Annotated in this window: 51 protein-coding genes and 2 tRNA genes (2 of these 53 only partly in view); 32 read left to right on the top strand and 21 right to left on the bottom strand. The window is 59.3% G+C overall.

Annotated elements, in window-relative coordinates:
* Nucleotides 1–655: the 3' portion of a mandelate racemase/muconate lactonizing enzyme family protein gene (locus tag C1J05_RS03715; RefSeq protein ID WP_114869086.1), read on the top strand. 578 nt of this gene lie to the left of the window's left edge; only the last 655 of its 1233 coding nucleotides appear in the window; the start codon falls outside the window, past its left edge; its stop codon occupies nt 653–655.
* A gap of 95 nt (nt 656–750) precedes the next feature.
* A complete protein-coding gene (locus tag C1J05_RS03710) occupies nt 751–1029 on the top strand; it encodes an ArsR/SmtB family transcription factor (protein ID WP_114869085.1) in 279 nt (92 codons plus the stop codon).
* A gap of 9 nt (nt 1030–1038) precedes the next feature.
* On the opposite strand, the gene C1J05_RS03705 is transcribed toward C1J05_RS03710, so the two are convergent.
* On the bottom strand, nt 1039–1887 hold the full coding sequence (locus tag C1J05_RS03705; protein WP_114869084.1) for a fumarylacetoacetate hydrolase family protein: 849 nt from the start codon (nt 1885–1887) through the stop codon (nt 1039–1041).
* 225 nt (nt 1888–2112) lie between these two features.
* On the opposite strand from C1J05_RS03705, the gene infA reads away from it, so the two are divergent.
* The 5 genes from infA (at nt 2113) to C1J05_RS03680 (ending at nt 4329) form a co-directional block, all read left to right on the top strand.
* The gene (infA, locus tag C1J05_RS03700) at nt 2113–2331 is read left to right on the top strand and encodes a translation initiation factor IF-1 (protein ID WP_010137880.1); all 219 of its coding nucleotides are present in this window, start codon (nt 2113–2115) and stop codon (nt 2329–2331) included.
* 63 nt (nt 2332–2394) lie between these two features.
* Nucleotides 2395–2973: a Maf family protein gene (locus C1J05_RS03695; protein WP_114869083.1), complete on the top strand. Its 579-nt coding sequence runs from the start codon at nt 2395–2397 to the stop codon at nt 2971–2973.
* On the top strand, nt 2970–3995 hold the full coding sequence (locus C1J05_RS03690) for a ribonuclease E/G (RefSeq protein WP_114869082.1): 1026 nt from the start codon (nt 2970–2972) through the stop codon (nt 3993–3995). Before C1J05_RS03695 ends, C1J05_RS03690 begins: the two co-directional genes overlap by 4 nt.
* The gene (locus C1J05_RS03685; RefSeq protein ID WP_114869081.1) at nt 3992–4174 is read left to right on the top strand and encodes a DNA gyrase inhibitor YacG; all 183 of its coding nucleotides are present in this window, start codon (nt 3992–3994) and stop codon (nt 4172–4174) included. The genes C1J05_RS03690 and C1J05_RS03685 overlap by 4 nt, the downstream gene beginning before the upstream one ends.
* 80 nt (nt 4175–4254) lie before the next feature.
* Nucleotides 4255–4329 (top strand) — tRNA-Phe (locus C1J05_RS03680).
* Between the two features lie 74 nt (nt 4330–4403).
* On the opposite strand, the gene C1J05_RS03675 is transcribed toward C1J05_RS03680, so the two are convergent.
* On the bottom strand, nt 4404–6122 hold the full coding sequence (locus C1J05_RS03675) for a SulP family inorganic anion transporter (RefSeq protein WP_114869080.1): 1719 nt from the start codon (nt 6120–6122) through the stop codon (nt 4404–4406).
* A gap of 526 nt (nt 6123–6648) precedes the next feature.
* Here C1J05_RS03675 and C1J05_RS03670 point away from each other — a divergent pair.
* The 9 genes from C1J05_RS03670 to C1J05_RS03630 all read left to right on the top strand — a co-directional run bounded on the left by C1J05_RS03670 (nt 6649) and on the right by C1J05_RS03630 (nt 15566).
* Nucleotides 6649–7308, top strand: a complete 660-nt coding sequence (locus C1J05_RS03670; RefSeq protein WP_114869079.1) for a VPLPA-CTERM sorting domain-containing protein — start codon at nt 6649–6651, stop codon at nt 7306–7308.
* A gap of 263 nt (nt 7309–7571) precedes the next feature.
* A complete protein-coding gene (locus tag C1J05_RS03665) occupies nt 7572–9866 on the top strand; it encodes a bifunctional salicylyl-CoA 5-hydroxylase/oxidoreductase (RefSeq protein WP_114869078.1) in 2295 nt (764 codons plus the stop codon).
* Nucleotides 9863–10582, top strand: coding sequence for an SDR family NAD(P)-dependent oxidoreductase (locus tag C1J05_RS03660; protein WP_114869077.1), 720 nt, complete (start codon nt 9863–9865; stop codon nt 10580–10582). Before C1J05_RS03665 ends, C1J05_RS03660 begins: the two co-directional genes overlap by 4 nt.
* Nucleotides 10579–11058, top strand: coding sequence for a MarR family winged helix-turn-helix transcriptional regulator (locus tag C1J05_RS03655; RefSeq protein WP_114869076.1), 480 nt, complete (start codon nt 10579–10581; stop codon nt 11056–11058). The genes C1J05_RS03660 and C1J05_RS03655 overlap by 4 nt, the downstream gene beginning before the upstream one ends.
* Nucleotides 11055–11861, top strand: coding sequence for an enoyl-CoA hydratase family protein (locus C1J05_RS03650; protein WP_114869075.1), 807 nt, complete (start codon nt 11055–11057; stop codon nt 11859–11861). Before C1J05_RS03655 ends, C1J05_RS03650 begins: the two co-directional genes overlap by 4 nt.
* A gap of 94 nt (nt 11862–11955) precedes the next feature.
* Nucleotides 11956–13125 carry an acyl-CoA dehydrogenase family protein gene (locus C1J05_RS03645; RefSeq protein ID WP_114869074.1) on the top strand — a complete coding sequence of 390 codons (1170 nt, stop codon included), beginning with the start codon at nt 11956–11958 and terminating at the stop codon, nt 13123–13125.
* A gap of 1 nt (nt 13126) precedes the next feature.
* The gene (locus C1J05_RS03640) at nt 13127–14749 is read left to right on the top strand and encodes an AMP-binding protein (RefSeq protein ID WP_114869073.1); all 1623 of its coding nucleotides are present in this window, start codon (nt 13127–13129) and stop codon (nt 14747–14749) included.
* Entirely contained in the window at nt 14746–15162 is a 417-nt protein-coding gene (locus C1J05_RS03635) for an acyl-CoA thioesterase (protein ID WP_114869072.1), read from the top strand. The genes C1J05_RS03640 and C1J05_RS03635 overlap by 4 nt, the downstream gene beginning before the upstream one ends.
* A complete protein-coding gene (locus C1J05_RS03630) occupies nt 15159–15566 on the top strand; it encodes a RidA family protein (RefSeq protein WP_114869071.1) in 408 nt (135 codons plus the stop codon). The genes C1J05_RS03635 and C1J05_RS03630 overlap by 4 nt, the downstream gene beginning before the upstream one ends.
* Before the next feature lie 4 nt (nt 15567–15570).
* Here the strand turns inward: C1J05_RS03630 and C1J05_RS03625 are convergent, their stop codons facing one another.
* The 4 genes from C1J05_RS03625 to C1J05_RS03610 all read right to left on the bottom strand — a co-directional run bounded on the left by C1J05_RS03625 (nt 15571) and on the right by C1J05_RS03610 (nt 21281).
* Nucleotides 15571–16254 carry a TetR/AcrR family transcriptional regulator gene (locus C1J05_RS03625; protein ID WP_114872088.1) on the bottom strand — a complete coding sequence of 228 codons (684 nt, stop codon included), beginning with the start codon at nt 16252–16254 and terminating at the stop codon, nt 15571–15573.
* Between the two features lie 4 nt (nt 16255–16258).
* Complete coding sequence (locus C1J05_RS03620) at nt 16259–17821, bottom strand: trimethylamine methyltransferase family protein (RefSeq protein ID WP_114869070.1); 1563 nt, start codon at nt 17819–17821, stop codon at nt 16259–16261.
* The gene (locus C1J05_RS03615) at nt 17818–20223 is read right to left on the bottom strand and encodes a GcvT family protein (protein ID WP_114869069.1); all 2406 of its coding nucleotides are present in this window, start codon (nt 20221–20223) and stop codon (nt 17818–17820) included. Before C1J05_RS03615 ends, C1J05_RS03620 begins: the two co-directional genes overlap by 4 nt.
* Nucleotides 20224–20351: 128 nt before the next feature.
* Nucleotides 20352–21281 carry an ABC transporter transmembrane domain-containing protein gene (locus C1J05_RS03610; RefSeq protein WP_114872087.1) on the bottom strand — a complete coding sequence of 310 codons (930 nt, stop codon included), beginning with the start codon at nt 21279–21281 and terminating at the stop codon, nt 20352–20354.
* 187 nt (nt 21282–21468) lie between these two features.
* Between C1J05_RS03610 and C1J05_RS03605 the strand changes: the two genes are divergently transcribed.
* A complete protein-coding gene (locus tag C1J05_RS03605) occupies nt 21469–22440 on the top strand; it encodes a LysR family transcriptional regulator (RefSeq protein ID WP_114869068.1) in 972 nt (323 codons plus the stop codon).
* On the opposite strand, the gene C1J05_RS03600 is transcribed toward C1J05_RS03605, so the two are convergent.
* Nucleotides 22437–23972 (bottom strand): trimethylamine methyltransferase family protein, encoded by a 1536-nt coding sequence (locus C1J05_RS03600; RefSeq protein WP_114869067.1) that lies wholly within the window; start codon nt 23970–23972, stop codon nt 22437–22439. The two genes, C1J05_RS03605 and C1J05_RS03600, sit on opposite strands and share 4 nt — an antisense overlap.
* A gap of 177 nt (nt 23973–24149) precedes the next feature.
* Between C1J05_RS03600 and C1J05_RS03595 the strand changes: the two genes are divergently transcribed.
* On the top strand, nt 24150–26573 hold the full coding sequence (locus C1J05_RS03595) for a GcvT family protein (protein WP_114869066.1): 2424 nt from the start codon (nt 24150–24152) through the stop codon (nt 26571–26573).
* A gap of 41 nt (nt 26574–26614) precedes the next feature.
* Here C1J05_RS03595 and C1J05_RS03590 read toward each other — a convergent pair.
* Both C1J05_RS03590 and C1J05_RS03585 read right to left on the bottom strand, forming a co-directional pair.
* Nucleotides 26615–26691 (bottom strand) — tRNA-Arg (locus tag C1J05_RS03590).
* A gap of 49 nt (nt 26692–26740) precedes the next feature.
* Nucleotides 26741–27052, bottom strand: coding sequence for an ETC complex I subunit (locus tag C1J05_RS03585; RefSeq protein WP_114869065.1), 312 nt, complete (start codon nt 27050–27052; stop codon nt 26741–26743).
* A gap of 208 nt (nt 27053–27260) precedes the next feature.
* Between C1J05_RS03585 and uvrB the strand changes: the two genes are divergently transcribed.
* From uvrB to C1J05_RS03570, 3 genes are all read left to right on the top strand, one after another.
* Nucleotides 27261–29459: an excinuclease ABC subunit UvrB gene (gene uvrB, locus C1J05_RS03580; RefSeq protein ID WP_114869064.1), complete on the top strand. Its 2199-nt coding sequence runs from the start codon at nt 27261–27263 to the stop codon at nt 29457–29459.
* A 66-nt stretch (nt 29460–29525) separates the two neighbouring features.
* The gene (locus tag C1J05_RS03575) at nt 29526–29957 is read left to right on the top strand and encodes a hypothetical protein (protein ID WP_114869063.1); all 432 of its coding nucleotides are present in this window, start codon (nt 29526–29528) and stop codon (nt 29955–29957) included.
* A 55-nt stretch (nt 29958–30012) separates the two neighbouring features.
* The gene (locus C1J05_RS03570) at nt 30013–30369 is read left to right on the top strand and encodes a cupin domain-containing protein (RefSeq protein WP_114869062.1); all 357 of its coding nucleotides are present in this window, start codon (nt 30013–30015) and stop codon (nt 30367–30369) included.
* Nucleotides 30370–30585: 216 nt separating this feature from the next.
* On the opposite strand, the gene C1J05_RS03565 is transcribed toward C1J05_RS03570, so the two are convergent.
* A complete protein-coding gene (locus C1J05_RS03565) occupies nt 30586–30993 on the bottom strand; it encodes a universal stress protein (protein ID WP_114869061.1) in 408 nt (135 codons plus the stop codon).
* Nucleotides 30994–31141: 148 nt separating this feature from the next.
* On the opposite strand from C1J05_RS03565, the gene C1J05_RS03560 reads away from it, so the two are divergent.
* Entirely contained in the window at nt 31142–31819 is a 678-nt protein-coding gene (locus tag C1J05_RS03560; protein WP_114869060.1) for a hypothetical protein, read from the top strand.
* A 33-nt stretch (nt 31820–31852) separates the two neighbouring features.
* On the opposite strand, the gene C1J05_RS03555 is transcribed toward C1J05_RS03560, so the two are convergent.
* The 3 genes from C1J05_RS03555 to C1J05_RS03545 all read right to left on the bottom strand — a co-directional run bounded on the left by C1J05_RS03555 (nt 31853) and on the right by C1J05_RS03545 (nt 36276).
* On the bottom strand, nt 31853–34138 hold the full coding sequence (locus C1J05_RS03555) for a glycosyl hydrolase family 28-related protein (protein ID WP_114869059.1): 2286 nt from the start codon (nt 34136–34138) through the stop codon (nt 31853–31855).
* Nucleotides 34139–34253: 115 nt separating this feature from the next.
* Nucleotides 34254–34655 (bottom strand): DUF4864 domain-containing protein, encoded by a 402-nt coding sequence (locus C1J05_RS03550; protein ID WP_114869058.1) that lies wholly within the window; start codon nt 34653–34655, stop codon nt 34254–34256.
* 46 nt (nt 34656–34701) lie between these two features.
* The gene (locus C1J05_RS03545) at nt 34702–36276 is read right to left on the bottom strand and encodes a lysine--tRNA ligase (protein WP_114872086.1); all 1575 of its coding nucleotides are present in this window, start codon (nt 36274–36276) and stop codon (nt 34702–34704) included.
* 172 nt (nt 36277–36448) lie between these two features.
* Here C1J05_RS03545 and C1J05_RS03540 point away from each other — a divergent pair, with 172 nt between their 5' ends.
* Entirely contained in the window at nt 36449–36817 is a 369-nt protein-coding gene (locus C1J05_RS03540) for a tellurite resistance TerB family protein (RefSeq protein ID WP_254684774.1), read from the top strand.
* Nucleotides 36818–36910: 93 nt separating this feature from the next.
* Here C1J05_RS03540 and C1J05_RS03535 read toward each other — a convergent pair whose 3' ends face one another.
* A complete protein-coding gene (locus C1J05_RS03535; protein WP_114869056.1) occupies nt 36911–37132 on the bottom strand; it encodes a hypothetical protein in 222 nt (73 codons plus the stop codon).
* Between C1J05_RS03535 and C1J05_RS03530 the strand changes: the two genes are divergently transcribed.
* Nucleotides 37131–40028, top strand: coding sequence for a valine--tRNA ligase (locus C1J05_RS03530; protein ID WP_114872085.1), 2898 nt, complete (start codon nt 37131–37133; stop codon nt 40026–40028). The genes C1J05_RS03535 and C1J05_RS03530 overlap by 2 nt on opposite strands.
* Nucleotides 40029–40085: 57 nt before the next feature.
* Here C1J05_RS03530 and C1J05_RS03525 read toward each other — a convergent pair whose 3' ends face one another.
* Nucleotides 40086–40868 carry a crotonase/enoyl-CoA hydratase family protein gene (locus C1J05_RS03525; RefSeq protein WP_114872084.1) on the bottom strand — a complete coding sequence of 261 codons (783 nt, stop codon included), beginning with the start codon at nt 40866–40868 and terminating at the stop codon, nt 40086–40088.
* 138 nt (nt 40869–41006) lie between these two features.
* Between C1J05_RS03525 and C1J05_RS03520 the strand changes: the two genes are divergently transcribed.
* Together C1J05_RS03520 and C1J05_RS03515 are read left to right on the top strand one after the other, a co-directional pair.
* Nucleotides 41007–42116 (top strand): pyridoxal phosphate-dependent aminotransferase, encoded by a 1110-nt coding sequence (locus C1J05_RS03520; protein ID WP_114872083.1) that lies wholly within the window; start codon nt 41007–41009, stop codon nt 42114–42116.
* A gap of 84 nt (nt 42117–42200) precedes the next feature.
* The gene (locus tag C1J05_RS03515) at nt 42201–42404 is read left to right on the top strand and encodes a histidinol phosphate aminotransferase (RefSeq protein ID WP_114872082.1); all 204 of its coding nucleotides are present in this window, start codon (nt 42201–42203) and stop codon (nt 42402–42404) included.
* Here the strand turns inward: C1J05_RS03515 and C1J05_RS03510 are convergent.
* A complete protein-coding gene (locus tag C1J05_RS03510; RefSeq protein ID WP_114869055.1) occupies nt 42389–43606 on the bottom strand; it encodes a pyridoxal-phosphate-dependent aminotransferase family protein in 1218 nt (405 codons plus the stop codon). The two genes, C1J05_RS03515 and C1J05_RS03510, sit on opposite strands and share 16 nt — an antisense overlap.
* Nucleotides 43607–43748: 142 nt before the next feature.
* Between C1J05_RS03510 and C1J05_RS03505 the strand changes: the two genes are divergently transcribed.
* Nucleotides 43749–44441 (top strand): fused DSP-PTPase phosphatase/NAD kinase-like protein, encoded by a 693-nt coding sequence (locus C1J05_RS03505; RefSeq protein WP_114872081.1) that lies wholly within the window; start codon nt 43749–43751, stop codon nt 44439–44441.
* Nucleotides 44438–46291, top strand: a complete 1854-nt coding sequence (locus C1J05_RS03500) for an ABC transporter ATP-binding protein (protein WP_114869054.1) — start codon at nt 44438–44440, stop codon at nt 46289–46291. Before C1J05_RS03505 ends, C1J05_RS03500 begins: the two co-directional genes overlap by 4 nt.
* 2 nt (nt 46292–46293) lie before the next feature.
* Here C1J05_RS03500 and C1J05_RS03495 read toward each other — a convergent pair whose 3' ends face one another.
* Entirely contained in the window at nt 46294–46971 is a 678-nt protein-coding gene (locus C1J05_RS03495) for a TIGR04283 family arsenosugar biosynthesis glycosyltransferase (protein ID WP_114869053.1), read from the bottom strand.
* Between the two features lie 70 nt (nt 46972–47041).
* On the opposite strand from C1J05_RS03495, the gene ygfZ reads away from it, so the two are divergent.
* Nucleotides 47042–47776, top strand: a complete 735-nt coding sequence (gene ygfZ, locus C1J05_RS03490; protein WP_114872080.1) for a CAF17-like 4Fe-4S cluster assembly/insertion protein YgfZ — start codon at nt 47042–47044, stop codon at nt 47774–47776.
* Between the two features lie 3 nt (nt 47777–47779).
* On the opposite strand, the gene dacB is transcribed toward ygfZ, so the two are convergent.
* Entirely contained in the window at nt 47780–49270 is a 1491-nt protein-coding gene (gene dacB, locus C1J05_RS03485) for a D-alanyl-D-alanine carboxypeptidase/D-alanyl-D-alanine endopeptidase (RefSeq protein ID WP_114872079.1), read from the bottom strand.
* Nucleotides 49271–49355: 85 nt separating this feature from the next.
* Between dacB and C1J05_RS03480 the strand changes: the two genes are divergently transcribed.
* Nucleotides 49356–50183 carry a DMT family transporter gene (locus C1J05_RS03480; RefSeq protein ID WP_114869052.1) on the top strand — a complete coding sequence of 276 codons (828 nt, stop codon included), beginning with the start codon at nt 49356–49358 and terminating at the stop codon, nt 50181–50183.
* On the opposite strand, the gene C1J05_RS03475 is transcribed toward C1J05_RS03480, so the two are convergent.
* The 3 genes from C1J05_RS03475 to C1J05_RS03465 all read right to left on the bottom strand — a co-directional run bounded on the left by C1J05_RS03475 (nt 50184) and on the right by C1J05_RS03465 (nt 52846).
* Nucleotides 50184–50777, bottom strand: coding sequence for a nicotinate-nucleotide adenylyltransferase (locus C1J05_RS03475; RefSeq protein WP_114872078.1), 594 nt, complete (start codon nt 50775–50777; stop codon nt 50184–50186).
* Nucleotides 50778–50849: 72 nt separating this feature from the next.
* Nucleotides 50850–52394 carry an alanine/glycine:cation symporter family protein gene (locus tag C1J05_RS03470; RefSeq protein ID WP_114869051.1) on the bottom strand — a complete coding sequence of 515 codons (1545 nt, stop codon included), beginning with the start codon at nt 52392–52394 and terminating at the stop codon, nt 50850–50852.
* 11 nt (nt 52395–52405) lie between these two features.
* Nucleotides 52406–52846, bottom strand: coding sequence for a universal stress protein (locus C1J05_RS03465; protein WP_114869050.1), 441 nt, complete (start codon nt 52844–52846; stop codon nt 52406–52408).
* A 521-nt stretch (nt 52847–53367) separates the two neighbouring features.
* Between C1J05_RS03465 and ettA the strand changes: the two genes are divergently transcribed.
* On the top strand, nt 53368–55023 hold the full coding sequence (ettA, locus tag C1J05_RS03460) for an energy-dependent translational throttle protein EttA (protein ID WP_114872077.1): 1656 nt from the start codon (nt 53368–53370) through the stop codon (nt 55021–55023).
* A 1070-nt stretch (nt 55024–56093) separates the two neighbouring features.
* Nucleotides 56094–56768 carry the 5' portion of an acetate/propionate family kinase gene (locus C1J05_RS03455; protein ID WP_114869049.1) on the top strand. The gene runs 519 nt beyond the window's last position, so 675 of the gene's 1194 nt are visible here — the first part of the coding sequence; the start codon lies at nt 56094–56096; its stop codon lies beyond the right edge, outside the window.

The raw sequence follows: 56768 nt of genomic DNA, 5'->3' as shown, positions 1-56768 counted from the left end.
GGCCATCCGCGAGGCGGTGGGCGACAAGGCCGACCTGTTGTTTGGCACCCACGGACAATTCAGCACCGCAGGCGCGATCCGGTTGGGTCAGGCGCTGGAACCCTATAGCCCGCTGTGGTTCGAAGAACCTATTCCGCCCGACAACATTGCAGAAATGGCCAAGGTTGCGGCGGCGGTCCGCATCCCGATTTCCACAGGCGAACGCCTGACCACCAAGGCGGAATTCGCGCCAGTGCTGCGCAGCGGTGCCGCCACGATCCTGCAACCCGCACTGGGCCGCGCCGGGGGCATCTGGGAAATGAAAAAGGTCGCTGCCATGGCCGAAGCCTATAACGCGCAGATGGCGCCGCATCTTTATGCCGGACCGGTGGAATGGGCCGCAAATGTGCATCTGGCCGTGTCGATCCCGAATATCCTGATGGCGGAAACCATCGAAACCCCGTTTCACGCGGCCCTGATCCACAATGGCATCACGGTGGATGACGGGTATATCACCGCCCCCACCGCCCCCGGTCTGGGCATCGACGTAGACGAGGAACTGGCCCGCGCGCATCCGTTCAACGGCGACGGTTTGCACCTGCAAATGCAGGATGCGCCCTGTGACTATCAAAATGGCAACGCTTTTCTGGGTGGCGCGCCCGCAACGTCCGAGTGACTTCGCAAGCGCGCAAAGTCATGCTAAGAGCAACTATTCGGTAGCTCACAGGACCAGAAAAACACGTGTCGAAAACTATTCTTCCCCCGCCGGACATGGCGGCAAATGCGGGCAATGCGGCGGCATTTCTCAAAACACTGGCGCATGAAGGGCGGTTGATGATCTTGTGTCATCTGGCCGATGGCGAAAAGACAGTTGGCAAGCTGGAAGAGTTGCTGGACATGCGCCAGGCGGCTATCAGCCAGATGCTGGCGCGCCTGCGCGACGAAGGTCTTGTATCAACACGGCGCGATGGCAAATCCATCCATTACAGCCTGTCAGACGGCAACACCAAGGAACTGATCAACCTGCTGTATCGGTTGTTCTGCGTCTAGGCGCCCGGGTCACATGTCGGCCTGCACCAACTGGCGCTGCCGCCCCAGCCCCTCAATTTCCGTAACGACGATATCGCCGTCTTTCAGATAGACCGGCGCCGGTTTCATCCCCATGCCCACACCCGGCGGCGTGCCGGTAGATATGACATCACCGGGATGCAACGTCATCAGCGTGGACAGATGCGCGATGATCTGCGCCACCGTAAAAACCATCGTGGATGTGCGCCCGTCCTGCATCCGCGTGCCGTTCACATCCAGCGTGATCCCAAGGTTTTGCGGATCAGGCACCTGATCGCGCGTTACCAGCCACGGACCGATTGGCCCGAACGTGTCGCAGGATTTGCCCTTGGTCCATTGTCCTGTCAGCTTCATCTGGAAATCGCGTTCGGACAAATCGTTGCAAACGCAATAGCCCGCCACATAATCCAGCGCCGCTTCTTCGCTGACGTATTTGGCGCGCGTGCCGATGACGACACCCAGTTCCGCCTCCCAGTCGGTGGCGGTAGAGCCGCGCGGCAGCAGGATTTCATCGTTCGGGCCCGATATGGCCGAATTCGCCTTGAGAAACAGGATGGGGTGTTGCGGAATATCCATGCCAGACTCGGCTGCGTGATCGGAATAGTTCAAACCAATACACATGAACTTGCCAACATTTCCGACACAAGGACCGATGCGGGGGTTGCCCTCAATCACCGGCAAGGCATCGGTATCAAGCGCGCGCAACCGCGCCAGATCGGCGTCCGACAACATGGTCCCTTCGATATCGCGGACATGCGATGACAGATCCCTGATTTTTCCGACGTCATCCAGCAATCCCGGCCGCAACCGGCCATCCTGTTCAAAGCGTAACAGTTTCATAGTGGCGTTCTTTCTTTGTGCCCTTCCGTGTCGGGTGCAACTTTATTGCGCTTCGCGCGCCGCGTCAGCCAGAAAGTGGCGCGAGCACCGCCGCCGCCACTCTGCACAAGGGGCGCAAAGGTCACAAATACGCCCCAAGCGCGATTGGGCCTTGAACAAAAGGGGAAATGGCCTCATTTAAAGCGCGGTCCACACCTTCGTGGGCAAAACAACGATGGAGACAACATGGCCAAGGAAGATATTCTTGAATTCCCCGGTGTCGTGAAGGAACTCCTGCCAAATGCGACATTTCGGGTCGAGCTTGAGAATGGCCATGAAATCATCGCACACACGGCAGGCAAGATGCGCAAGAACCGCATCCGCGTTCTGGCTGGCGACAAGGTGCAGGTGGAAATGACACCTTATGATCTGACCAAGGGGCGGATCAACTACCGCTTCAAATAACCCTGTGCCCGCATCCCGAAATGCGGGGCGCGGTTTTCCGACAGGATGCGGACGGGGTACCATATGAAGTTTATTCTGGGATCAGGCAGCCCGCGCCGCAAGGAATTGCTGGCGCAGATCGGCGTTGTGCCTGATGCCATCCGCGCGCCCGACATCAACGAAGACCCCCACCGCGGCGAGCTGCCCCGCCGCTATTGCGTGCGCATGGCGCGCGAAAAGGTCATGGCGGTCAAGGCCGGTGCCGATGAGGTTGTACTGTGTGCCGACACCACCGTCGCTTTGGGCCGCCGGATCCTGGGCAAGCCCGCGGATGCAGGGCAAGCCGCGCAGTTTCTGCTGGCCCTGTCCGGGCGGCGCCACCGCGTGATCACGGCGGTGGCCGTGCGCAAGGGCGATCGGGTCTGGGAACGCGATGTAGTTTCAACCGTAAAGATGAAACATCTGTCAGATGCGGAACTGAACGCCTATATCGCCAGCAACGACTGGCAGGGCAAGGCGGGCGGCTACGGCATTCAGGGGCCGGCGGGTGCGCTGATCCCTTGGATATCGGGATCATTCACCGGCATTGTCGGGCTGCCATTATGTGAAACCGCCGGGCTGTTGCAGGCCGCAGGCGTACCAGTTTACGGAGCAGACACATGAAGGGACGCATGATCCTGCTGGACCATATCGGCGCAGTCGAAGCTGCCGTGCTGATGATTGACGGGCAACTGGACGATCTGCTGGTCGACAGCGAAACCGCCCCGCGTCCGGGCACCATATACCGCGCGCTTGCCGACCGCCCGATCAAGGGACAGGGCGGCATGTTTCTGAAAACCCCTGACGGGTCGGCGTTCTTGCGGCAGGTCAAGGGCCTGTCGCCGGGCCAGCCCATTCTGGTGCAGGTCACAGGATATGCCGAAGACGGCAAGGCCATTCCCGTGACCCAGAAAATCCTGTTCAAAAGCCGCTATGTGATCATCACCCCGGATGCGCCGGGCATCAATATCAGCAGGTCGATCCGCGATGACGATCTGCGCGATGCGCTGCTGGAAATCGCCCATGGCGTCATCGACGGCTCTGACATGGGCCTGATCCTGCGGTCGTCCTGTGCGGATGCGGACAGTGATGATATCGCATCCGACATTGAAACGATGGCCGCACTGGCCCGCGCAGTGATGGCCGATACGGTCGGGCCGGCCGAAAAGCTGGCCGAAGGTGACAGCCCGCACACGCTGGCCTGGCGCGACTGGGCGGACCCGGCGCAGGTGGTGCAGGACAAGGGCTGTTTCGCGCAAAACAGCGTGCTGGAGCAGATTAATACGCTGGCGTCCCCGCGCGTTCCGCTTGCCGGTGGCGGGGCACTGTTTATCGAACCCACCCGCGCGCTGGTGGCCGTGGATGTGAACACCGGGCCGGATACCTCCCTGGCTGCGGGGATCAAGGCCAACATGGCCGCCGCCAGGGCACTGCCGCGCCAGTTGCGCCTGCGGGGCTTGGGCGGACAGATCGTTCTGGATCTGGCGCCGATGCCGAAGAAAGACCGGCGCGCCTTTGAAACCAGCCTGCGCGCCGCGTTCCGCAGCGATCAGGTGGATACAACGCTGGTGGGCTGGACGCCGCTGGGCCATTACGAGCTGCAACGCAAACGCGCCCGCATCCCGACGAAAGAGGTGCTGACATGAGTTGCCCGATCTGCGGCAAGGTCACCGAAACCAAATACCGCCCTTTCTGTTCGCGCCGCTGCGCCGACCGCGATCTGGCCCAATGGTTCAACGGCGCCTATGCGATCCCGTCGCGCGATCCCGAAGACATTGAAAAGGCGATCGAGGAAACAGAAAAGGCCGCAACGAAACCCCATTGAACCAGGGCGAAAAAAGAGGCTGGACACCCCACCCCGCACGGCCTAGAACGCGTCCACCCGAAGGTGTTTCCTTCTCCCGTGCCCGGGTAGCTCAGGGGTAGAGCAGTGGACTGAAAATCCTCGTGTCGGTGGTTCAAATCCGCCCCCGGGCACCATTTTCCAAAAACCCCGTTAGTCTGATCCAGTTTTGGTCAACCACCAACCGTATCGCAGCGACAGTAACGGCGCCTCATGAAAGCGAACTGGCGGTTTGGGCGGCCTCGAACTGGGTCAGGAACACCTGTCCGGACAGATGATCCAGAAACCGGGAGCGTTGCAGCCGGTCCATCACCGGGCCTTTGACCTCTGACAAGTGCAGCAGCACGCCCATTTCGCGCAACCTTGTGTTTATGGCCTCAAGCGATTCAAGGGCGCTCAGGTCGATTTCGTTGATGGCAGTGCATTGCAGGATCACGTGCTTTATCTTCGCATCGCCCGCCACGCGAGTCTGGATGCGGTCTTCCAGAAACCGTGCATTGGCGAAAAACAGGCTTTCATCCACGCGCAGCGCCAGCACGCTGGGATCGGTTTTCACCTTGTGGCGCAGGATGTTGCGAAAATGCTCTGTGCCGGGCACCAGCCCGACCTCGGCGATGTGCGGGCGCGAGGATTTGTAGAGATGCAGCAGGATCGACAGGCCGACGCCCGCAGACACGCCTGCTTCGACACCGATGCCAAGGGTGACAAGGATGGTTGCCAAAACGGCGGAAAAGTCCGCTTTGGAATAGGCCCAGCTGCGGCGCAGGATGCTGAAATCGACAAGGCTTAGCACAGCGACGATGATCGTGGCTGCCAGCGTCGCCTGAGGCAGGAAATAGATCAGCGGCGTCAGCGCGACGGCGGCGATGGCCAGCCCGATTGCGGTAAACGCCCCGGCGGCGGGAGTTTCGGCACCGGCGTCGAAATTCACAACCGACCGAGAAAACCCGCCCGTTACCGGAAATCCACCTGTTAATGAGGCCCCGATGTTGGCGGCCCCCAGCCCGATCAGTTCCTGATCGGGGTCAATGCGCTGGCGCTTCTTGGCGGCCAGGGTCTGGGCGACCGAAATCGATTCAACAAAACCGATGATCGAAATCAGAAAGGCAGGCAACAAAAGCTGGCGTAGCAGATCGGGCGCCAGTGCGGGCATTGTCAAGGGCGGCAGGCTTTGGGGAACGTCCCCGACAATCCGCACACCCTGATCGTGCAAGCCGAAAAGCCAGACGGCAAGCGTTGTCAGCACCACAACGAAAACCGGGCCGGCCTTGGTTGCAATATCTGCAAGGGTTTTGCCCAACCCAAGCCCGATCAGCGCCGGTTTCAACCCGTTGCGAATACCAAGCAAGACCACGGTCGCGGTGATGCCGATGATCGCTGTCTTCCCGTTTGTTTCTGGCAGATGTTCGATCAGTGACGCAACAAGTGCGACCAGAGTGTGGCCTTGCGCATCGACGCCCAGAATATGCTTGATCTGGCTGGCCGCGATGATCAGGCCAGAGGCTGTGATAAATCCGGAAATGACGGGATGGGACAGAAAATTGGCCACAAAACCGAGGCGGAAAATGCCCATGGCCAGCAGGATCAGACCTGACAGGGCCGCAAGGCTTAGCGCGGCGGCCGCGTACCCCATCGTGCCCTGTTCCACGATATTGCCCAAGGCCGCAGCAGTCATCAGCGACACAACCGCAACCGGCCCCACTGCCAATGCCTTGCTGGTGCCAAAGACGGCATAAAGCAGGATCGGAGCGATTGAGGCGTAAAGCCCGGCTTCGGGTGGCAGACCGGCCAGCAGCGCATAGGCCAGAGATTGCGGGATCAGCATGATCGTCACGATCACGGCGGCAATCAGATCTTTGGCCAGCGTGATACGGTTATAGCTGCGCCCCCAGTCAAGGATTGGCAGATAGCGGGTCAGGGAAAAAGGCATGATGGATCGGCTTGGGTTGGAATGATGTTGTCACTTTCTCTGCGACCGTGGATATCCGCATTGATCTGGCGCAAAAGCATGCGGGCTACGGCGGCCATCACGTCCTTTAATGTTTTTGCAACGGACCCGGCTCTCCGGATCTGCCGTTTCCGCCCCGGACAGTGGTGTGCTGGTTCACGATGTGCGACCAGCATGCCAGAAAACGCCAACACCCGATTGATCAAACGCAAATCGTCCGCCGCGCAGATAGCTCCTGCATCGCAATACAATCAACAGTTGCCCCGACTTTTTCCAATCTGCGCTTTCCGGACACAACCCAACGTTGCTACCTTTAATTGTCGCAAAATTGGAAACAATAAGGGTCGAACGATTAAAAAATCACCATTCTTGCAACCAATCAAAAGGTAACGTGCGGAATTATCGCGAAAACTTGTGGAATATTGGTTTGTGACGCTATATTGGAAACAGAGAACGCAGAATACGTGCAAAGTGTGCTGGATTGCGATTGGGGTTAAGGCCTGAATACATGAATAAGATGAAAACGTTGCTGCTGGCAGTGCCGGCTATTCTGGTTGCACCTTTTGCGGGTGCGGCAACTCTTGGGTTCACCGGCAGCCCCGAAGTGATCGAAACCGTTTCCGGCTTCAATCCGTCGCCGGACGTCACACTGGATACGCCCCTGACAGCCTATTCAACCGTGGCCGGCAACACGTTAAGCGGCGGTCTGAACCTGACGCTGGCGTCGGGTGAGCGGGCGACGATCAGTTACACCGTACTGGGTCAGGAATCAGGCTTTTTCAACTATCTCGTGGTCGAAGGTTCGAATATTCCCGAAACCTCAACCGGCTTGACGACCCTTGCGTCGATGACATCAAGCGGGCTGCTGGATTTCGGCTTTGCCTCGAACCGCCAGTTCGGTACTTCGGACGGGCCGACGCTTGCGATCATCAATGGTGGCGTTTCAGATATCAGCACATACAAGCTGGGCTTTGGGCAGATCGCTGAAACCTCTGACGGGTTTTCCGTCACGGCCTATTTCGGCGATGGCACAGGCGATTCCGATTTTGACGATATCGTCGCGCAAATCGATATCCAGATAACTGCCGTTCCGGTGCCTGCGGGTCTGGCACTGCTGGGTACCGGATTGCTGGGCTTTGGAGCGTTGCGCCGCCGTCGCAAAAGCTGAAAAACAGGGCCGTTCCAGTGAAACGGGACAGCCCATTCCTTTTGCCCTAAATTCGGGTGTACGGCACACCTTCCCCTTCACAGACAGCCTGATGCGCATAACGCCCTGCCCTGCGGGGTGTTTTGACATGTAAACCTTTGTGCGCACTGCATTGCACCATTCCTTCAAGCATAAAATATTTCAACTTGAAGAAATACCGCTGTCGGCCTATCCTTTTGCCTGTCGGACAGCTGTGTCCCGATCCAACAGATGCAGGAGATCAGATGCGAATTGCGGTTCTTGGCGGCGGTCCGGCGGGTCTTTACTTTGCGATTTCGATCAAGCTGCGCAAACCGGACACCGAAGTGGTTGTGTTCGAGCGGAACAAACCTGATGACACGTTCGGCTGGGGCGTTGTCCTTTCGGATGAAACCCTTGATAACCTTGCGCAAAACGATCCTGAAAGCGCCAAAGTCATTCGCGATCATTTTGCCTATTGGGATGATATCGCCGTGCATCACCAGGGGCAGAAAATGTTGTCCACCGGTCACGGATTCTGCGGCATCGGGCGCAAACGTCTGTTGCTGATCCTGCAACAGCGGGCCCGTGATCTTGGGGTGGATCTGCGGTTTGAAACCCAGATCGAGGCGGCGGGCGATTACGCCGCCGACTATGATGTCGTGGTCGCGGCCGATGGGTTGAATTCACGTACGCGAATGGATTTTGCGGATACGTTCAAACCCGATATCGACATGCGCACCTGCCAGTTCGTCTGGCTGGGCACACACCAGAAATTCGACGACGCGTTCACCTTTATCTTTGAAGACACCGACAAGGGCTGGGTGTGGGCCCATGCCTACCAGTTTGACGACGACACGGCGACTTTCATCGTGGAATGCAGCCAGGCCACGTTTGACGCCTACGGCTTTGCCGATATGTCGCAGGCACAAAGCATCGCGGTGTGCGAAAACATTTTCAAGGATCATCTGGGCGGTCACGCGCTGATGACCAACGCCAACCATATACGCGGATCGGCCTGGATCAGGTTCCCCCGCGTTTTGTGCGAAAAATGGAGCCACGACAACATCGTGCTGCTGGGGGATGCGTCTGCCACGGCGCATTTTTCCATCGGATCCGGCACCAAGCTGGCGCTGGAAAGCGCGATTGCGCTGGCCGATTACCTGACCACCAGCCCAACCTTGCAGGATGCGTTCGCCCGTTACGAGGACGAGCGCAGGCTGGAAGTGTTGCGTCTGCAATCGGCGGCGCGCAATTCGGTCGAATGGTTCGAAGATGTCGAACGTTACTTGCATCTTGATCCGGTGCAGCTGAATTATTCCCTGCTGACGCGATCCCAGCGGATCAGCCATGAAAACCTGCGCGAACGCGATCCTGCGTGGCTGGCCAGTGCCGAGGCCTGGTTTCAGGAACAGGCGGGGGCCGCCCCCGAAACACCTGCACGCGCACCAATGTTCGCACCGTTCCGGCTGCGTGACATGCAGCTGAAAAACCGCATCGTCGTATCGCCAATGGCGCAGTACAAGGCGGTGGATGGCTGCCCGACAGACTGGCACCTGATCCATTACGGTGAACGCGCCAAGGGCGGGGCCGGATTGCTGTATACCGAAATGACTTGCGTGTCAGATACCGGCCGGATCACGCCGGGGTGCCCCGGATTATATGCCCCCGAGCACGAAGCCGCCTGGGCACGGCTGAACAGTTTTGTACATTCAGAGACGCAGGCCAAGACCTGCTGCCAGATCGGCCATTCGGGGCGCAAGGGATCAACCTGCGTTGGCTGGGACGGGATGGATAAACCGCTGGAGGCAGGCAACTGGGATCTGATTTCAGCCTCGCCCATTGCTTGGTCGGATGACAACGCAACGCCACGCGCCATGAGCCGCGAAGACATGGACATGGTGCGCGACCAGTTTGTTGCGGCCGCACAGATGGCAGAGCGCGCCGGGTTTGACATGATCGAATTGCACGCGGCGCACGGATACCTGATTTCGTCCTTCATTTCGCCGCTGTCCAACGTCCGGAAAGATGAATATGGCGGATCGCTAAAGAACCGGATGCGATATCCGATTGAAGTCTTCGCGGCCATGCGCGCCGTCTGGCCGGATGCCAAACCGATGTCAGTACGGATTTCGGCCAACGACTGGGCGGGCGAAGATGGGATCACCCCCGAAGACGCGGTGCAAATCGCGCAGATGTTCGAAGCGGCGGGCGCCGATATCATCGACGTCTCTGCTGGCCAGACCTCGACCGGGGCGCAACCGGTTTACGGGCGCATGTTCCAGACGCCGTTTTCAGATCGTATCCGCAATGAAACCGGGATCAGAACCATGGCGGTGGGCAATATTTACGAACCGGATCACGTGAATTCGATCCTGATGGCGGGGCGCGCCGATCTGGTGTGTCTGGCCCGCCCGCATCTGGCCGATCCCTACTGGACGCTACACGCCGCAACCGACATCGGCGACCGGCGCGAACACTGGCCCTTGCCCTACGAGGCGGGGCGCGATCAGGCGTGGCGACTGGCCGACCGGCAGGCCGAAACGGTGGACAAGGTATGAGACAGGTATTGGTTACAGGGGGCGGATCGGGCATCGGGCGCGCCATTGCGCGCGATTTTGCAAAAGCGGGCGATCACGTCACGATCACCGGGCGGCGCATGGCAGCATTGCAGGAAACCGATGACGGGCGCGGCATGACCTGCATCACTGCGGATGTTACGAACGAGAATGACGTGACCGCGCTGTTTGACACACGTTTTGATGTGGTGATTGCCAATGCCGGGGCAGGCAAGGCCGCCAAACTGGCCGAAACCAGCCTAAAACACTGGACTGAAACGATAAACGTCAATCTGACCGGCACGTTCCTGACCTTTCGCGGTGCACTGGCGCAGATGCAGGACGGCGGCCGCCTGATTGCCATCGGGTCCATTGCCAGCCTGAAAGGGGCCGCCAATATCGGCGCCTATGCTGCGGCGAAACACGGTGTGCTGGGCCTTGTCCGGTCGCTTGCCATCGAAGTGGCGGGCAAGGGCATCACCTGCAACGCGGTGTGCCCAGGCTATGTCGAAACCGACATGGCCGAGGCTGCTGTGAGCGGGTTGATGGCACGTTTCGATATTGATCGCGCAGCGGCAACGGCCAAAGTGGTTGCGGGCAATCCGGTACGCCGGATGATCACACCGGACGAGGTTGTGGCAGCGGTGCGGTTTCTGGCCTCGCCAGAGGCATCAATGGTGAATGGCCATGCGCTGTCTGTTTCAGGAGGTGAGGTATGAAACCCGACCGTGCACGACTGACCAACCCCGGCCCCGCTTCGAAAGACCGTCTGCGTCTGTGGCTGCGTCTGCTGAAAACAACCCGTCAGGTCGAGGCGCAATTGCGTGAAAACCTGCGGTCGGAGTTTTCATCCACCCTGCCCCGCTTTGACGTGCTGGCGGCGCTGTCACGGTTCGAGTCCGGATTGAAGATGAGCCAACTTTCAGGCGTCTTGCGGGTGTCCAACGGAAATGTCACCGGCATTGTCGACCGTCTGGTGCAAGACGGGCTGGTGATTCGGGTGCCGGTAGAAGGCGACCGGCGCGCATGGCTGGTGCGGCTGACGCAAAAGGGGCGCGAGGATTTCGCCGCGCAGGCCGCAGCCCATGAAAGATGGATAGACGCGATGCTGGCCGAGTTCAGCGCCGAGGACGCTGCCCGCATCGGGGCCCGACTGGACGCGCTGTCAGAGACGTTGGGAGAGGGCGAACCATGAGCGCACGCAGCGACACAAAACACTTTCTGTGCTGGATCGAAAACGGCATCGCGACCGTATCGCTTGACCGGCCCGACCGGAAGAACCCGCTGACCTTTGACAGCTACGCGGAATTGCGCGACTGGTTTCGCGATCTGGTCTATGCCGACGATGTGAATGCGGTTGTCTTTGCATCGAACGGGGGCAATTTCAGTTCGGGCGGCGATGTGCATGACATTATCGGCCCGTTGACCCGGATGAGCATGAAGGAATTGCTGGCCTTTACCCGCATGACCGGCGATCTGGTCAAGGCCATCGTGAATTGCGGCAAACCGGTGATTGCCGCCGTGGATGGCGTGTGCGTGGGCGCAGGTGCGATCATTGCGATGGCATCCGATCTGCGCATCGCCACACCCGCAGCAAAAACCGCGTTTCTGTTTACCCGCGTCGGGCTGGCGGGATGCGATATGGGGGCCTGCGCGATCCTGCCACGGATCATCGGACAGGGCCGTGCGGCGGAACTTTTGTATACCGGGCGCAGCATGAGCGCCGAAGAGGGCGAGCGCTGGGGGTTTTTCAATGCGGTTGTGGCGGCAGACGCTTTGGACGCTGCCGCACAGGACATGGCGGCGCGCATCGCTTCGGGGCCGAATTTCGGGCATATGATGACCAAGACGATGCTGGCACAGGAATGGTCGATGTCCATCGAACAGGCCATCGAGGCCGAGGCGCAGGCGCAGGCGATCTGTATGCAGACGGCCGATTTCGAGCGCGCCTATAATGCGTTCGTGGCCAAGGAAAAACCTGTGTTCGAGGGGGATTGAGATGGCCGGGCGCAACCACGAATGCGGGCATTGCGGGCCGGCGGCGGAGCCTCCGGCGGGGATATTTTCCAACAGAAGAAGCAGGGGCGCGTAGATGGCAGACCGGAGTTTCCTGAACTGGCCGTTTTTCGAGGCGCATCACCGGACGCTGACGGTTGAGCTGGATCAGTGGGCATCGGGTGCTGTCACGAACATCGATCACAGCGATGCAGATGCCACCTGTCGCGCGCTGGTTGGTGCGCTGGGGGATGGCGGGTGGTTGCAGCATTCCGCGATTGATCCTGAGGCGGGGGGCGGGGGCGCGCTGGATGTGCGCCGCCTGTGTCTGATCCGCGAAACGCTGGCGCGTCATGACGGGCTGGCCGATTTTGCCTTTGCGATGCAGGGGCTGGGCACCGGCGCGATTTCCCTGTTCGGCACGCCCGAGCAGAAGGCTGCGTGGTTGCCGCACACGCGCGCGGGCAAGGCGCTGTCGGGGTTTGCCCTGACCGAGCCGCAATCCGGATCGGATGTGGCCAACAGCACGATGACCGCTAGGGAGGATGGCGGCGATTTTGTGATGAACGGCGAAAAGACGTGGATTTCCAATGGCGGCATTGCCGATGTCTATACCGTGTTTGCCCGCACCGGAGAGGCTGAGGGCGCGCGCGGATTATCGGCCTTTGTGGTGCCCGCCGACACGCCCGGCCTTGAAGTGGTGGCACGGCTGGATACGATTGCGCCGCATCCGCTGGCGCATCTGCGCTTTGCCGATTGCCGCATTCCGGCCAGCGCGCTGATCGGGACGCGTGGCGCGGGATTTCGTATTGCGATGTCGGTGCTGGACGTGTTCCGCCCCACCGTCGCGGCGGCGGCACTGGGCTTTGCGCGCCGCGCGCTGGACGAGGCGTTGGCGAGGGTCACACAGCGCCATGTGCAGGGCGCACCGCTGTTTGATCTGCAAATGGTGCAGGGCCATATTGCCGATATGGCGCTGGACGTGGATGCCAGTGCTTTGCTGATTTACCGCGCGGCCTGGGCCAAGGACAGTGGCGCACCCCGTATCAGCCGCGAGGCCGCGATGGCCAAGCTGTTTTCGACCGAACAGGCGCAAAAGGTGATCGACACGGCGGTGCAGCTACATGGCGGCGACGGCGTGAAATCGGGGCAGATCGTTGAACGGTTATACCGCGATATCAGGGCCTTGCGGATATACGAGGGCGCCAGCGATGTGCAAAAAGTGATCATCGCGCGCCAGACGCTGGATGCTTATCAGGGGGACTGACATGCTTGGACCATCTGCCCATACCGACACGTTTGCGCGCGACAACCTGCCGCCCGAGACGGAATGGCCCGATTTTCTGTTGGACGGGTTTGCATACCCGGAGCGTCTGAATGTCGGGGTCGAACTGACCGACAGAATGGTGGACCGCGGGTTTGGCGACAATACAGCGCTGATCGGGAACGGGCGGCGGCGCACCTATAAGGAACTGTCGGACTGGACCAACCGCCTGGCCCACGCGCTGGTGGACAATCTGGGCATCAAGCCGGGCAACCGGGTGCTGATCCGGTCGGCCAACAATCCGGCGATGGTGGCCTGCTGGCTGGCCGCGACCAAGGCGGGGGCGGTGGTGGTGAACACCATGCCGATGCTGCGCGCGGGCGAATTGGGCGCGATCGTGGACAAGGCCCGGATCACCCATGCGCTGTGCGATACGCGGCTGATGGATGAAATGGCGATTTGTGCCAAGGCCAGCAAGACGCTGAAAACTGTCGCAGGCTTTGACGGCACATCGAACCATGATGCCGAACTGGACCGGCTGGCGCTGGAAAAGCCGGTGAAATTCGATGCCGTGGACACCGGGCGCGATGATGTGGCTTTGCTGGGCTTCACATCCGGCACCACCGGATCGCCCAAGGCCACGATGCATTTCCATCGTGACCTGCTGATCATAGCAGACGGGTATGCCAAAGAGGTGCTGAACGTTACCCCCGAGGATGTGTTCATCGGATCGCCGCCTTTGGCCTTTACCTTCGGTCTGGGCGGACTGGCGGTGTTTCCGTTGCGGTTCGGGGCGGCGGCGACCCTGCTGGAAACCGCATCGCCCCCGAACATGATTGAAATCATTGAAAAATACAAAGCCACCGTATGTTTCACCGCGCCCACAGCGTACCGGTTCATGCTGGCCGCGATGGACAAGGGCGCCGATCTGTCGTCGCTGCGCGCCGCCGTGTCTGCGGGGGAAACATTGCCTGCGCCGGTTTACCATGACTGGATCGAAAAGACGGGCAAACCGATGCTGGACGGGATCGGCGCCACGGAACTGCTGCATATCTTCATTTCCAACCGGTTTGACGATCATGCACCTGCCTGCACCGGCAAACCGGTCACGGGTTACGAGGTCAAGATCATCGGGCCGGACGGTGAAACCCTGCCCGATGGCACGGCGGGGCGGCTGGCCGTGCGCGGGCCGACTGGGTGCCGTTACCTCGATGATGCGCGCCAGCGCGATTACGTGCAGGACGGGTGGAACATTACCGGCGACAGTTTCGTGCGCGACGAAAGGGGCGCGCTACATTTCGTGGCGCGCAATGACGATATGATCGTGTCCAGCGGATACAACATCGCCGGTCCCGAGGTCGAGGCCGCATTGCTGGCCCATGCGGCGGTAGCCGAATGCGCGGTGATCGGCGCGCCGGATGCCGCACGCGGATCGATTGTGCAGGCGCATGTGGTTCTGGCCGAAGGGCACAGAGGCGATGCGGACCTGATCAAAGCCTTGCAGGATCACGTCAAGGCGGTGATCGCACCCTATAAGTACCCGCGCAGCATCGTGTTTACCGATGCGTTGCCCAAGACCCAGACCGGCAAGATCCAACGCTTTCAGCTGCGGAAAGACGCGCCATGACGGGCCACGTCTTTGCCTTTGCGCAAAAAGTGCTGTTCAAACATTGCGATCCGGCGGGCATCGTATTCTATCCGCGCTATTTCGAGATGATGAACGATTGTGTCGAAGCGTTTTTCAGCGACGCGCTGAACGCCCCGTTCGAAGACCTGCACCGCACGGGCGCAACGCCGACGGTGACAATTGAAACCACCTTTCCCGCGCCCAGCCGTCACGGTGATGAACTGATCATCGAATTGCGGATTGTGCGGCTTGGCACCAGCAGTCTGGGCCTGAAAATGCAGGCGTCCTGTAATGGCGACATACGATTTGAAACCACATCCACCCTTGTCAAAGTCGATCGGGACGGACGGCCCGACCCGTGGCCACCCGCGCTGCGCACGGCACTGGCCCCCTATCTAGGAGACACCACATGACCCACAAAACCATTCAGCCAGAAGGGTGGGCCCCGGCCAAAGGCTATGCCAATGCCATGCTGACCGAGGACGGGACGCTGTATGTCGGCGGGCAGATCGGCTGGACTGCCGAACAGGTTTTTGAAACCCATGATTTCATCGGACAGATGGAACAGGCCCTGCGTAATATCGTGGATATTGTCGAAGCATCGGGCGGCACGGTTGCAGACATCACCCGCCTGACGTGGTTCATCATCGACAAACAGGAATATCTGGCCAAACAGCGCGAGGTCGGAGAGGTTTATCGCCGCGTGCTGGGGCGGCATTTTCCGGCCATGTCGATGCTGGTGGTGGCCGGATTGATCGAAGACGAGGCGCTGCTTGAAATCGAAGCCACGGCAGTGATCAGACCGAAACGGTCATAAACCCTCAGCCGCCGCGCTTTTCGGCAATCGCGCGGGCGCGGGCATGGGTTGCGGCAATCTCTTCGGGGCGGGCCTGCTGGCCGGTAAACCCCAGCAGATACATCGGCACCATACGGTTTCGTTCTTCCATGGATTCCTGCAAATCGGCATCGTCATAGCCGATCTGGGTGAAATACAGGATACGCGCGCGGGTTTCCGCCTCGAGCGGATCATAGCCGTAACGCAGGAACATATCGGTCAGCGCCTGCAGGCGTGCGGCGTTCGAACGATCCAGAACGCGGCGCACCTTGCCCGAACTGCGCGCCCAGGCCCGCACCGCGAAATCCAGCGCGGTATTGAACAGATCGGGATCAATGACACATTCAAAGACGTTGCACACCGCGCCTGTGATCGTTTCGGCAGGTTGGCTGGCCTTGGCGACCAATGCGGCGGTATTGGTGTTTTCCCAATCCAGCAAAAGCGCATCGAGCAGGTCCTGGCGACTTTTGAAATACCAGTAGAAACTTGAGCGCGACACGCCCAGCCGGTCGCCCAGCGCCAGAACCTTGACGTGTTCGACCCCGTCGGAAATCAGCACATCCTTGGCCACGTTCAGCCAGTCCTGTTTCGTGACCTTGATGTTCCCGACAAGGGGTTCCTTGTCGGGGTCGTCGCGGTGCAGCAGCGGTGTGACCTTTGATTTCGCCATTGCGTCAGCTTTCTGGCGGGGCGCCGCCAGCGGCGGTGCGCGCGGCGATATCGGCCAGCAGCCGTTCATGGGCAGCGCCGTCAATGGCAGGCCCTGTATCTTCGGCCAGAATACGCTGCCACATTGCTGTGGCGCGGGTGTTGGCATCCAGCGCGCCACGCTCTGTCCAGGTGCCGAAATTTGACAGATCGCCGATCAGCGGTTCGTAAAATTCGGTCTGGTAGCGTTCCATCGTATGGGCGCAGCCAAAGAAATGCCCGCCCGGTTGCACTTCGGCCAGCGCGTCCATGGCAATATCCGCGTCATCGGCTGACGTATTGGCGCAGATTTCGGCAACCATCTGCAACACTTCCATATCGGTGATCAGCTTTTCATAGGATACCGTCAGGCCGCCTTCCAGCCAGCCTGCCGAATGGATCACGACCGTTGCGCCCGCCAACAGGCAGCCCCACACGCCAAACTGCGTTTCATTGGCCGCCTGTGCATCGTTGATATTGGCCGCGCTGCCACTGGCGCAGCGCCACGGCAGCCCCAGCTTGCGCGCCAGTTGCCCGGCGACAATGCTGGCCTTGAAATGTTCCGGCGTGCCAAAGGCCGGCGCACCCGATCTCATATCGACGTTCGATGTGAACGTGCCATAGCAGACAGGCGCGCCGGGATTGGCAAGCTGGGTCAGCGCAATCGCCGCCATCGCTTCGGCGTGGGACAGGGTCATCGCGCCCGCCACAGTGATCGGGGCCATCGCCCCCATCAGGGTGAACGGCGTTACGATTGAAACCTGCCCGGCCTTGGCGAAATCGATCAGGCCCTGCGCCATCGGAATGTCGATCTGGCGCGGAGAATTGGTGTTGATGATGGTATAGCAATGCGAATTGGCGTGAAATTCCGCATCTGTAAGGCCGCGAAAATCACGCAGCATTTCAAAGCTTTCGCGCACTTGCGGCGTGCCACGGGCAAACACGAACGGTACCTTGTCTGTCAGGCTCAGCTGCGCGTCGAGAGTTGCGTAGTGTCGCAGATGCATGGGTACATCCTGCGGTTCGACCAGCGGCGGCACCATGTGCAGCACGTCAAAATGCTGGGTCAGGCGGATCAGTTCCCGGAAATCACGTTCCGATCCGGGGCGGCGCCCGCGTTCCAGATCGGTAGCGTGCGGCGCGCCTGCACCGGGCTGGAAAATCAGGTTGCCCAGTTCCATCACGATATCGCGGTCGCGCACGGCGGCCATCACCGGAAAGGATTTCGGCGCGGTGGCCAGAGCGGCGGTGATAATTTCGCGCCCGATGAACACCATTTCCGCGCTGTCATCCACCTTGGCCCCTGCGGCGCGGTAAAGCGCGCGCGCCTCGGGCAGCAGCACCTTGATGCCCAGCGTTTCCAGCAGGGTCAGCGATGCCTCGTGGATCGCCTCGATCCGGTCCTCGCTGAACAGCGACATCATTGGAAACGGATTGCGCAGATTGCGGTAATCCGTTTTGCGCGTGACGGGCGGGGCATCGTTGCGCGATCTGCGCGACCTTCGCCGCCCCGTGGTTGCGTCGCGCTCCGGGCTGTCTAACTGTGTCATGCGCGCATGGCCTTTCCGGTTGGATCATAAGGAGATGGTGCAATCACCCGCGCGGCGCGTTCCACCCCGACAACGTGCACCGACAGGTCGGTTCCGACAGCCGCATGTGCCGTATCGACCAGCGCCATGGCCAGCGATTTTCCGATGGTGTGGCCATATCCGCCCGAGGTAACGAACCCGATCTGCGCGCCGTCGGCCCAGATCGGTTCATAGCCGCTGGCGTCCGCACCATCGGCGTCGATCTCCAGCGTGACCTGTACCTGCGCCGGCCCGTTTCCGTCGCGCTCCGCCATCGCCGCTTTGCGCCCGACGAAATCGCCCTTGTCCCAGTCGATCCAGCGATCCATTCCGGTCATGCCCGGCGTGTAGGCCTGAGTGAATTCCGCCGACCAGATGCCAAAGCTTTTTTCGATCCGCAGGCTAAGCAAGGCGTTGAACCCGTATTCACGGATATTCTGGTCTGCCCCCGCCTTGAGCAATGCCTGCCGCAGCGTCGCGTGATCGCCCGCGCGGCAATGGATTTCATACCCCAGTTCGCCCGTGACGGACAGGCGGCCAACCTTGGCGCGGATCAGGCCGATATCAAAGGCTCCGCAGCCCATGAACGGCAGTTCACCGATGGGGCCATCCGTCAGCTTTTCGATCACCGCGGCCGATTTCGGCCCTGACAGGGAAAATCCGGCGGTGTCTTCGCCCAGATCACGCAGATGAACGCCATCATCCATATGATCGTTGAACCAGCGCATGTGCCAGGCGCGCAGATAATAGCTGCCCATGATCCACCAAGTTCCATCGCCCCAGTTGAATACCGTCAGATCGCCCTTTAGGCGGCCGTTTTCGCCCAGCATCGGGGCCAGACGTGCGCGCCCCGGTGCGGGCAGGCGGCTGGCCATGATCCGGTTCAGCCAGGGTTCGGCGTTGGGGCCGGACACCTCGAACCGGGAAAAGCCCGAGATATCGAGCAATCCGACATCTTCGCGTACCGCACGACATTCATCCGCGACGATCCTAAACGCGTTCGAACGTTTGAGTGACGGTGTCTCGCGGAACCCCGGTTCGGCAAAGTAAAGCGGCACCTCTAGATCCCAGCTGACACCCCACTGGCAGCCCGCCGCCGTCATCGCGTCATGCGCACCCGACGTTTTCAGCGGGCGGCCCGCCGGCAGTTGTTCGTTGGGATAGGTCATCACGAAGCGGCGGGTGTAAAACTGGCCGGTGGTTTCCTTGATGTATTGCTTGTTTTCCGCAAACGTCCCGTAGCGCGCAACGTCCATGCCGTAAACGTCTGCTTCGGGTTCACCGGTTATGATCCATTCGGCCAGCGATTTGCCCACGCCCCCGCCCTGCAGGAACCCGGCCATCACGGCGCAGGCGGTCCAGTAGCTGCGCTTGCCCGGCACCGGCCCGACCAGCGGGTTACCATCGGGGCTGAAGGTAAACGCGCCGTTGACCCACGTTTTAACGCCAACCTCTTGCAGGCAGGGATAGCGGTTAAAGCCCAGTTCCAGTTCGTGTTCGATGCGGTCGGGGTCTTCCTGCTGCAATTCGAACCCGTATTCCCACGGGGCGCCATCCATCATCCAGTGCTGGTGGTTCACCTCGTATATGCCCAACAGGACACCTTTTTGATCCTGTCGCAGATAGGTAAACCCCTCAAGATCCACGGTCATCGGCACTTCGAAATCGATCTCTTCCAGTTGCGGGATCGTGTCGGAAATCAGGTAGTGATGGTTCAGCGGCGAAACCGGCAGTTCAACACCGGCCATCCGGCCCACCTGTTTGGCCCAAAGTCCGGCTGCGTTGACCACGTGTTCACAATTGATCGTGCCTTTTTCAGTCACGACCTCCCAGCCGTTCAGCGTCTGGTTCAGTTCCAGAACGCGGTTGTGTTCGATCACCGTCGCGCCGCGTTTCTTGGCCGCGCCGGCATAGGCGTGCACCGTGCCTGTGGTATCGATATAGCCTTCTCGATCCGCCCACATGCCGCCCAGCAAGCCATCGCCTGACATGATCGGGTTCAGTTCAACCGCTTCTTCCACGCTGACAAGGCGGCAATCGTCGATCCCGATAGACTGGAACGTACGATAGGCCGATTGCAGCCATTCCCACCGATCCGGCGTGCCCGCCATGGTCAGACCGCCCGTCATGTGCAGGCCGATGTTCTGGCCGCTTTCCTTTTCAATCTCGCTTAGCAGATCGATCGTGTAAGCTTGAAGCTGCGCGATATTCGGGTCCGCATTCAGTGCATGGATGCCGCCAGCCGCATGCCAGCTTGACCCGGCTGTCAGAACCGAACGTTCAATCAGGCACACATCGCTCCAGCCCATTTTGGCAAGGTGATACAACACCGACGCGCCAACAACGCCGCCCCCGATCACGACAACACGGTAATGCGATTTCATGGCAGACTCCCTATGCGTTCAACCTTGCGTGATTCCGTTTCCGCAAGCATTGGACAATAGTGTCCATTTGAATTTTGAAATCAAGCTGCAAAAGCGACCTGCACAGGCAGACCGCCGACAAGTGCCGATCAGTTGTTTTTGGCGTTTTGCGGGCCCGCAACCTCGCGCAGCAAATCAAACTTTACGCGTGTCGCGCTGACCTGCCGGTAAAAGGCAATCAGGAAACTGGTGGGGCCGCGCAACCGGTCCAGACCGATGGTCGCCGCCACGACGGTGCCCACATCCGTGCGCCCGTCCAGAACCAGCAATCCGCCGAGCGCCAACACTGCCACGGTTCCGGCGCCGTTGATCGCGCTTAGCAGGAATTTGGTCGACAGTTTCCAGATGAAAATGCTGCGCCGGGTTTCAAAAATCGCATCAAAATCATCCACCACGGATTGATTGACACGTTCCAGCCCTTCGGCAAGCGACTCGTCCGTGGCACGGCGCAACACATGAACCCGTTCGCCCACCAAACGGTTCACCTGTTTTTGCGTCCCCAGAACCAGAACAACCTGTGGCGCGATCATGCACAGGGCGATCGCCCCCAGAAAAGGCTGGGTTGATGCGATAAAGCCGACAACGCTGATCAATGTACCGAACTGAACCACAGGTTCGGAAAATGCGCTGCCGGTGAATTTGCCTAATTCTTCGGCCTCGGCCGAAATCATCGTGGCCAGCGTGCCGCCACGTTTGCTTTCGGTGAATGTTGCCTTGGCCTCCACCGCACCTTCGTAAATCCGGTTTCGCAGCAGCCGCGTGACATCTTCACCCAGAATACTGGCGCGGTATCCCATCAGCGCCTTCAGCCCCAGACTAAGCGTGATCATTCCCATCATGCCAAGGCACAGACGGATCAGATCACTGTTTTGCAGATCATTCCCTGTCAGCCCGTTGATGATATCCTTTTGATAACTAAGAGGAACAGCCGCCAATGCGGCGATGGCGAGGGACAGCAGGATCAGGACTATCTGACGTTTGCCGCTGACGCGCCAGATCGCGGAGTAAAGCTGGATCACTTCGGCCTCATTTATCACGAATGGTGTTTGAACTCTGTCGTGGAAACACCCAAAGCTCAAGGTTGCACAACTATGTTGAATTGCTTTGACAGCGCAAGTCGGGTCGGCCCATAGTTTACAATAATTCGAAAAGAGCGGGCGAATTCCGACGCGTTCTTTTTCGCCCCGCCAGTATAGTTGTCACGCCATGTCTTATTCCAAACTGTCTCTTCAGGCGCTTGAAATGTTCGAGGTGTTGTCGCGCAGCTTGTCGTTGCAAAAGACGGCGCAAACGATGGGGCTGTCGATCTCGTCTGTTTCGCATCACCTGAACCGGCTTGAGGATGAACTGGGCGTACGTCTGATCGACCGTGCGCACCGGCCAATGGTTCTTACGCCTGCGGGGCAGAATTTTTCTGCGCGCATCGAGGAAGGGCTGCGCCATATCCGGCTGGCCCAGTCGGAAACCGCGATTGGGGGCCTTTATCAGGCGCGGCAGTTGCGCATTGGTGTTATCGAAGATTTCGAAGGTAATATTGTGCCCGATCTGGTGATCAAACTGGCGCAGAACCTGCCGCGGCTGAAGCTGACGCTGCGCACACATCCCAGCCACGAAGCGATCAGTCTGGTCGAGTCCCGCGGCCTGAACCTTGCCATTGCCGCACGCAATCAGGGCACCGATCAGCGCCACGTGGCGCATGATCTGCTGCGCGATCCGTTTGTCATGGTCACACCAAAGTCGCTGGCGGCAGATAATGACACCTATCTTGGGGATGCCGCCGGTGTGCCGTTCCTGCGCTATAATCTGCAACACCAGATCGGCATGCAGATCGAAGCGCATCTGAAACGCAATGGCATCGCGCTGGCCAACCGCCATGAATTTGACAGCAACCAGTCGATCATGGGGCTGATCGCCCACGCTCAGGGATGGACCATCACCACACCTGTCGTGTTGATGCGAACCCAAAGGTTTCTGGACGACGTGAACGTGACCCCGCTGCCCCTCGCCGCGTTCGCGCGCACGATTTCATTGTTCGCAGAACCTGAACACAATGCCGAAACCGCGCTTGTGATTGCCACATTGCTGCGCCGGTTGATGCAGACTCATATCCTTGATCCCTGCCTGCGGCGCTATCCGTGGCTTGAGGACCGGTTGCGCCACAGCGATCAGGCCGCCTAGCGTTTCACGGGCAGGATTGGAAAGCGGTCCTTGATCGCACGGATTTGCCCCTGGGACAGATAATCGGGGTGGTGGCTGGCCAAAATCCCACGCGCCGCGTCGCGCGCCCTTTGCCAGATGTCCGGAGCGCCCTTTTCTGCCCAGGTGATCGGCGCATCGCGATCGGCCAGTTTGGGATAGAAATAATCCCGCTCCATCGCGTTGAATGTGTGGGACGAGCCCAGAAAATGCCCATCGCCCAGAACCGATTGCACAATTGCGCCGTATCCCAGCGTCTCTTCGTTCACTTCGATCCCGCGCAGGGCACGGTACACTGACGACAACATTTCATTGTCCAGAACAAATGCTTCGAAACTGGCCCCCAACAGCGATGCGGTCATGCCCGAGCTTTCATAGATCAGGTTGCCGCCACCCAATCCGGCAGCCAATGCCGTCAGCGCCTTTTCCGCACCGTATTGCGCATCGATTGCCTTGGCATCTGTCATGGACGCGGCAACACCGGATGGCAGGCCAAGCCAGTTCGATACCTGCGCCGAAGCCGCGTTGAGCACGGCGATTTCACCGCCCCCGCCCGCAAAAGCACCGGTGCGCAGATCAATCACCAGCGGCCAGTTGGAAAAGATCATCGGAAACCCCGGCCGGATCGCATGGACCATGACCAGCGAGGCCAATGTTTCCGCCAGCGATTGCGCAAGAAACCCGGCCAGCGTCGCCGGGGCTGTCGCGCCCGACTGTGCGGCGGTGATGCAGGACATGGGGATATTGTGCGCAATGCATTCATAAACGACATCCACCGCGTCTTCGCCATAGCGCATCGGTGAAATGACAGGGCTGATATGGGCCTTGATAAAGGGGCGTTTTGAAAACGCGCCCTCCCCGCCTGCGGCGATATCCAGCATCTGCACGATTGGCGCGACGTACTCGGCAAGGGTAAAGGAAGTTGCCGTTGGTTTGGTCGTGTTGCAGATCAGGGAAAAGGCGGTGTTCACATCCAGCTTGAAATTGTCGGGCACATCGGTGGCAACACAGCACCGTGTGAACCAGCTGACGTTTTCAAGCGTGTCCTGCAACCGTGTGAAATCATGCAAGTCCTGCAATGTCGACGGGCGGTAAAGCCGCGTTTCCAGATCCAGCGTTTGCACCGCCGCCCCGCCGGTGCCGAAATGCACCCGGTCGCCGCCCACCTCGATGGATCGCGTGTCGTCCCGCCCGTGCAGTACGAATTTCTTGGCAGCCGCCGCAATGGCGTCTTCGACAAGGGTGCGGGGAAAGCCCAGCCTGCCATTCGGCAACACCTGCGCGCCCGCTGCCGTCAGATCGTCGTAAAGGCGCGTCGGCACCTCGCCCATGCCCAGTTCGGCCAGCAATTTCAAAGCAGTGTCGTATATGGCCTGCACATCTTGGTCAGACAAAGGCCTGTACTGCCCGCCAACCTGCCCCGGCGGGCATGGATCGAACACCGGTTTGGCCGCGCGTTTTTCCAAACGCTGCGCGCGCCCGCCCGTGCGCTGCGATCCTGTCCTGTTGCCCATTGCGCTGTCTCCCTGCTCGGATCAAAGAAAAGGCGGGGCGGAGCAGCGGCGCAAGCCCGCACATGCGCCCGCAGATTTATCGAATATCAGTTCCGATTTTTTCGAAGGTATGCGCCGAAGCTTGACCAAGGGTGCATTTGACAGCGAATTGAACCCGACATTTTTTTCGGAGGCATCATGAAATCCCAGGTTCGCGTCGTCGTGATAGGCGGTGGCATCGCAGGCTGTTCAACACTTTATCACCTGACACAGGAAGGATGGAGCGATGTGATGCTGCTGGAACGCAATGAATTGACCAGCGGGACCACATGGCATTCGGCGGCGCAGGTGACCAATTTCGGGATGAACCAGACGATGGTGGGTCTGAAAACCCATTCGATCAACCTTTACAAGGAACTGGCGGAAGATCCGGAATATCCGATCAACTATCACCATGCCGATGGTGGTATCCGTCTGGCCAACACACCCGAACAGATGGAAGGCTATCGCCATTTCGCATCCATGGCGCGCGGCATGGGCGTGGAATTCGAAGTGATTGATGCAGATGAATGCGCCCGTCGCCATCCACTGATTTCAACCGATAACCTGCTGGGTGGCCTGTGGGATCCGCTGGATGGCGACATTGATCCGGCGCAACTGTGCCAGGCGCTGGCGCGGCGCGCGCGCAACGCAGGGGCCGAAGTGCACCGCAACACGCCTGTGACCGGCCTGACGCAGCACAAGGATCATTCCTGGACCGTGCACACCGAAAAAGGCGATGTGCGGGCCGAAATCGTGGTTAACGCCTGCGGCTACCGCGTGAACGAGGTGGGCGCGATGATGGGTGTGCACCACCCGGTGATGTCGATGGAACACCAGTATTTCCTGACCGAACCGATTGCAGCCATCGAAAACGCGGGGCACCGGATGCCGCTGCTGCGCTGTCCGATCAGCGATTATTACTGCCGTCAGGAAAAGAACGGTCTGCTGGTCGGGTTTTATGAACAGAACTGCAAGACATGGGGCATGGACGGGATCGATCCGAATTTCGTCAACGCCCTGTGCCCCGATGATCTGGATCGTGTGACGGATGTTCTGGAAGGTGCGTTTGCGCGAATGCCCGCATTGATGGAAACCGGCATTCATACGGTGGTGAATGGCCCGATCACCTACACGATCGACGGCGCGCCGCTGGTTGGCCCGATCCCCGGCAAACGCAATGCGTTCTGCATCATCGGCCTGCGCGCCGGATTGGGCGAAGGCGGCGGGCATGGCTGGCTGCTGGCGCAACAGATCGTACATGGCGAGGCGTGTTACGACACCTGGGTCACCGACCCGCGCCGTTTCACCGGCCATGCCAATGTGGAACTGACGGCCCTGAAGGCGATCGAGGATTACCAGAACGAATTCCGCTTTCATTTCCCGCATGAACACCGCCCTGCGGGCCGCCCGATGAAAACCACGCCACTGACGCCGGTTCTGGCCGCCGAAGGAGCCGCATTCGGCGTTGTGAACGGATGGGAGCGGGTTGAATACATCAAGCCGACACCCGATTTTCACGAAACCCACTGCTTTCGGTTCAACGAAGCGTTCGACGTGATCGCATCCGAAGTCGCGGCGGTGCAGAACGCGGTGGGCCTGACCGAAATCAGCGGGTTCAACCGCTACGAGATGACCGGTTCGGGTGCGCATGATTTTCTGGATAGGATGATCTGCGGGCGGGTCACCCGGGCGCGGGGCAAAGTGGGGCTGGGGTATCTGCTGAACCACAATGGCATGCTCAAGGCCGAGGCAACGATCGCCAATCTGCCGGATGGCCGCATCTGGTACGGATCGGCGGCAGCGGCGGAATACCACGATATGGACTGGTTGCAGATGCATCTGCGCGATGATGAAGACGTGCAGATCAGATCGCTGACCAATGACCACACGATTCTGGTGCTGGCCGGCCCCAAGGCGCGTGACGTGCTGTCTGCCGCATCGCGCGGCGACTGGTCGGCGGCGGCGTTTCCATGGCTGAGTGTGCGCGAGGCGTTTGTCGGGATTGCTCCGGCGATTGTCATGTCGGTCAGCTTTTCCGGCGAACTGGCCTATGAAATCCATGTGCCCAATGCGCAGCTTTACGCGGCCTACCTGGCGCTGCGCGCGGCGGGCAAGACGCACGGGCTGCGCCTGTTCGGATCACGCGCGGTCGAATCGATGCGGCTGGAAAAAGGCTACCTGCACTGGAAATCCGATATCCTGACCGAATTTGATCCCTATGAAACAGGGCTGGACCGGTTCGTATCCACAAAGAAAACCGATTACATCGGCGCTGCCGCACTGGCCGAACGCGCCGCAAACGGCCCGTCGCGCAAACTGGTCACGCTGGAGGTTGCCTGCAACACCGCCCCCGCCCATGGCGGCGCATCAGTGATGCAGGGCGACAGGGTTGTGGGCACCGTCACCTCGGGTGATTGGGGGCACCGCGTGGGCAAGAACCTTGCCCTTGCGTTCCTGCTGCCCGATCTGGCCGGTCTCGGCAGTACGGTCGACATTGATATTCTGGGCGAACGCTATCGCGCCACCGTGATCGCGCCGGGCCCATATGATCCCGACAATACGCGGGTGAAGGGGGCGTAAAATCGCGGTTCTGCGGCTGATGCGGATTTGAAGGAATGGTGTGGCGATCCCATCAGGACTCGAACCTGAAACCCTCTGCTTAGAAGGCAGATGCTCTATCCAGTTGAGCTATGGGACCTTTGGCCCCTTACTGCGACAAAGCCACCCGGCGATCAAGCCCCAAGGGGCTAATGGGTCCACGCGCCACGCCGACCGGTTGCAAAATTCTCGCCGTAACCGCCGGGGCGGATGTTGGGTTTGCGTTTTTTGGGTTCGAACACCTGCGCGTCGATGCCATGTTCGCGGGCATATTCCAGCGCAGCCTCTTTCGTGGGGAAATTCAGCCGCACCTGGCTTTGAGTGTCCGAGGACGATGTCCAGCCCATCAACGGGTCGACTTCGCGCGCGGATGCAGGTGCAAATTCAAGCACCCAGCCTTTGGTTTTCGCAGTGCCCGATGACATGGCCGTCCGGGCGGGCTGAAAGATACGTGCGCGCATCGCAAACTCCGTTTTTTGCGTGCCTTACATATGGGCAATTTGTGGGGGCTGGGCAAGGTCCGTTTTGCCGCGCATGGTGTGCAATCGGCATTTGCCGATGCGCCCTGCCCCGGCATTGCCGCCACATTCTGTGGGCAGGGACGTGTATTTGGGGCTTGAACCTTGGGCGAAACACCACAACCTTAGTGGTTCTGAACCGGAGCGCCCCATGTCCACGTCCCAACCTGAAACCGCCCTGCCGATGATGCATGCCCCTGCCCCCGATGTGCGCACCCGCGCCAAGCTTGAGGGCGGCATTCCCTTGCGCATGCAGACAGAGTTTTCCGCCGCGGGCGACCAGCCCACTGCCATCGCCGAACTGACCCAGGGCGTTAAAAACGGCGAGCGTGATCAGGTGCTGTTGGGGGCCACTGGTACAGGCAAGACCTTTACCATGGCCAAGGTGATCGAAGAAACCCAGCGCCCCGCGATCATACTCGCCCCGAACAAGACGCTGGCGGCCCAGCTATACGGTGAATTCAAAAGCTTCTTTCCCGACAACGCGGTCGAATATTTTGTCAGCTTTTATGATTATTACCAGCCCGAAGCCTATGTGGCGCGGTCTGACACCTATATCGAGAAGGAAAGCCAGATCAACGAACAGATCGACCGGATGCGCCACTCGGCCACCCGCGCCCTGCTGGAACGCGATGATGTGATCATCGTGGCGTCGGTGTCGTGCATCTATGGCATCGGGTCGGTCGAAACCTATGGCGCGATGACGCAGGATCTGAAGGTGGGCGGCGCCTATAACCAGCGGCAGGTGATCGCCGATCTGGTGGCGCAACAGTACAAGCGCAACGATGCTGCGTTCCAGCGCGGATCGTTTCGGGTGCGCGGCGATGCGCTGGAGATTTTCCCCGCCCACCTGGAAGACCGCGCCTGGCGGCTGTCGTTCTTTGGCGACGAGTTGGAAAGCATCACGGAATTCGACCCGCTGACCGGCGAAAAAACCGATACGTTCGACCAGATCCGCGTTTATGCCAATTCGCATTACGTCACGCCGAAACCGACGATGCAGCAGGCCATTGTCAATATCAAGGCAGAGTTGAAAACCCGGCTGGACCAGTTGGTGAACGACGGCAAGCTGCTTGAGGCGCAGCGGCTGGAACAGCGCACGAATTTCGATCTGGAAATGCTGGAAGCGACCGGCGTGTGCAACGGGATCGAAAACTATTCGCGCTACCTGACCGGGCGCGCGCCGGGCGAGCCGCCCCCAACCCTGTTTGAATTCATCCCCGACAACGCGATTGTGTTCGCAGATGAATCCCATGTGTCCGTGCCCCAGATCGGCGGCATGTACAAAGGCGATTACCGGCGCAAGTTCACGCTGGCCGAACACGGGTTCCGTCTGCCGTCCTGCATGGACAACCGTCCGCTGAAATTCGAGGAATGGGATGCGATGCGCCCGCAATCGGTGTTCGTGTCGGCCACCCCCGCCAAATGGGAAATCGAACAGACCGGTGGTGTGTTCACCGAACAGGTGATCCGCCCCACCGGCCTGCTTGACCCGCAGGTCGAAATCCGCCCTGTCGACATGCAGGTCGATGATCTGCTGGAGGAGGTGCGAAAGGTGGCCGCCGACGGGTATCGCACGCTTGTCACCACCCTGACCAAACGCATGGCCGAAGACCTGACCGAATACATGCACGAACAGGGCATTCGGGTGAGGTACATGCACAGCGATATCGACACGATCGAACGGATCGAGATTCTGCGCGATCTGCGTCTTGGGGCGTTTGACGTGCTGGTGGGTATCAACCTGCTGCGCGAGGGGCTGGATATCCCCGAATGCGGGCTGGTCGCCATTCTGGACGCGGACAAGGAGGGCTTCCTGCGCTCTGAAACATCGCTGATCCAGACCATCGGGCGCGCCGCGCGCAACGCCGAAGGGCGGGTGATCATGTATGCCGATCGCATCACCGGCAGCATGGAACGCGCGCTGGCTGAAACCGACCGCCGCCGCGCCAAGCAGATTGCCTATAACGAAGAACACGGCATCACGCCGACCACGATCAAGAAAAACGTCGATGACGTGATGAAGGGCCTTTACAAGGGCGATGTCGACATGAACCGCGTCACCGCCAGGATTGAAAACCCGCTGGCGGGCGGCAATCTTCAGGCCGTACTGGACGGGCTGCGCACCGACATGCGCAAGGCCGCCGAAAACCTTGAATTCGAAGAGGCCGCGCGCCTGCGCGACGAGGTGAAGCGGCTGGAAGCGGTCGATCTGGCAATTGCTGACGATCCCCTGGCGCGCCAGTCCGCCATCGAAGCCGCGGGCGAGGCCGCAGTGGGCACCCGAGGTCGCAGCACCATGGGCCGCGGCGGCATGCGGGGTGGCGTGAAACGACGGGGGAAGAGGTAATTGGTCAGGAGCGTTTGTTTTGTTCCCCCAACTTTACTCCTTCCCCTTCTGACCTAACTCCGTCCCATGCGCCTCATTCTAACCTTTCTGTTCCTCGCGGCGATGCCCGCCCATGCGTGGCAGGCCACGACGGACGGTCGGCTTTGCGTTCTGACCCACAGCGAAGCGCAGGGCGATGTGCGGCTGACCTATGATCCGGCGGGGCCGGCCTATTCGATCACGTTGCGCCGCCCTGCCCCGTGGCCCGATGCACCGGTGTTAGCGCTGCGCTTTGACGGGCCGCGCGGATTGACGATCACCACCGACAGGCATGTCATGGCCGATGCGAACACATCTCTGACAGTCACGGATCGCGGCTTTGGCAATGTTCTGAACGGGCTGGAATTCAACGATGAGGCCACCGCCCTGATCGGCGATCAGACCACGCGTTTTTCGCTAAAGGGGGCCGCACCCGAAGTGCGCATATTCCGCGATTGCACTGTTGCGGGGTTGGTCTAGGGTAACCTGACCGGTTGCGCAGCAATCCCATCGACCCAACAGCAAGAGGCCCCGTATGATTGATTTATCCGCTTTTGGCGATCTGGCATCCGTGGATGTCGGCGCGTTCGAACCCAAACCCACAACGCTGACGCCGGGCCAGACCGAAGCGGCGGCGAACCTGTGGGCCTCGGCAGACGGGAAAACCAATATCGGCGTGTGGGAATGTACGCCGGGCGAGTTTACCGCCGACCGCACCGCATCGGCCGAATATTGTCACATCCTGTCTGGTTCCGTGACCGTGATAGGCGACAATGGCGGCGCGCAGCAAAGTGTTGGTGCCGGCGGGCTGCTGATCCTGCCACTGGGCTGGACCGGCAAATGGATCGTGCACGAACATGTGCGCAAAACCTATGTTATCGTTGCCCGCTGACGGGCCGGATCAGCCATTATTCACATAGCCGATGAAATACCCCGGCCCTTTCGGACCGGGGTAAACCGTACCAGGTACGTCTGCATGCACATCGTTGTTCCCCGGCTCACAACAGGTCACGATCCGAACGTCCACGCAGGTGCATATAATTTCCATGCACGTCCTTGCGCCGATTGATAAATATCAATCCCGAACGCATTTTCTTGCCGTCCGGTTCTATCTGACCACATGCACCGCGCATTGGGCATGGCGCACAACGCGTGCGGCAGTGCTGCCCAGCAGGTAATCCTGCATTTCGGGCCGGTGCGAGGCGATGATGATCAGGTCGGAACCGTCTTTTTCGGCAAAGTCCAGAATGGTGCGGCCGGAATGGCCTTCTACCACCCGGCCCACGGCGCCGGGTACTTGCGATGCCAGTTTTTCCATCTCTGCATCCAGCGCATCGCGGGTGCCTTTCAGAAAATCTTCGGTCAGATAGGACAATGCGTAGGACGGCACATGTTCGATGACATGCAGCAATGTCACTTTTGCATCGGGCGACGACAAAAGCTTGGCCAGCTTCAGCGGCGCGGATTTGTCACGCTCGTGATCAAAGGCAATCGGTACAAGAATGTTGTGATACATGGGTTTTCCCTCCTGAGTTTTTTCCACTCTGACATGCTTTGAGACAAGTTGCATTGATGCATGTCAGGTTTGCAACAGGCCAGTGCGCACGCCATTCGCGTAAACCTTTCATTAACCCTGCTTAAGCAGGGTGCGCTTGGAGGGTTCGATGGATCGCATCTTGATTTGCATATGGGGTTGCCTGCTGTGCGTTTATTTTACGCCTGCACATGCCGGTGCCTGGTTGCAGGATCAGGGGCGCACGTTTCTTGCCGCGTCCAGTACAACGCGGCTGACACGGGACGGGCTGATGGCGCAGGGCGAAGGCGCAGTCTACGGCGAACACGGGCTGAGCAAGACACTGACATTCGGGGCTGATGTGAATGTCACGGCGGATTCGTATGGTCATGCCATCGGCTTTTTGCGCCGCCCGATCGGGCCGCAGACGAAACCGGTGCGTCTGGCCTATGAAGCGGGGGCGGGCGCACGGCGGGTGAACGGCGAATGGGACCCGGTTGTCAGACTGGGCCTGTCATTCGGGCACGGCATTACGCGCCCTGTTGGATATGGCTGGTTCGGGCTGGACAGTTCGGTCGAAATCGGGACGACGCAGGGCGATCTGTCCGCCAAACTGGATGCCACACTGGGCCTGCCTTTGTCGGCGCGGTTGCTGACCCTTGTTCAGATCGAAACAACCCACTGGCCCGACAATACCTCTGTGGTTGCGATTACCCCGTCGCTGCTGTGGGAATTTCGGGCCGACCGTTTCGTGAAACTGGGGATCGAAGCGCACAGCGCACAGACCGACACGCTGGGCCTGCGCATCGGGTTCTGGCACGAATTCTGAACGGGGCGGACGTTACAACCCACCCCGGACCATTCAATTATCGATGCGCACCGTAACCGTCGCATCCCCGCGCACCGCCTGCGGCCATAGCAGATGCACCTGATCGGAATTTGCGCCGTTTTGCACCGTTGTGTAGGGCATTGCAAACTGCTGTTCCCCGGCCGCATTGCGGATTTTGCCATCTGCCACAACAGCATCCACCGTCCGCGCCCACGCCCCGAAGGGCAGTTGCCCGTCCGGATCAATCACCCATGTCTGTGCCTCGGTGATCTGCGCATGTTTGATCCGCAAAGGGTTGGAAACCTGACGCGAAACCGAATGAAACGAATTTGCGCTGAACGTGATGTTCTTCATGCGCGTGTAATCCAGATCGGCAAAGCTGGTATCAACCCGTTCGGCCCGGTCGATCGTGCCGTTGATCGTGCGGAACCTGTTGCCGGTAATTGTCACACCACTTAAAAAATGGCCGATGCCGTGCGGTTTCACCACGATATAGCTGAACCATGGCGCGACATCGCCAGAGAGGAATATATTGTCGGAAATACTCAGCGCACTGAACGAAAACTCTGAATTGAATTCCGGCGCCGCGTCCTGTTCGTTGGTCCATTCGATAAAGCAGTTATCGATGTAGTTTCCCGAAACGATACTGCTGCAATGGGAGTTCGCAATCACAAGGCCGGCGGTGCGCACCCCGTTGGGCACGCTGTCACCCTGAAAGAAGTGATTGCCAAGGATCAGGGAATTGCTGCCTGCAACCACCGCGAAATGCCGGAATTTCGTGGCCCGGCAATCGCGCAGCTTGATGTCGTTGGCATTGGTGTTCAGTGCGATGGTTATCCGGTCGGCCACATCAAGCGCATCCTCGGATGACAGGAACTGGCAGCGGTCGATCTTCATTCCCTGACAGCCACCGCCGATTGATGTGATCCCGCGGTCCTTGGGGCGCGAGAAAAAGCAGTCTCGTACCTGAAAGATCAGACCGCTCGGGGCCAGCATCACCGCGCTGCACCGGTTGTTGCACTGGAACTCTATATCGGACAGGCTGAATTTGCTCAGCTGGCTGAAGCCGCTGAAATCCAGCAAGTACTTGAAGCGCTTGAATGTAAATACCTGCGTTCCCGCCGCATCATACAGGGGCGCGTTCAACGTCACCTCTTGTGTCGCGACGTTCTTGTCCAGCACGTAGACTTCACGCCCGACGCCAAATCCATCGACCAAGGCACCCACAGGCACGTTCGCCACATCGACGACCCCGGTCAAGACACGCGGATCTGCTGGCGTATAGGTCGCTTGCGACGTAACCGTTTCCGTATCCCACGAAGCACCGGGCGCGGCCTCGAACTGGCCGTTCCGGATCACCCGGCGCGTGGCATAGCTGGTGCGGTTGGGAACCGCCGCCTGCATGTCGATCGGTGCCGTCACATTGATCTTGCGCCCGCCCAGATCAAGCGATTCATGATCCGCATTGTTCAGCAGCGCCTGAAACGCCTTGCGAAAGGCCAGTTCCTCATCACCGAACGCATCGATATAGGTTGGCAGATCGAAATTCCGCGTCAGAACAAACAGCTTGTCCGCCGCCATGCTGACCTTACCCTGAAACCGGACCGAGGATTCAAATGTAACGCTGTCCCCCAGAAAATACGTTCCTTTCGATACCAGAACGGCACGCCCGTTGGCGGCGGCATCCGCAGCTTCAAACGCGGCGCTGTCATCGGTGATCCCGTCACCCACCGCGCCATGATCGCGCACATCGACCAGCCCCAGCATATCGCGCAGGAACACCGACGTGACATCGGTGATTTCGATATCGTCAATCCGCACGACACCTCCATTTGCACCGGTCAGGTCCAGCCCGAAATGCCCATAGATCGGCTGTGTGCCCCACACCATGTCAACGCCAGTGCGCGCACCGGAACCGACGATCGCCGACACTTCCACAATCTTGCCATATGTGTTTAGCGCCACGGTAGGCGCGGTCTGAACGACGGCTGGCACATGGGCGCCGCCGGCACCACCGGCCCACGCTGCTATGCGCACAGAAGGAAACGCCCCGCTTATCGCTTTGACGCGCGCCTTGATTTGCAGATAGCACCCCGGCAAAAGGGGCGTTTCGCCGCTATAGCGCAGCTTTTGTACCGCATCGCTTTTCAGAAGTTCCAGACACCCGCCAAAGTCTTGGTCGGCTGGCACAAACGCGGCGTTGCCCGACGCGTCATAAGTGTTTGACCCTGGCGTGCCATCCCCGCTTGACCATGTATCAAGCCCGCCTGCAAAGGCAGGCGGCATCAGCAATAACCCGTCGGTGATAGCCTTGTTCATCAAAATCCCTTTCCTGCGTTCTAATCCGGGCGATCCCGGCGCACGAAAAGGGAAGTATCGACAGGTTGTTAAGAAGCGTTCACAGCACCGTCACGGTGGGCACATGCGGTGCGGATCAGACATTGGCTTCGGGTTGCGCCAGTATCTGCACCCCGTTGATCTTCCAGCCAGATTCAGATTTCTGCATCCGGTAATCCAGCACATGTACCGCGCCATCCGCATCTGTGATCATAACCTTTTGCCACAGCTCGCCCGAAATTTCGCGCAGTTCCAAATACCTTACATCGGCCGGGCGCCACACCATCGGATAGCCCTGGCTGACCATGCGCCCGAAATTTTCGGGGGTCTGGAACAATTGCTGGATCGTCGGGCTGGCAAAGGTGAACGCCTGCGCAAAATCATCCGCCTTGAACGCGGTTATCTGGTTGGAAATCGTGGCCTCGATCTCGCTGCTTTGGGCGGACGCGCTGGCCCCCGTCCCAAGGATCAAAGCCAGTGCCAAAATCAACGAACGCATTTTCAAACCCTCCTGTCTGTGAACAAAAGGATAGGCGCGTTTGCCCTTAGGTCAATTTTCCGGCCAGGGCGTCATCAATCAGCGCAATGGTTTCGTCCACGCCGTAAAGCGCGATAAATCCGCCAAAGCGTGGCCCCTGACTGGCGCCCAGTAACACTTCGTAAAGCGCGGTAAACCAGTCGCGCAGCGGATCAAACCGTTCGCGCCCGCAGGCAAACACCAGTGATTGCAACGCCTCGGCATCCAGCCCGCCTTCCCAGGTTTTCAACTGGTCGCGCAAATCCTCCAGTGCTTCGCGCTCCAGATCACTGGGCATCCGGTAGGTTTTGGCCGGTTTCACGAAATCATTGTAATAACGCACCGCATAGCCTGCCGCCGCGTCCAGATCGGCATGGGTTTCAGGCGCGGCCTCGGGTGCGTAGCGCTGGATGAACCCCCAAAGCTGATCCTTGTTGTCCGCATTCGCAACCGCGGCAAGGTTCAGCAACATGGAATAAGGCACCACCATGTGCGATTCAGGCACATCGCCGCCGTGGATGTGCCAGACAGGATTGTTCAGCTGCGCCTTCACGTCTTGCGTCGGATAGGCCCGCAATTGCTGGTGATATTCATCCATGGCCTTGGGGATCACATCGAAATGCATCCTTTTGGCTGTCTTGGGTTTCTGATACATGAAATAGGACAGGCTTTCGGTGGACGCATAGGTCAGCCATTCGTCGATCGACACGCCATTTCCCGAGGTTTTCGAGATTTTCTGGCCGTTTTCATCTAGGAACAGCTCATATGTGAAATGTTCCGGCGCCTTGACCCCCAGAATTTCGCAGATGCTGTCATAGATCGGCGTATTTGTGGAATGGTCCTTGCCATACATCTCGAAATCCACACCCAGCGCCGCCCAGCGCGCACCGAAATCCGGCTTCCATTGCAACTTGACGTGCCCGCCTGTCACCGGCAGGGTCATCTCGCTTCCATCCTCGTCGTTGAACGTGATCGTTCCCGCATCTGCATCCACCGATGTCAGTGGCACATACATCACGCGGCCCGTCTCGGGGTGGATCGGCAGGAAAATCGAATAAGTCTGCTGGCGCTCTTCGCGCAGGGATTTCAGCATCACGGCCATGATATCGTCATAGCGCTGCGCCGCACGCAACAGCACCTCGTCAAACTGGCCCGACCGGTAGAATTCGGTCGCGCTGATGAAATCGTATTCAAACCCGAACGTATCTAGGAACCGGCGCAACATGGCGTTGTTGTGATGGCCAAAGCTTTCGAATTCACCGAACGGATCAGGCACCGAAGTCAGTGGTTTTTGCGTGTGCGGTGCCAGCATTTCAGGGTTCGGCACATTGCCCGGAATTTTGCGCATCCCGTCCAGATCATCGGAAAAACAGATCAGTTTCGTCGGAATATCACTGATCACTTCAAAGGCGCGGCGCACCATCGTGGTGCGCGCGACCTCTCCGAATGTGCCGATATGGGGCAATCCGGACGGGCCATAACCGGTCTCGAACAGCACAAAACCTTTCTCTGGCGGGGTTTTGGCATAGCGTTTGACCAGTTTGCGCGCTTCTTCAAACGGCCACGCTTTGGACTGAAGTGCAGCTTGACGAAGCTCTGACATACCCATCTCCGGAATTGCCCCGGCGCCCAATGCGCACAGGTCCGACGCTACCTATTGCCCATTCGGGTGCGCGTCAATATTCTGCGCTGCAACACAGCTTTGCCAAAGGACGGCCCCCTTGCCCAATGAAATACCCCACGCGCTAAGCGCACAAGACAGCCTTGTCGCCCTGATGATCGCGGTTTCTGCCTCGGATGAGGACATTCGCACCGCCGAACTGGTCAAGATCCAGTCTGCGGTGAATATGCTGCCGGTCTTTGCCAGCTATGATGTAGACCGCATGAACACGATTGCGCAGATCGTTTTCGACCTGTTCGAACAAGAGGACGGGCTGGATGCTCTGTTCGGCCTGATCCGCGAAAGCCTGCCCGAACGCCTGTTTGAAACCGCATATGCGCTGGCCTGCGATGTCGCCGCCGCAGACGGAACGCTGGCCGAACCCGAATTGCGTCTGCTGGAAGAAATTCGCTACGAGTTGAACATCGACCGCCTGCACGCTGCGGCCATCGAACGCGGGGCCCGCGCGCGCCATTTGACCTGACGCCGCACATGGCGGGCGCGGATACTCGTATTGTTGGCAAATAGAAGCGGGCAGTGCGCCCTCCCGTGGGCCGTCCACAGGCATATGTGGTGCTTAATCCGTTGGGAGGGGCGACTTGCCTTCTTCTTGCACGGTCATCGGCTCGGCAGCCTGTACCGCGGACCCATTAGACCCGGTCAGGGTTAAAGAACCGTTGCGCGTGCTTTCTTTTTGCCAAAAATACGGACATTCCGGCGGTCCGACCCCGCGCCACACCTTTTCCTTCGCGCCGTCCTTCGCTAGATGATCCTCCACACGAACAAGGATCATGATCATGGCGATGGAAAAAACCTTTGATGCGGCGCAGGCCGAAGACCGGCTGTATCAGGCATGGGAAGCCGCCGGATGCTTCAAGGCCGGGGCCAACGCCAAGCCGGGCGCATCCGCCTATTGCATCATGATCCCGCCGCCCAACGTGACCGGCAGCCTGCACATGGGCCATGCGTTCAACAACACCTTGCAGGATATCCTTGTGCGCTGGCACCGGATGCGCGGGTTCGACACGCTGTGGCAGCCGGGAACGGATCATGCTGGCATCGCCACCCAGATGGTCACCGAACGCGATATGGCCGCCAACGGGGAACCAACGCGCGCAGAAATGGGCCGCGACGCATTCGTGCGCCGCGTGTGGCAGCAAAAAATCGCCTCGCGCGGGACAATCATCGGGCAGCTCAAACGTCTTGGTGCCTCCTGTGACTGGTCGCGCGAGGCATTTACAATGTCCGGCGCCGACAGCGCGCCCGATGGCGAAGACGGCAATTTCCACGACGCCGTGATCAAGGTTTTCGTGGATATGTACAACAAGGGCCTGATCTATCGCGGCAAGCGTCTGGTCAACTGGGACCCGAAGTTCGAAACCGCGATTTCCGATCTCGAGGTCGAAAACATCGAAGTTGCGGGCCATATGTGGCATTTCAAATACCCGCTGGCCAATGGCGCAACCTATGAATACGTGGAAAAGGACGAAGACGGTAACGTCACCCTACGCGAGACACGCGACTATATCTCGATCGCGACGACACGCCCTGAAACCATGCTGGGTGACGGGGCTGTTGCGGTGCATCCGTCGGATGAACGCTATGCCCCGATCGTGGGCAAACTGTGCGAAATTCCCGTCGGTCCCAAGGAACACCGCCGCCTGATCCCGATCATCACCGATGAGTATCCGGACCCTGATTTCGGTTCCGGCGCGGTCAAGATCACCGGCGCGCATGATTTCAACGATTATCAGGTGGCAAAGCGCGGGAACATCCCGATGTACAACCTGATGGATACCCGCGCCCACATGCGCAGCGATGGCAAACCCTATGCCGAGGAAGCTGCTGTGGCGCAGGCCATTGCCAATGGCGAAAAGGGCTTTGACGAGGCGATGATCGCCGCAATGAACCTTGTGCCCGACGAATACCGCGGCCTTGACCGGTTCGAGGCGCGCAAGCGTGTCGTCGCCGATATCACGGCCGAAGGTCTGGCCGTGATGGTGCCTGCCCCACCCAATGACGAGGGCGAGGTCTGTTTTGATGGCGGCATGATGCCCTACGTCGAAAGCAAACCGATCATGCAGCCGTTTGGCGACCGCTCCAAGGTGGTGATCGAACCGCTGCTGACCGATCAGTGGTTTGTGGACACAGACAAGATCGTCGGCCCCGCGCTGGACGCGGTGCGCAACGGCGACACCAAAATCCTGCCCGAGCGGGAAGAAAAGGTCTATTTCCACTGGCTCGACAATATCGAACCCTGGTGCATTTCCCGCCAGCTGTGGTGGGGGCACCAGATTCCGGTGTGGTTTGATGCGGACGGCAACCAGTATTGCGCACCAACCGGGGCCGAAGCGAAGGCGATGGCCGGGGACGGTGTGAAACTTACCCGCGACCCCGACGTCCTCGATACGTGGTTCTCCTCCGGCCTCTGGCCCATCGGTACGCTGGGCTGGCCCGAAGACACGCCAGAGCTCAGGAAATACTTTCCGACCTCTGATCTGATCACCGGCACCGACATCCTGTTCTTCTGGGTGGCGCGGATGATGATGATGCAGCTTTCAGTCGTGAACCAAGTCCCGTTCAAAACCGTTTATCTGCACGGCCTTGTCCGCGACGCCAAGGGCAAGAAGATGTCCAAATCCACCGGCAACGTGGTTGATCCGCTGGACCTAATCGACGAATACGGCGCCGATGCGCTGCGTTTTACCAATGCAGCCATGGCCAGCCTTGGCGGTGCTCTCAAACTGGATACGCAACGGATCGCGGGCTATCGCAATTTTGGCACCAAGCTGTGGAACGCCATGCGCTTTGCCGAAATGAACGAAGTGTTTGGCGCGCCCGCCACCACCCTGCCCCAACCGCAGCACACGCTGAACAAATGGATCATGGGCGAGGTCGCAAAAGTCCGCCAGGAGGTGGACGCCGCGCTCGAGACCTATCGTTTCAACGATGCCGCCAGCGCACTTTACGTTTTTGTCTGGGGCAAGGTCTGCGACTGGTATGTCGAATTTTCCAAGCCGTTGTTGCAGGACGATGACGCGGCCAAGGCCGAAACGCAGGAAACCATGAAATGGGTGCTGGACCAGTGCCTGATCCTGCTGCACCCGATCATGCCGTTCATCACCGAAGAACTCTGGGGTGTCTCGGGCGAGCGCGACAAGATGCTGATCCACGCCGACTGGCCGGCCTACACGACCGCCGATCTGGTCGATCGGGCCGCAGATCACGAGATGAACTGGGTCATCGGCCTGATCGAAAGCATCCGGTCGGCGCGCGCGCAGATGCATGTGCCTGCGGGGCTCAAGGTTCCGATGCTGTTCAGCGATCTGGACGCGAACGGACAGACAGCTTGGGCGCAAAACGAAATCCTGATCAAACGGCTTGCCCGCGTCGACAGCCTGACCAAAGTCGACAGCTTTCCCAAGGGCTGCGTGACAATCGCGGCCGAAGGCGGCAGCTTTGGCCTGCCTCTGGCCGATATCATCGACATCAACGAAGAAAAGGCGCGGCTGCAAAAGACGCTGGATAAGCTTGGCAAGGAACTGGGCGGATTGCGCGGGCGTCTGAACAACCCGAAATTCGCCGCCTCTGCCCCGCCCGAGGTGGTCGAGGAAACCCGCGCCAATCTGGCCGCAAGGGAAGAGGAAGACGCCACATTGAAAGAGGCGCTTGCCCGTCTGGAAGAGCTGGGCTGACCCTTCATTTGTCCGGAAATACTCCTGCCGGAGGCACGCTGATGCCGTCCAGTATGCCTATTTAAAAACCGGCGCTCGCCCTTGCATCTGGGCGGCGATCACTTCCATCTGATCCGGTTTGCCGATCAGGTTGATCTGCACGCGGCTTTCTTCCAGCAACAGGGCTGCATCATCCAGTGTTTCACCGGATGTGATCAGCGCCTTGGCCGTGCGGATGGCAGACGGGCTTTTGCCCGCAATCTCGGCCGCCAGATCCTGCGCCGCCTGCACCGGATCATCGGCGATTTCCGTCACCAGCCCCCAGGCCAGCGCCTGTTCGGCGCTTACCGGCGCGGCGGTATAGGTCAGCTTGCGGATCACATCGCTGCGCGTCAGCCGGGGCAGCAGCACCATCCCCCCCATATCAGGGATCAGGCCCCATTTCATTTCCATCACGGCAAGGGATGTAGCCGGTGCCGCAATCCGGATATCCGCGCCCAGCGCCAGCTGGAACCCTGCGCCATAAACGGCACCATGCAGTGCGGCGATCACCGGCACCGGCACCTTGCGCCAGATCATTGCCACTTCCTGAAACAGGTTTGTGTCGCCATGGGTGCGCGCCATGACGGTTGCATCCATATCCATCTGCGCCATGGCCGCAAAGCTGCTGATATCCAGACCGGCGCAAAACGCGGCCCCGTCGCCCGACAGTACAACCGCGCGCGCATCCGAGGCTGCAACCTCCTGCCCTGCCGCGACGATGGCTTCCATCATTTCAATGTCCATCGCGTTTCGCTTGTCCGCGCGCGACAGGCGCACATGGGCGATATGATCAGAATAGGTGACAGCAACACGGCTCATTTTCATCATCCTTCAATGGGTCGCGGCATCACAGCCGATTGCCGCGATAAAATCCAGTCAGACGTTGGGGCAATAAATGCCGGGTCTGGTGCGCAGCTACCGCTTGAACCTGTGCGCGCGCTGCGCTTAATCTGGCGCATGAGCCATACCCGCTATACCAGACTTGCCCAATCGCTGCCGGCATCGGTTCCCTTTGTCGGGCCGGAAACTCAGGAACGTGCGCGCAAGACACCGTTTGCCGCCCGTCTGGGGGCCAATGAATGTGTCTTTGGCCCATCGCCACTGGCCATAAAGGCAATGCAGGAGGCCGTACCCGATGTGTGGATGTACGGCGATCCGGAAAGCTATGACTTGCGCGCGGCACTGGCAGCATTTCACGGCACGCGCATGGATAATATCGTTGTCGGCGAAGGCATTGACGGCCTGCTGGGCTATCTGGCCCGCCTGATGATCGAACCGGGCGATTGTGTGGTTACGTCTGACGGGGCCTATCCCACCTTCAATTATCACGTCGCGGGGTTTGGCGGTGTGCTGCACAAGGTGCCCTATCGCGACGATCACGAAGATCTGGCCGCCCTGATTGCCCGCGCGCATGATGTCGATGCGAAACTGATCTATTTTGCCAATCCCGATAATCCGATGGGCACATGGTACAGCGGCGCGGATATCCGTGCCGCTCTCGACAGCCTGCCGCAGGGATGCATTCTGGTGCTGGACGAGGCCTATGTGGAATGTGCCCCCGCCGGTGTTGCGGCGCAGGTTGATCCTCATGATCCCCGCGTCATCACGATGCGCACGTTTTCAAAAGGCTACGGCATGGCCGGTGCACGGGTTGGCTATGCGATTGGCGCGCCTGATCTGATCCGTTCATTTGACAAGATCAGAAACCATTTCGGCATGAACAGGATATCTCAGGCCGGTGCGCTGGCCGCCCTGGCGGATCAGGCATGGCTGGCGCAGGTGACATCCGAAATTGAAACAGCACGTGCGCGCATTGGCAAGATTGCCGCCGATAACGTTCTGAAAACACTAACTTCCGCCACCAATTTCGTCACGATCGATTGCGGTGCCGACGGGATTTTTGCCAAGGCCGTGCTTGACGGTCTGATCGCACAGGACATCTTTGTGCGTATGCCTTTTGCCGAACCACAAAACAGATGCATCCGCATCAGTTGCGGACAAAAGGCAGATATTGACCTATTTGCCGCCGCCTTGCCCAAGGCGCTTGACCATGCCCGGAGCGATTAGATGTTTACGGTATGTTCACGCTCCATCCGGTAGGGTTGGATCCGTATGACGAATTGGTGTGACAAACTGACGAGTGAGATGACAATGCATGAAAACCACAGCAAACCGGTGGCAGATTACAAATCCACCTGCCTGATCATGGGATTGATCAACCTGTTATGGATATTCGGCGCGCTTTGGGCCATTTACGGCCTGCCGGTGGTTCTGGTTCTGGCTGCCGCGCTGAACCACCTGATCACACGGCTTGATCTGAAACTGGCCAGAGCGCAGTATTACGGCCCGCGCTGACCGGCGATAACATCTGCCGCAGCATCCAGTGCGCCGCTTCCGTGGGGAATTTTCAAGGCCCGCAGACCTGCCTGAATACCACCCAGCGCACCCAGAATCATGTGGCCGTTCACGTGCCCCATATGGCCCAGCCGGAAAAATCCGTGCCATGCCCGATCACCCGATGGCGCCATTCCCAGGCCCATGCCCAGCGTCAGCCCGATTTCTTTTTGTGCCCAGGCGCGCAGCTTCGTTCCGTAAGGCGGGTCAATCCGGAGGGCCGTGACCGCATGGCTGCGATACGCCGGATCGGCCGCATTCATTCTAAGCGATCCCTCGCGCCCCCATGCATCAAAGGCGGCCCAAACCGCGTGCGCCAGAATCGCGTGGCGGTCCCACACGTTTTCCAGCCCCTCGTTGCCGATCATGTCCAGCGCGGCGCGCAGACCATAAAGATGGTGTGTGGGGGCCGTGCCACCAAAATACTGATAATAGAATTCCGGATCGGCGCGCGGGGTCCAATCCCAGTAATTGCTGACGCGTTTCAGACTGGCGCGTGCCCTTTTGGCCCTGTCATTGAAAAACACAAACCCCAAACCCGCCGGTGTCATCAGCCCTTTCTGGCAGGCCGCAACCATTATATCGACGCCCCAGTCATCCATTTCGAACCGGTCACAGCCCAACGATGCGATGCAATCCGCCATCAGCAAGGCAGGATGATCCAGCGCATCCAGTGCGGCCCTGATGGCTGCGGGATCGTTTCGGATACCGGTGGATGTATCCACATGCACCGCCAGCACCGCCTTGATCTTGTGCGCGGTGTCTTGCGCCAGAACTTCGCTTATACGGTCAATGTCAAACGGCGATTGCTTGCCGAATTCCAGTATCTCGCAGTCTATACCAAGGGCGGCGGCCATGTTGGCCCAACTGTGCGCAAACTGCCCCGAGGACGGCACCAGCACCTTGTCACCTTCTTGCAATGTGTTGACCAGTGCGGCCTCCCAGGCGGCGTGACCGTTGCCGATATAGATCGCAACCGAATGATCCGTGCGCGCGACAGCCTTCAGATCAGGGATCAGAGTCGCTGTCAGATCGATCAATTCGCCCTCGTAAATATTGGGCGAAGATCGATGCATGGCCCGCAATACGGCATCCGGAATCACGGAAGGGCCCGGAATGGCAAGATAGTCACGCCCGTGCGACAGGTTGGGTGTCTTGGCCATGTGTGTGAAATCCTTGGTGTTTTGCGCCAGCTTAGCGCAGCACTACGCGGCGTCAACATCCCGCTTTGTCTTGCGCAGGCACATCCCCCGCATTAGAAGCACGCGAATGAAAAACGCAGGTCCAGACAAAGACGGAGCGGGTATGATCAGCAGGGCCCGTGCCCATCTGACCAAGGCCAAGCACCAGCTGCGCCAGTCCGCGATGGAGGATTTGACCGTTCCGGCCAACCGGCGGCGGGCTCTGCTGCATTTCCAGCTTCACGATCACGCCAGTCTGCGCCTGCTCTGGTCGAATTTCGCCACTGTCGCGCCGGGCGTATTTCGGGCCAACCATCCGGACCGGCGGCGGCTGGAGAAATATGCGGCGCGCGGAATTAAAACCATCATCAATCTGCGCGGAGCATCGCATACGCCGCATTACGCGTTCGAGGCCGAAGCCTGCCGCGATCTGGGCCTGACCCTGATCGACAATGAAATGACCGCCCGCAGCGCGCCAAGCCGAGAAAGCATTTTGTCGCTGATCCGGATTTTCCGCGACACACCCAAACCCTATCTGATGCACTGCAAATCCGGCGCAGACAGGTCGTCTCTGGCGGCTGCGATCTATCTGCTTGTATTCTGCGGGGCCAGCGTGGCCGAGGCCCGCAAACAGTTCGGTCTTCGCTTTATTCACTTCAAATGGACCAGGACCGGTGTTCTGGATCACATTCTGGATCGGTACGAGGCCGCAAATGCGGCAAATCCGATCCCCTTTGAAGACTGGGTCGAAACCGCCTATGATCCTGATGAAATCCAGGCGTCTTTCGACCGGCGCAGAAAGGCGTTCCCAAGATGAGCGATCCGTCCTATTCGTCCAAGCACCTGTTGGGCTGGATCTGGCGCGATTATCTGCGCAAACACTGGCCGATTTTGTTGGTTGCCGTCGTGTTCATGTTTCTGGAAGGCTCCACCCTCGGGGCCATCAGCTACATGCTGCAACCAATGTTCGATCAGGTCTTTATTGGTGGAAATTCCGGCGCGTTGTGGTGGGTCGGAGTTGCCATTCTAGTGATTTTTTCGATCCGTGCGATCGCCGGTCTGGTGCAAAAGGTCCTGCTGACCCGCGTTGCACAACTGACCGCGGCGGATATCCGGGTTGATCTGTTGAACCACATGATGAAACAGGATGGCGCCTTTCACCAGACACACCCGCCCGGTTACCTGATCCAACGGGTGCAGTCAGACGTGAACGCCGTTAACGATGTGTGGCGCGCCATCATTACAGGGGCCGGGCGGGATGTGGTGGCACTGATCGTTCTGATGGGGGTTGCCATCAGCGTTGACTGGAAATGGGCCATCATGGCCTGTATCGGCACGCCCCTGCTGATCGCGCCTGCCGCTTTGGCCCAAAAATATGTACGCGCGCAGGCGCGACAGGCCCGTGATCTGGGCGCAACCCTGTCCACACGTCTGGACGAGGTGTTTCACGGTATCGTGCCGATCAAACTGAACGCATTGGAAGCCTATCAGACGCGGAAGTACCGTGATCTGACAGGGCGTTTTATCGATACCGAAGTGCGCGCCGCCTTTGGCAGCGCCGCAATTCCCGGCATGGTGGATATCATGGCCGGCGTCGGGTTTCTGGCCGTGATGGTCTTTGGCGGTTCCGAAATTATTTCCGGCGAAAAGACCGTGGGCCAGTTCATGACCTTTTTCACGGCCATGGGCCTTGCCTTTGATCCGATCCGCCGTCTGGGGGCCATCAGCGGGCTTTGGCAGGTTGCGGCGGCCGCGATCGAACGGATAAAGGAACTGATCGATTCACCGCTGCGCCTGAAATCACCGGCCCGTCCGGTGGCCGCCCCCACCGGCACACCGGGCATCAAAATAACCAAAGCTGATTTGTTCTATGGCGACACACAGGTGCTGCACAGCCTGTCGATGACAGCCGAAGCCGGCAAGACAACCGCCCTTGTCGGGGCATCAGGTGCCGGCAAGTCGACCATTTTCAATCTGCTGACACGGCTGGTCGATCCACAAAACGGCGATGTGCTGATCGGTGGTGTCTCTGTCAAATCGATGAAAATGCAGGACTTGCGCAGTCTGTTTTCCGTCGTCAGCCAAGAGGCGCTGCTATTTGACGACAGTTTGCGCGAAAACATCTTGCTGGGGCGCACCGATGTCAGCGACGCGCATCTGAAGAAAGTGCTTGATGCCGCTCATGTGTCCGATTTCCTGGACAAACTGCCCAATGGTCTGGACACCCATGTGGGCCCGCGCGGGTCTGCACTTTCGGGCGGACAACGACAGCGTGTCGTGATCGCCCGCGCCCTGTTGCGCGATACGCCGATACTGCTGCTGGACGAAGCAACCAGCGCGCTGGATGCCCAATCGGAAGCGGTGGTTCAAGCCGCGCTTGACCGGTTGTCGGACGGGCGGACCACTTTGGTGATCGCCCACCGGCTTAGTACCGTGATCAACGCGGACAAGATCATCGTGATGGATCGCGGGCACGTCGTGGATGCGGGAACCCACCAAGAACTGCTGTCGCGCGGGGGCATCTATGCCGATCTTTACCGCCTGCAATACAAAGATGGGAAAACCGTCAGCGAACACTCCGGAGCCACGACTCTGACGGTAAAAAGTACCGAAACGCCGAAAGCGCAGGAAAACTGGATTGGAAAGCTGCGGCAGTTGTTCGCCTGAACCTAACGGCGATAGGCTGCGGCCAGTTTTGCGGGGTCTGCGCCAAGGCGATAGCGCAGCAGCGTCCATAAATTGCGCGCGCCACGCCGCAGCCAGCCTTGGGCCTGATACCGGGCCGCACTGGTAACGGCCACTGCCGCCAGCATCTGCATTCGACCGGACAAGGCCCGCGCCAGCGCAACGTCTTCCATCAGCGGCTGGTCGGGGTACCCGCCCGCGGCATCATACATCGCGCGGGGTATCAACAACCCCTGATCCCCGTAGGGCAGATCAAACAAACGCGACCGCAGATTTGCCCATGCCGCCACCCACGCCGCCATCGGGCCGCGTACATCAAAGCGCAGCTTGAAATAACCCGCCTGTTCGCTGGCCAGATGCGCCTGCGCCACATCGCTCCACCCGGCCTGCAAAACCGTATCGGCGTGTAACACCATCAACCAGTCGCCCTGCGCCTGCGCACAGCCCCGGCGCAATTGCGCACCGCGCGATGCTGCCCCTGTGATCACTTCGGCCCCGGCCGAGCGCGCCAGCGCACAGGTCGCATCTTTTGATCCGCCATCGGACACGATCAATTCGCGGATCAATCCAGCCTGCACGCCTTCCATCAGGCCAGCCAGACACGCGGGAAGCACATCTTCGACATCCAGTGTCGGAATGATCACAGAAATCGGGGCGCGCACCTGTCTGATCCTTTGTTCTTGGCCACAATGCACCCTATATGTGTTCGGCGATATCAAAGGAAAGCCACGAATGCCGACGCGCCACATCCTTGCCCTGACAGGGCTCGACACCGATCACTTTCTTCAGGGGCTGACCACCAACGATGTGTCAGACATCGACGACCGGCTTGTCTATACCGCGATTCTGACGCCGCAAGGCAAATATCTGGCCGACTTTTTCGTGACCCGGCAGGGCGATACCGTTCTGGTCGATGTTGCGGCGTCCCTGGGCGACATGCTGGAAAAACGGCTGAACATGTACCGCTTGCGCGCCAAGGTCGAAATCGAAAAAACCGGCCTGAATGCGCAACGCGGCACCGGGCCTGCCCCAACCGGCGCCCTTGCAGACCCGCGTCACCCTGATCTGGGCTGGCGCCGCTATTCGACCGAAGAGGAATCAGATGATGGCACAGATTGGGATGCCATCCGCGTGGCGCATTGCATCCCCGAAACCGGTATCGAGCTGGGGCCGGACACCTTTATTCTCGAGGCCGGTTTTGAAGCGCTGCACGGCGTGGATTTCAAAAAGGGCTGTTACGTCGGTCAGGAAGTGACGGCGCGCATGAAACACAAAACCGAACTGCGCAAGGGGCTGTCCCGTGTCAGTGTAAGTGCACCGGTTCCGGTCGGCACCGAAATCACGGCAGGCGGCAAACCCGTTGGAACGCTGTTCACCCAATCAGATGGCGCCGGGATCGCATATCTTCGCTTTGACCGCGCACAGGGCGAAATGCAGGCAGGGACAGCGCGCATTCTGCGGCTTTGAACGTTACGATCCGTAGACCAGCCCCCAACGCTCGATCAGGTTTTGCTGCAACGTCTTTGCGCGACGGTTCCAGGGGCGTGCGCCTTCGGGGCGTTCGCGATCTGCGCGCTTGATCTTGTTGCGGGTCTGTTCATCGGCAGCAAAGATCGCAAACACCAGTTCGGTGCCGTCCTGCGCCGTCATGTAGCCCGCCAATCCGGAAACAAAATTCAGGGTGCCGGTTTTCGCGCTGACCTTGATGGGATGGTTTTTGTCGATCCGTCCCTTGCTGTCGCGCATTCCGATCGTTTTCAGTAGGGGGCGCAATCCCTGCCGGGATTTGGGATGGGCCAGCGCCTGCACCATATCGGCAGCGGAGATGCTGGATGCGCCGCCAAGGCCCGAATGATCTACAAGATCTATGTCGGTCAGCCCCATGGAAGATTGCGCCCACAGGTTCATTTCCCGCGCCGACGCCCGCAGCGACGTGATCTGCCCCGCGCGCACCGCCGATGTGGCCATGCCGACCATCTCCGCCGTCAGATTTGTCGAATATTTCAGCATATCGCGTAGTATATCTGTCAGCGGTTCGCTGGAATGGGTAACAAGAACACGGCCTGCCGGTGCGTCCTGCACCGTGACGGCCGCCTTCAACTGCACACCGTGCGCCCGCGCCAGCGTGCAAAACACATCGCCCGCGTAAAGCGCCGGCTTGCGCACCGGCAACCATCGCGCGCCGCCCTTGCCCAAGGCACCTTTGGCAACGGTCCACTGATCCTGCACACCTGTCGTGGCGTAGGTATAAATCGGGGTTGATCTGTCGGCGACCTGCATCCGCGCCACGGTGACATCGGGCCGGTATTTGTCGGACCGGGCATCCATCGTCACGCCGTAACCGTTCGACCCGCGCCGCCATTCGAAATGAACCCTGTTGAAATTCAGCGCAATGCCAGAAACGGCCGGGCTGTAGCCCACGTGATCCGGCTGGTCGGGGTCAATGCTGCTGACAAAAGGCAATGCGCCATCATAGACCAGAAAATCACCGCGCACCTCGCGCACGCCGCTGTCTTTCAGGCCCTGCGCCATTTCCGCCAGCGCGTTGGTATCCAGCGTCGGATCGGCGCCGCCTGCCAGCACCAGATCGCCCTGCAAAATACCGTTTTCGATCTTGCCAGCCGTCATAAGCCGGGTTTGGAACCGGTGTTCCGGCCCAAGAACATCCAGCGCGTAAAGTGCTGTGATCGCCTTGGCCACGCTGGCGGGAGGTATGCCTGTTGCGGCGTTGTGCCCTTCCAGCCGCAATCCGCTGTCGGCATCCGCCACCAGAAATCCAACCTCGCCGCGCACGCCCGATGCGTCCAGCAATGCCTTGGCCGCCGGTGCGGTGCGTTTGTGAAACCCGGCGCCGCGCAATTGTGGGCGCAACGAAACCGCAGGCGCTTCGGCCCAGACCGCCGTTGCCACACCGGACGCCAAACCGCCCAAAAAGACCCTTCGGGTAAACGTGTTTTTCATAGCCGCAATAAACCGCAGGCCGGTTGAACAGACAAGACGCATATGATCACTTTTGATCGCGCAAATCCCGTGATAGCCCCGCGCCATGGGTCAGGCCGTTTTTATCATGTTTGTGGCAATGTCACTTATTCCGGCAGGGGATACAGCGGCCAAGCTGTTGATCGGCCAGTACGGGGCTTCACCGTTTTTTGTGGCATGGTCACGGTTCCTGATCGGGGCACTGGCCATCCTGCCCTTTGCGCCAACGGCCACATGGGCCCTGTTTGCGAACTGGCGCATCTGGATGCGGGCCATGTTTCTGACGGTTGGCATCACGTCGATCCAGTTTGCCTTGCGATCCGAACCGATTGCGGATGTGTTTGCCGCCTTCTTCATCGGCCCGATCTTCAGCTATGTTCTGTCGGTGATTTTCCTGCGGGAACCGGTCACGTGGCAGCGGACCGCTTTGATCCTTTTGGGCTTTGCCGGTGTTCTACTGGTGGTGCGCCCCGGGTTTGGCGGTTCCGGCGGTCTGGCGTTCGCGGTTCTTGCGGGCCTGTGCTACGGCGCGTTTCTGACCACATCGCGTTGGTTGTCGGGGCTGGCAGCACCTGTATCACTGGTGTTTACGCAACTGGCGATCAGTGCAACGCTTCTAGCCCCGCTGGGCCTGCTGCAATTCCCGCAGCTTGGAATGCCGGTCGCGTCACTGACCCTCGCGAGTGGTCTTTTTTCCATGCTCGGCAATCTATTGTTGCTGTTTGCCTATCGCTTGGCACCGGCAACGCAACTGGCGCCGCTGGTCTATTTTCAGTTGCTGGCGGCGACCGCACTGGGCTGGGCCGTGTTTTCGGACCTGCCCGATACGCTGACATGGGCCGGTCTGGTTCTGGTCATCGGGTCCGGGATCACATCGGCGCTGTTGCGCCGCTGATCAGCGTTGCGCCGCCCGCAGTGCGCTTGAGGACATATCGACCATAGGAACGTTGACAAAACACAACGCCGGCGGTGCGGACCGTGCCAGAAGATGCGATGCACGCCCCGAAATGCGATAGGGCGCAAAAAGGCGGGCGGCGGGCGACATCCGCGCCGAAATCCGGTCACCGGGGCGGGCCAGTACGCCGACCGGGACCGACATCATGATTTTTCGCCAGTCCTGCCATTTGTGAAACTGCGCCAGATTGTCAGCGCCCATGAGCCAGACAAAATTCACCCCGGGATAGTGTCTGCGCAACGTTGCCAGTGTTTGTGCCGTGTACCGCGTTCCCAGCCGTGCCTCTATATCGGTAACTGTCACACGGGGATGCTGCATCATCGCGCGCGCCTGCTGCATCCGTTGCGAGAGTGGTGCCGGCCCCTGCGGTTTAAGTGGATTTCCCGGCGTCACCAGCCACCATACCCGATCCAGTCCAAAGCGTTTCAACGCTTCGGTTGTGATGTGGACATGACCGTGATGCGGCGGATCAAACGACCCGCCCAACAGGCCAACACTCTGGCCGCGCGCTGCTTTTGGAAACTCCGAATTCAAAACGGCCCCCGACACTGTGTCAGGGGCCGTTGAAGGATGCCTTGCATCAATTGTCAATCAAAACGCTTTGGCCTAGGCCTTGTGGCGTTTGATCTCTCCGGTTTTCAGGCGATCGAAATAGCTGTTCATCTCGCGCTTGACGATCGGCATCAGCAGGTAAAGCGCCGTGATGTTCACAACCGCCATGGCAAAGATCATCGCATCCGAGAAGTCGATGACAGCGCCCAGCTGGGCTGCCGCGCCTACCACCACAAAGAAGCAGAACAGCAACTTGAAGATCAGTTCATTTGTCTTGCCCTCTCCGAACAGATAGGTCCACGCCTTCAACCCGTAATAAGACCAGGAAATCATGGTCGAGAAGGCAAAGAGCACAACCGCGATGGCCAGAACATAGGGGAACCAGCTTAGCCCGCTTGCAAACGCTGCCGAGGTCAGCTGCACGCCCTGAACACCACCTTCTGTCATGATCTTGCCGTCTTCGCCCAGAATGAACAGGCCGGTTTCCGGATCAATCATCTGAACCCCGGAAATCGTGATCACCAGCGCTGTCATTGTACAGATCACCACCGTATCGATGAACGGTTCCAACAAGGAAACGACACCTTCGGTAATCGGCTCTTTTGTCCGAACGGCCGAGTGGGCGATGGCTGCAGAGCCGACACCCGCTTCGTTCGAGAACGCCGCCCGTTTAAAGCCTTGGATCAAAGCACCGACAAAACCGCCCGCGACACCAAGTCCGGTAAATGCACCGGCAAAGATCTGGCCAAATGCCCAGCCGATCATGTCATAGTTCATCAACAGGATCACAAGTGCCGTGCCCACATAAAGCAGCCCCATGAAGGGAACGACTTTTTCGGTGACACGCGCGATGGATTTGATCCCGCCAACGATGACGGCGAACACGACAAGGGCAAAAATGATACCGGTGATCCATCCCGGATAGTCGCCGACGATGCCCGAGATCTGCGCATGCGCCTGATTGGCCTGGAACATGTTGCCACCGCCAAATGCCCCGCCGATACAAAAGATCGCGAAAAGCACGGCCATGATCTTGCCACCGCGATACCCCCGTTCGTCGAACCCTTTGGTCATATAGTACATTGGTCCGCCGGACACTGTGCCGTCGGGATATTCATTCCGGTATTTCACACCCAGCGTACATTCGGTGAATTTCGAGGCCATACCCATAAGGCCCGCAAGGATCATCCAGAACGTGGCCCCCGGCCCGCCGATACCGACAGCCACAGCAACACCGGCGATGTTACCCAGACCGACCGTGCCGGACAACGCCGTTGCCAGAGCCTGAAAGTGGCTGACCTCACCCGCGTCGTTGGGATCTGAATAATCGCCCTTTACCAGGCTTATCGCATGGGAAAACGCGCGCAGCTGGATAAACCCGAAATAGATGGTGAACACTGTTGCACCCACGACCAGCCACAGCACGATCCAGGGAAAGGCCGTGCCCGGAAGTGGCGCGAAGATCAGATTGACGAACCAGCCTGTCGAATTTGCGAAAATTTCGTTCACGCGCGCATCGAAACTTATGGCGTCCTGTGCCAGCGTCACCCCGGGAAACAGGGCTACCGCAGTGGCAAGCGTTGGAATTGAATATTTCATGTGAAATCCTCTCAGGGGATAATCGTGACGGGAACTGCCGCACTTGCGACAAGACGCCCGCTGACACTGCCGAACATGCGGTCTTTCAGACCCCGCGCGCCGACACGGCCCACGATGATCTGTTCCGCACCCAGTTCCTTGGCGAGATCGTCCAGTATTTCGGCGGCATCGCCGTGGCGCACGACTCCGGTCGCGGTATGGCCGTCCTGTTTTGCGGACGCCAGGGCAGGATCCAGCACGCGATCATGCGCCAGCTTCAATTCCTCTTCGCGGCGCTTGTGACGTTGTTCGTTTTCCTCTGGTGTCTGGAAGGTAAACGGCGACCATTCGATCACGTAGCACAGCGCTATCGTGCAATCGCCCATCCGCTTGGCCTGTCGTTTGGCAAACGCCAGCGCCTTTTCCCCTGCGGGCGAGCCATCAAGCCCGACCACGAGTGTTGTTTTTGACATGAGAAGTCCCTCTCCTGTTTTTTTGCGGGATTTATTGGCCCCCGCTTGATTGCGTCCGGATCGGCAACACGCCCACAACCGGAACGACAGGCTGTCAGCGTTCAGACAACCCGTGTTGCAGTGTAACAGTTTGGTAAAAGTCTTATCGCCCGATATGTGGGCACGGCGAAGATCATTCGACTGTTTTTTGACGAAAATTCAGTCTAAAATACCTCATATCTTCCGAAACTCAGTATATTTTCCGAAAATACAGGCACATGTGGCGCAGATGCTGCTGCCAGACTCCACCCAAAAAGGCGGCATTTACGGTCATATCTGCCCACAAATTATGCAAAAAAAACAATCGGTCAATCGTTTTCAGCGCGCGCCCGCCTGTCGCGCAATGGCCGCTGTCGGTCAAACCGCCGCTTTGGCCTGTGCCACAGGATCAAATCTGTCAGGCTGTTCATTGCCCGCATTGCCCCTTGTGCCTTGCATCGCTATCTAGCCATCTGAACACGATCTGTCCAAGGAGCATGCACATGGCCGCCTATCAATACGTCTATCACATGGAAGGGGTGTCCAAAACCTATCCCGGTGGCAAGAAATGCTTTGAAAACATCCATCTCAGCTTTTTGCCGGGCGTGAAAATCGGCGTTGTCGGCGTCAACGGATCGGGCAAATCGACCCTGATGCGGATCATGGCCGGTCTGGACAAGGATTTTCAGGGTGAGGCGTGGGCCGCCAAGGGCGCGCATGTCGGCTATCTGCCACAGGAACCGAAACTGGACGAAACCCTTGATGTGCGCGGCAATGTGATGCTGGGCGTGGCCGACAAAAAGGCCATTCTGGATCGCTACAACGAACTGGCGATGAACTATTCCGATGAAACCGCCGACGAGATGGCCGAGTTGCAGGACAAGATCGACGCCGAGAACCTGTGGGATCTGGACAGCCAGATCGATGTCAGCATGGAGGCGCTGCGCTGCCCGCCGGACGAGGCCGAGATTGCCACCCTGTCAGGCGGTGAAAAACGCCGTGTCGCACTGTGCAAGCTGCTGCTTGAAGCGCCCGACATGCTGCTGCTGGATGAGCCGACCAACCATCTGGATGCGGAAACCATCGCCTGGTTGCAACAGCACCTGATCGATTACAAGGGCACCATCCTGATCGTCACCCACGACCGTTATTTTCTGGATGACATCACCGGCTGGATCCTTGAACTTGATCGCGGCCGCGGCATCCCCTACGAGGGCAATTATTCGGCATGGCTGGAACAAAAGGCCAAGCGTCTGGCGCAGGAAGCGCGCGAGGACAAATCAAAACAGAAAACGCTGGAACGCGAACTGGAATGGATGCGCCAGGGCGCCAAGGCGCGGCAGGCCAAATCCAAGGCCCGGATCAACGCCTATAACGATCTGGCCGAACAGTCCGAACGCGAAAAACTGAGCCGCGCACAGATCGTCATCCCCAACGGCCCGCGTCTGGGCAGCAAGGTGATCGAGGTGAACGGCCTGTCCAAGCACATGGGCGACAAGCAGTTGATCGAAGGGCTTGATTTTTCGCTGCCCCCCGGTGGCATCGTCGGGGTGATCGGCCCCAACGGTGCGGGTAAATCGACCCTGTTCAAGATGCTGACCGGGCAGGAAAAGCCCGATGCAGGCACCATCGAATACGGCGATACGGTTGATCTGTCTTATGTCGATCAGTCGCGCGATGATCTGCAGGCCGATGATACCGTGTGGCAGGCGATCACCGGCGGTGCCGAGATTATCGAACTGGGAGATGCGCAGGTCAATTCGCGCGCCTATTGTTCGTCCTTCAACTTCAAGGGCGGCGACCAGCAGAAAAAGGTTGGCCTGCTGTCAGGCGGGGAACGCAACCGTGTCCACATGGCGCGCCTGCTGAAAGAAGGCGGCAACGTGCTGCTGCTGGATGAACCGACCAACGATCTTGACGTCGAAACCCTGCGCGCACTGGAAGACGCGCTGGTCGATTTCGCCGGCTGCGCCGTGGTGATTTCCCACGACCGGTTCTTTCTGGACCGGATCTGCACGCATATCCTCGCGTTCGAGGGCGATGCCCACGTGGAATGGTTCGAAGGCAATTTCGAGGATTACGAGGAAGACAAGAAACGCCGGCTGGGGGCCGATGCACTGGAGCCGAAGCGGTTGAAGCACAAGAAATTCGTTCGATAAATCGCAAAGCGATTTTCGGACGGGTGCGCGGCAGCGGGTGCATAGCACCTGCGTGCGCACTCGGTTGGGTTGGGGACGATTTCATTGTTTGAAACTGCCAATCAGTTCAAAGATATACCAGCCTCGGGGCGAAGTGCTTACAGTTCTGCTGTGAAACGAGCGAAGCGCTTGAACCGAGGGTATCTTTCAAAGAACGATTTTCTTCAAATCTGGAACCGTGCATCCGGGAGGTGTGAACTTTCAACATTGAAATTTACAGACATCCTGGAATTGAATGAAAAAGGGCGGAGTATTACAGACAGAATTCATTTCCGTGGCAACCGTCCCTCAATCAAATTCGCCCCGGCTTAGGATATGAACTCAACAACTGTCAGTTGGTTTACAAGGTCATAAATATAGGGAAGAACAGCTACAGCCAATCCAAATTTGAACGCTGGGTTCTCGCGGTAGCCCAAGTGATCGAAGAAAGGCCCAAGTAAAGAACATGTATTGTGTTCAGTCGTTTTATCCACTATATGTTGTGATGGTAGCGGAGTCCATCATTGGGCGTGCGGCGGGTCGTGGCCCTTTGTTAAGGATAACTGCAACTCCTACGCAGAAGGTGCAAGCGCTTAGCGGTGCTATGTCAATTCCTTAGCAGGAAGCGGCTAAGGCGGTCCGACAGAACTCACGGTGGAGCTGTGAATAATCTGAGCGGGTGACCGTCGAACGGAAGCTCCAAGTAGCTATAGGAGCATGCCAAACCGCCGGAATTGGGGCGGTATATAAATACTGAGCGAGTTTTAACGCTCAAGGCCTTGAGCATCTCTAAGGACAAAATCCAATGAGATACTTAAAAAGGCTGAAAGGGCGAGTGACGTATTCCGACATAGTCGGAACTATGTCTCTCTTCCTGGCGATACTTGATTTAGTCTTGTAACGTTGGGCGGTCTTCGGACCGCCCTTTCTTTTTTGGGAGCGCCCCCCGCCTTGACACAGATTAAAGCACGCCGCGCGCCGCGCGCTAGGGTGTCGCAATGCGCGCCGGACCTTGCGGCGCATTTCGCAGGCTTTCACTGATAAGGCATTTCATGACTCAGGATGTCGTCATCACCTTCAACGCAGGTTCCTCCAGCCTGCGCTGTGGCGTTTTTCGCCTGACCGGCGCTGATCCCGAACCGGTCGGCACCTTCGGCATTCGCGGTATCCCCGACCGTATGGTGCTGACGCGGCGTGATATGCAGGCCGGCACGCAGGACGAAACCACCCTGCCCGCGCCGCAAAGCCCCGAGCGCGCCCACCCCGAGGCGTTGGGCCACATGATTGAGCGGCTGGACGGGATCGCGGGCACCTACACGATCCGCGCTTTTGCGCACCGGATCGTGCATGGCGGCGCAGATTACGCCCATCCGGTGCGCATCGACGATGATGTGATGACACATCTCAAGGCGCTGGAACCGCTGGCGCCCAGCCACCAGCCCCACAATCTGCGCCCGATCCGCCGGATGCGCGACCATTACCCCGATGTGCCGCAGATCGCGTGTTTCGATACCGCATTTCACCGCACCCAACCGCGTCTGGCGCAACTGTTCGCGCTGCCCCGCGCGCTGGGGGATGCGGGCATTCTGCGTTACGGGTTTCACGGCCTGTCCTATGATTACATCGCCCACCGGCTGGAACGCGATTATCCCGATCTGGCTCGCGGGCGCGTGATTGTCGCGCATCTGGGCCACGGGGTCAGCCTGTGTGCGCTGAAAGACGGGCAA

The organism is Sulfitobacter sp. JL08, from assembly GCF_003352045.1.
Lineage (GTDB): Bacteria > Pseudomonadota > Alphaproteobacteria > Rhodobacterales > Rhodobacteraceae > JL08.
This window is presented reverse-complemented; position numbering and strand designations above follow the sequence as displayed.

What these genes read in the sequence shown, in the direction of transcription:
- C1J05_RS03585 (WP_114869065.1), bottom strand. Translation starts at nt 27,052, where the DNA reads ATGCGCGCACGTATCTTTCAGCCCGCCCGGACGGCCATGTCATCGGGC.
- C1J05_RS03505 (WP_114872081.1), top strand. Translation starts at nt 43,749, where the DNA reads ATGATCAGCAGGGCCCGTGCCCATCTGACCAAGGCCAAGCACCAGCTG.
- C1J05_RS03545 (WP_114872086.1), bottom strand. Translation starts at nt 36,276, where the DNA reads ATGTCAGAGCTTCGTCAAGCTGCACTTCAGTCCAAAGCGTGGCCGTTT.
- uvrB (WP_114869064.1), top strand. Translation starts at nt 27,261, where the DNA reads ATGTCCACGTCCCAACCTGAAACCGCCCTGCCGATGATGCATGCCCCT.
- C1J05_RS03525 (WP_114872084.1), bottom strand. Translation starts at nt 40,868, where the DNA reads ATGAGCCGTGTTGCTGTCACCTATTCTGATCATATCGCCCATGTGCGC.
- C1J05_RS03510 (WP_114869055.1), bottom strand. Translation starts at nt 43,606, where the DNA reads ATGGCCAAGACACCCAACCTGTCGCACGGGCGTGACTATCTTGCCATT.
- C1J05_RS03535 (WP_114869056.1), bottom strand. Translation starts at nt 37,132, where the DNA reads ATGATCATGATCCTTGTTCGTGTGGAGGATCATCTAGCGAAGGACGGC.
- C1J05_RS03600 (WP_114869067.1), bottom strand. Translation starts at nt 23,972, where the DNA reads ATGGGCAACAGGACAGGATCGCAGCGCACGGGCGGGCGCGCGCAGCGT.
- C1J05_RS03710 (WP_114869085.1), top strand. Translation starts at nt 751, where the DNA reads ATGGCGGCAAATGCGGGCAATGCGGCGGCATTTCTCAAAACACTGGCG.
- C1J05_RS03470 (WP_114869051.1), bottom strand. Translation starts at nt 52,394, where the DNA reads ATGAAATATTCAATTCCAACGCTTGCCACTGCGGTAGCCCTGTTTCCC.
- ygfZ (WP_114872080.1), top strand. Translation starts at nt 47,042, where the DNA reads ATGCCGACGCGCCACATCCTTGCCCTGACAGGGCTCGACACCGATCAC.
- C1J05_RS03650 (WP_114869075.1), top strand. Translation starts at nt 11,055, where the DNA reads ATGAGCGCACGCAGCGACACAAAACACTTTCTGTGCTGGATCGAAAAC.
- C1J05_RS03690 (WP_114869082.1), top strand. Translation starts at nt 2,970, where the DNA reads ATGAAGGGACGCATGATCCTGCTGGACCATATCGGCGCAGTCGAAGCT.
- C1J05_RS03595 (WP_114869066.1), top strand. Translation starts at nt 24,150, where the DNA reads ATGAAATCCCAGGTTCGCGTCGTCGTGATAGGCGGTGGCATCGCAGGC.
- C1J05_RS03705 (WP_114869084.1), bottom strand. Translation starts at nt 1,887, where the DNA reads ATGAAACTGTTACGCTTTGAACAGGATGGCCGGTTGCGGCCGGGATTG.
- C1J05_RS03635 (WP_114869072.1), top strand. Translation starts at nt 14,746, where the DNA reads ATGACGGGCCACGTCTTTGCCTTTGCGCAAAAAGTGCTGTTCAAACAT.
- C1J05_RS03550 (WP_114869058.1), bottom strand. Translation starts at nt 34,655, where the DNA reads ATGCGTTCGTTGATTTTGGCACTGGCTTTGATCCTTGGGACGGGGGCC.
- C1J05_RS03665 (WP_114869078.1), top strand. Translation starts at nt 7,572, where the DNA reads ATGCGAATTGCGGTTCTTGGCGGCGGTCCGGCGGGTCTTTACTTTGCG.
- C1J05_RS03685 (WP_114869081.1), top strand. Translation starts at nt 3,992, where the DNA reads ATGAGTTGCCCGATCTGCGGCAAGGTCACCGAAACCAAATACCGCCCT.
- C1J05_RS03480 (WP_114869052.1), top strand. Translation starts at nt 49,356, where the DNA reads ATGGGTCAGGCCGTTTTTATCATGTTTGTGGCAATGTCACTTATTCCG.
- C1J05_RS03695 (WP_114869083.1), top strand. Translation starts at nt 2,395, where the DNA reads ATGAAGTTTATTCTGGGATCAGGCAGCCCGCGCCGCAAGGAATTGCTG.
- C1J05_RS03615 (WP_114869069.1), bottom strand. Translation starts at nt 20,223, where the DNA reads ATGAAATCGCATTACCGTGTTGTCGTGATCGGGGGCGGCGTTGTTGGC.
- C1J05_RS03660 (WP_114869077.1), top strand. Translation starts at nt 9,863, where the DNA reads ATGAGACAGGTATTGGTTACAGGGGGCGGATCGGGCATCGGGCGCGCC.
- C1J05_RS03570 (WP_114869062.1), top strand. Translation starts at nt 30,013, where the DNA reads ATGATTGATTTATCCGCTTTTGGCGATCTGGCATCCGTGGATGTCGGC.
- ettA (WP_114872077.1), top strand. Translation starts at nt 53,368, where the DNA reads ATGGCCGCCTATCAATACGTCTATCACATGGAAGGGGTGTCCAAAACC.
- C1J05_RS03540 (WP_254684774.1), top strand. Translation starts at nt 36,449, where the DNA reads ATGATCGCGGTTTCTGCCTCGGATGAGGACATTCGCACCGCCGAACTG.
- dacB (WP_114872079.1), bottom strand. Translation starts at nt 49,270, where the DNA reads ATGAAAAACACGTTTACCCGAAGGGTCTTTTTGGGCGGTTTGGCGTCC.
- C1J05_RS03670 (WP_114869079.1), top strand. Translation starts at nt 6,649, where the DNA reads ATGAATAAGATGAAAACGTTGCTGCTGGCAGTGCCGGCTATTCTGGTT.
- C1J05_RS03465 (WP_114869050.1), bottom strand. Translation starts at nt 52,846, where the DNA reads ATGTCAAAAACAACACTCGTGGTCGGGCTTGATGGCTCGCCCGCAGGG.
- C1J05_RS03500 (WP_114869054.1), top strand. Translation starts at nt 44,438, where the DNA reads ATGAGCGATCCGTCCTATTCGTCCAAGCACCTGTTGGGCTGGATCTGG.
- C1J05_RS03560 (WP_114869060.1), top strand. Translation starts at nt 31,142, where the DNA reads ATGGATCGCATCTTGATTTGCATATGGGGTTGCCTGCTGTGCGTTTAT.
- C1J05_RS03675 (WP_114869080.1), bottom strand. Translation starts at nt 6,122, where the DNA reads ATGCCTTTTTCCCTGACCCGCTATCTGCCAATCCTTGACTGGGGGCGC.
- C1J05_RS03530 (WP_114872085.1), top strand. Translation starts at nt 37,131, where the DNA reads ATGGCGATGGAAAAAACCTTTGATGCGGCGCAGGCCGAAGACCGGCTG.
- C1J05_RS03645 (WP_114869074.1), top strand. Translation starts at nt 11,956, where the DNA reads ATGGCAGACCGGAGTTTCCTGAACTGGCCGTTTTTCGAGGCGCATCAC.
- C1J05_RS03630 (WP_114869071.1), top strand. Translation starts at nt 15,159, where the DNA reads ATGACCCACAAAACCATTCAGCCAGAAGGGTGGGCCCCGGCCAAAGGC.
- C1J05_RS03555 (WP_114869059.1), bottom strand. Translation starts at nt 34,138, where the DNA reads ATGAACAAGGCTATCACCGACGGGTTATTGCTGATGCCGCCTGCCTTT.
- C1J05_RS03565 (WP_114869061.1), bottom strand. Translation starts at nt 30,993, where the DNA reads ATGTATCACAACATTCTTGTACCGATTGCCTTTGATCACGAGCGTGAC.
- C1J05_RS03520 (WP_114872083.1), top strand. Translation starts at nt 41,007, where the DNA reads ATGAGCCATACCCGCTATACCAGACTTGCCCAATCGCTGCCGGCATCG.
- C1J05_RS03620 (WP_114869070.1), bottom strand. Translation starts at nt 17,821, where the DNA reads ATGACACAGTTAGACAGCCCGGAGCGCGACGCAACCACGGGGCGGCGA.
- C1J05_RS03575 (WP_114869063.1), top strand. Translation starts at nt 29,526, where the DNA reads ATGCGCCTCATTCTAACCTTTCTGTTCCTCGCGGCGATGCCCGCCCAT.
- infA (WP_010137880.1), top strand. Translation starts at nt 2,113, where the DNA reads ATGGCCAAGGAAGATATTCTTGAATTCCCCGGTGTCGTGAAGGAACTC.
- C1J05_RS03515 (WP_114872082.1), top strand. Translation starts at nt 42,201, where the DNA reads ATGCATGAAAACCACAGCAAACCGGTGGCAGATTACAAATCCACCTGC.
- C1J05_RS03655 (WP_114869076.1), top strand. Translation starts at nt 10,579, where the DNA reads ATGAAACCCGACCGTGCACGACTGACCAACCCCGGCCCCGCTTCGAAA.
- C1J05_RS03605 (WP_114869068.1), top strand. Translation starts at nt 21,469, where the DNA reads ATGTCTTATTCCAAACTGTCTCTTCAGGCGCTTGAAATGTTCGAGGTG.
- C1J05_RS03625 (WP_114872088.1), bottom strand. Translation starts at nt 16,254, where the DNA reads ATGGCGAAATCAAAGGTCACACCGCTGCTGCACCGCGACGACCCCGAC.
- C1J05_RS03640 (WP_114869073.1), top strand. Translation starts at nt 13,127, where the DNA reads ATGCTTGGACCATCTGCCCATACCGACACGTTTGCGCGCGACAACCTG.